At 35.6% G+C, this 53,172-nt stretch carries 54 protein-coding genes and 9 tRNA genes; 24 read left to right on the top strand and 39 right to left on the bottom strand.

Translation table 11 applies throughout. The annotated features are described in order from the left end of the window. Positions 1-286 precede the first annotated feature (286 nt). From panD to LS65_RS08570, 10 genes are all read left to right on the top strand, one after another. A complete protein-coding gene (panD, locus tag LS65_RS08610; protein WP_034362253.1) occupies positions 287-649 on the top strand; it encodes an aspartate 1-decarboxylase in 363 nt (120 codons plus the stop codon). 2 nt (positions 650-651) lie between these two features. Next, on the top strand, positions 652-978 hold the full coding sequence (locus LS65_RS08605; protein WP_138129842.1) for a YbaB/EbfC family nucleoid-associated protein: 327 nt from the start codon (positions 652-654) through the stop codon (positions 976-978). Continuing rightward, positions 971-2,065 carry a PDZ domain-containing protein gene (locus LS65_RS08600; protein ID WP_084707930.1) on the top strand — a complete coding sequence of 365 codons (1,095 nt, stop codon included), beginning with the start codon at positions 971-973 and terminating at the stop codon, positions 2,063-2,065. Before LS65_RS08605 ends, LS65_RS08600 begins: the two co-directional genes overlap by 8 nt. A 9-nt stretch (positions 2,066-2,074) precedes the next feature. Next, positions 2,075-2,947, top strand: coding sequence for a polyprenyl synthetase family protein (locus LS65_RS08595; protein ID WP_034362255.1), 873 nt, complete (start codon positions 2,075-2,077; stop codon positions 2,945-2,947). After that, positions 2,944-3,744: a 5'/3'-nucleotidase SurE gene (surE, locus tag LS65_RS08590; RefSeq protein WP_034362257.1), complete on the top strand. Its 801-nt coding sequence runs from the start codon at positions 2,944-2,946 to the stop codon at positions 3,742-3,744. Before LS65_RS08595 ends, surE begins: the two co-directional genes overlap by 4 nt. A gap of 7 nt (positions 3,745-3,751) precedes the next feature. Beyond that, positions 3,752-4,426, top strand: coding sequence for a ThiF family adenylyltransferase (locus LS65_RS08585; RefSeq protein WP_034362259.1), 675 nt, complete (start codon positions 3,752-3,754; stop codon positions 4,424-4,426). After that, positions 4,419-4,568 (top strand): hypothetical protein, encoded by a 150-nt coding sequence (locus LS65_RS10065; RefSeq protein ID WP_201274350.1) that lies wholly within the window; start codon positions 4,419-4,421, stop codon positions 4,566-4,568. The genes LS65_RS08585 and LS65_RS10065 overlap by 8 nt, the downstream gene beginning before the upstream one ends. 5 nt (positions 4,569-4,573) lie before the next feature. Next, entirely contained in the window at positions 4,574-5,473 is a 900-nt protein-coding gene (locus LS65_RS08580; RefSeq protein WP_034362261.1) for a carbon-nitrogen hydrolase, read from the top strand. A gap of 169 nt (positions 5,474-5,642) precedes the next feature. Then, on the top strand, positions 5,643-6,080 hold the full coding sequence (locus LS65_RS08575) for a DUF3015 family protein (protein ID WP_034362264.1): 438 nt from the start codon (positions 5,643-5,645) through the stop codon (positions 6,078-6,080). An 80-nt stretch (positions 6,081-6,160) separates the two neighbouring features. Continuing rightward, entirely contained in the window at positions 6,161-8,143 is a 1,983-nt protein-coding gene (locus LS65_RS08570) for an Lnb N-terminal periplasmic domain-containing protein (protein ID WP_236096686.1), read from the top strand. A 3-nt stretch (positions 8,144-8,146) separates the two neighbouring features. Here LS65_RS08570 and LS65_RS08565 read toward each other — a convergent pair whose 3' ends face one another. After that, complete coding sequence (locus LS65_RS08565; RefSeq protein ID WP_034362266.1) at positions 8,147-8,713, bottom strand: DNA-deoxyinosine glycosylase; 567 nt, start codon at positions 8,711-8,713, stop codon at positions 8,147-8,149. A gap of 216 nt (positions 8,714-8,929) precedes the next feature. On the opposite strand from LS65_RS08565, the gene LS65_RS08560 reads away from it, so the two are divergent. From LS65_RS08560 to LS65_RS08550, 3 genes are read left to right on the top strand one after another with little or no spacing between them, the layout of a single operon-like run. After that, entirely contained in the window at positions 8,930-9,589 is a 660-nt protein-coding gene (locus LS65_RS08560) for an amino acid ABC transporter permease (protein WP_034362269.1), read from the top strand. Further along, positions 9,589-10,245 carry an amino acid ABC transporter permease gene (locus LS65_RS08555; RefSeq protein ID WP_034362271.1) on the top strand — a complete coding sequence of 219 codons (657 nt, stop codon included), beginning with the start codon at positions 9,589-9,591 and terminating at the stop codon, positions 10,243-10,245. The genes LS65_RS08560 and LS65_RS08555 overlap by 1 nt, the downstream gene beginning before the upstream one ends. Continuing rightward, positions 10,242-10,985, top strand: coding sequence for an amino acid ABC transporter ATP-binding protein (locus LS65_RS08550; RefSeq protein ID WP_419471486.1), 744 nt, complete (start codon positions 10,242-10,244; stop codon positions 10,983-10,985). Before LS65_RS08555 ends, LS65_RS08550 begins: the two co-directional genes overlap by 4 nt. 22 nt (positions 10,986-11,007) lie before the next feature. On the opposite strand, the gene LS65_RS08545 is transcribed toward LS65_RS08550, so the two are convergent. The 11 genes from LS65_RS08545 to nikR all read right to left on the bottom strand — a co-directional run bounded on the left by LS65_RS08545 (position 11,008) and on the right by nikR (position 20,136). Next, positions 11,008-11,583 carry a TetR/AcrR family transcriptional regulator gene (locus LS65_RS08545; RefSeq protein WP_052061099.1) on the bottom strand — a complete coding sequence of 192 codons (576 nt, stop codon included), beginning with the start codon at positions 11,581-11,583 and terminating at the stop codon, positions 11,008-11,010. 1 nt (position 11,584) lies between these two features. Further along, positions 11,585-12,676 (bottom strand): ABC transporter permease, encoded by a 1,092-nt coding sequence (locus tag LS65_RS08540; protein WP_201274349.1) that lies wholly within the window; start codon positions 12,674-12,676, stop codon positions 11,585-11,587. Next, positions 12,676-13,785: an ABC transporter permease gene (locus LS65_RS08535; RefSeq protein ID WP_034360389.1), complete on the bottom strand. Its 1,110-nt coding sequence runs from the start codon at positions 13,783-13,785 to the stop codon at positions 12,676-12,678. The genes LS65_RS08540 and LS65_RS08535 overlap by 1 nt, the downstream gene beginning before the upstream one ends. Further along, positions 13,782-14,540: an ABC transporter ATP-binding protein gene (locus LS65_RS08530; RefSeq protein WP_052060941.1), complete on the bottom strand. Its 759-nt coding sequence runs from the start codon at positions 14,538-14,540 to the stop codon at positions 13,782-13,784. The genes LS65_RS08535 and LS65_RS08530 overlap by 4 nt, the downstream gene beginning before the upstream one ends. Next, complete coding sequence (locus tag LS65_RS08525) at positions 14,537-15,424, bottom strand: ABC transporter ATP-binding protein (RefSeq protein ID WP_034360395.1); 888 nt, start codon at positions 15,422-15,424, stop codon at positions 14,537-14,539. Before LS65_RS08525 ends, LS65_RS08530 begins: the two co-directional genes overlap by 4 nt. Before the next feature lie 10 nt (positions 15,425-15,434). Continuing rightward, entirely contained in the window at positions 15,435-16,190 is a 756-nt protein-coding gene (locus LS65_RS08520) for an HlyD family secretion protein (RefSeq protein ID WP_034360398.1), read from the bottom strand. A gap of 15 nt (positions 16,191-16,205) precedes the next feature. Beyond that, positions 16,206-17,546, bottom strand: a complete 1,341-nt coding sequence (locus LS65_RS08515) for a TolC family protein (protein WP_034360401.1) — start codon at positions 17,544-17,546, stop codon at positions 16,206-16,208. Positions 17,547-17,668: 122 nt separating this feature from the next. Next, entirely contained in the window at positions 17,669-18,643 is a 975-nt protein-coding gene (locus LS65_RS08510; protein ID WP_034360404.1) for a hypothetical protein, read from the bottom strand. Between the two features lie 2 nt (positions 18,644-18,645). Continuing rightward, positions 18,646-18,987, bottom strand: a complete 342-nt coding sequence (gene rsfS / locus LS65_RS08505; RefSeq protein WP_034360406.1) for a ribosome silencing factor — start codon at positions 18,985-18,987, stop codon at positions 18,646-18,648. Positions 18,988-19,028: 41 nt separating this feature from the next. Next, positions 19,029-19,697, bottom strand: coding sequence for a nicotinate-nicotinamide nucleotide adenylyltransferase (locus LS65_RS08500; RefSeq protein WP_052060945.1), 669 nt, complete (start codon positions 19,695-19,697; stop codon positions 19,029-19,031). A 7-nt stretch (positions 19,698-19,704) separates the two neighbouring features. Further along, on the bottom strand, positions 19,705-20,136 hold the full coding sequence (gene nikR / locus LS65_RS08495; protein WP_034360409.1) for a nickel-responsive transcriptional regulator NikR: 432 nt from the start codon (positions 20,134-20,136) through the stop codon (positions 19,705-19,707). 153 nt (positions 20,137-20,289) lie between these two features. Between nikR and exbB the strand changes: the two genes are divergently transcribed. From exbB to LS65_RS08480, 3 genes are read left to right on the top strand one after another with little or no spacing between them, the layout of a single operon-like run. Continuing rightward, positions 20,290-20,727, top strand: a complete 438-nt coding sequence (exbB, locus tag LS65_RS08490; protein ID WP_034360412.1) for a TonB-system energizer ExbB — start codon at positions 20,290-20,292, stop codon at positions 20,725-20,727. 3 nt (positions 20,728-20,730) lie between these two features. Then, on the top strand, positions 20,731-21,111 hold the full coding sequence (gene exbD, locus LS65_RS08485; RefSeq protein WP_034360415.1) for a TonB system transport protein ExbD: 381 nt from the start codon (positions 20,731-20,733) through the stop codon (positions 21,109-21,111). Next, a complete protein-coding gene (locus LS65_RS08480; RefSeq protein WP_084707871.1) occupies positions 21,077-21,808 on the top strand; it encodes an energy transducer TonB in 732 nt (243 codons plus the stop codon). Before exbD ends, LS65_RS08480 begins: the two co-directional genes overlap by 35 nt. Before the next feature lie 395 nt (positions 21,809-22,203). Here the strand turns inward: LS65_RS08480 and LS65_RS10455 are convergent, their stop codons facing one another. The 19 genes from LS65_RS10455 to LS65_RS08385 all read right to left on the bottom strand — a co-directional run bounded on the left by LS65_RS10455 (position 22,204) and on the right by LS65_RS08385 (position 39,815). Continuing rightward, positions 22,204-22,695, bottom strand: a complete 492-nt coding sequence (locus LS65_RS10455) for a c-type cytochrome (RefSeq protein ID WP_034360418.1) — start codon at positions 22,693-22,695, stop codon at positions 22,204-22,206. A gap of 47 nt (positions 22,696-22,742) precedes the next feature. Then, positions 22,743-22,988 carry a hypothetical protein gene (locus LS65_RS08470; protein ID WP_034360421.1) on the bottom strand — a complete coding sequence of 82 codons (246 nt, stop codon included), beginning with the start codon at positions 22,986-22,988 and terminating at the stop codon, positions 22,743-22,745. A 2-nt stretch (positions 22,989-22,990) separates the two neighbouring features. Further along, on the bottom strand, positions 22,991-25,069 hold the full coding sequence (gene fusA / locus LS65_RS08465) for an elongation factor G (RefSeq protein WP_034360426.1): 2,079 nt from the start codon (positions 25,067-25,069) through the stop codon (positions 22,991-22,993). A 15-nt stretch (positions 25,070-25,084) separates the two neighbouring features. After that, positions 25,085-25,552 carry a 30S ribosomal protein S7 gene (rpsG, locus tag LS65_RS08460; RefSeq protein WP_034360428.1) on the bottom strand — a complete coding sequence of 156 codons (468 nt, stop codon included), beginning with the start codon at positions 25,550-25,552 and terminating at the stop codon, positions 25,085-25,087. Positions 25,553-25,565: 13 nt separating this feature from the next. Then, positions 25,566-25,955, bottom strand: a complete 390-nt coding sequence (gene rpsL / locus LS65_RS08455; RefSeq protein ID WP_002955409.1) for a 30S ribosomal protein S12 — start codon at positions 25,953-25,955, stop codon at positions 25,566-25,568. Positions 25,956-26,039: 84 nt separating this feature from the next. Next, on the bottom strand, positions 26,040-34,721 hold the full coding sequence (locus LS65_RS08450) for a DNA-directed RNA polymerase subunit beta/beta' (protein WP_034360431.1): 8,682 nt from the start codon (positions 34,719-34,721) through the stop codon (positions 26,040-26,042). Between the two features lie 155 nt (positions 34,722-34,876). Continuing rightward, positions 34,877-35,254: a 50S ribosomal protein L7/L12 gene (gene rplL, locus LS65_RS08445; protein ID WP_034360434.1), complete on the bottom strand. Its 378-nt coding sequence runs from the start codon at positions 35,252-35,254 to the stop codon at positions 34,877-34,879. Positions 35,255-35,271: 17 nt separating this feature from the next. Then, a complete protein-coding gene (rplJ, locus tag LS65_RS08440) occupies positions 35,272-35,754 on the bottom strand; it encodes a 50S ribosomal protein L10 (protein WP_034360437.1) in 483 nt (160 codons plus the stop codon). Between the two features lie 90 nt (positions 35,755-35,844). Then, positions 35,845-36,549 (bottom strand): 50S ribosomal protein L1, encoded by a 705-nt coding sequence (gene rplA / locus LS65_RS08435; protein WP_034360439.1) that lies wholly within the window; start codon positions 36,547-36,549, stop codon positions 35,845-35,847. Between the two features lie 22 nt (positions 36,550-36,571). Continuing rightward, entirely contained in the window at positions 36,572-36,997 is a 426-nt protein-coding gene (gene rplK / locus LS65_RS08430; protein ID WP_034360443.1) for a 50S ribosomal protein L11, read from the bottom strand. A gap of 27 nt (positions 36,998-37,024) precedes the next feature. Continuing rightward, positions 37,025-37,540 (bottom strand): transcription termination/antitermination protein NusG, encoded by a 516-nt coding sequence (nusG, locus tag LS65_RS08425; protein ID WP_034360446.1) that lies wholly within the window; start codon positions 37,538-37,540, stop codon positions 37,025-37,027. A gap of 20 nt (positions 37,541-37,560) precedes the next feature. Then, entirely contained in the window at positions 37,561-37,740 is a 180-nt protein-coding gene (gene secE / locus LS65_RS08420; protein WP_034361747.1) for a preprotein translocase subunit SecE, read from the bottom strand. Positions 37,741-37,778: 38 nt separating this feature from the next. Next, a tRNA-Trp gene (locus tag LS65_RS08415) sits at positions 37,779-37,854 on the bottom strand. A 19-nt stretch (positions 37,855-37,873) separates the two neighbouring features. After that, complete coding sequence (gene rpmG / locus LS65_RS08410) at positions 37,874-38,044, bottom strand: 50S ribosomal protein L33 (protein WP_034360449.1); 171 nt, start codon at positions 38,042-38,044, stop codon at positions 37,874-37,876. A gap of 14 nt (positions 38,045-38,058) precedes the next feature. Continuing rightward, positions 38,059-39,258: an elongation factor Tu gene (tuf, locus tag LS65_RS08405; protein ID WP_034360452.1), complete on the bottom strand. Its 1,200-nt coding sequence runs from the start codon at positions 39,256-39,258 to the stop codon at positions 38,059-38,061. Positions 39,259-39,317: 59 nt separating this feature from the next. Further along, positions 39,318-39,392: transfer RNA gene (locus tag LS65_RS08400), tRNA-Thr, on the bottom strand. A 71-nt stretch (positions 39,393-39,463) separates the two neighbouring features. Further along, positions 39,464-39,540: transfer RNA gene (locus LS65_RS08395), tRNA-Gly, on the bottom strand. Positions 39,541-39,597: 57 nt separating this feature from the next. Then, positions 39,598-39,682: transfer RNA gene (locus LS65_RS08390), tRNA-Tyr, on the bottom strand. Positions 39,683-39,739: 57 nt separating this feature from the next. Next, a tRNA-Thr gene (locus LS65_RS08385) sits at positions 39,740-39,815 on the bottom strand. A gap of 243 nt (positions 39,816-40,058) precedes the next feature. Here LS65_RS08385 and LS65_RS08380 point away from each other — a divergent pair. After that, a complete protein-coding gene (locus LS65_RS08380) occupies positions 40,059-41,177 on the top strand; it encodes an HNH endonuclease (protein WP_052060948.1) in 1,119 nt (372 codons plus the stop codon). Positions 41,178-41,203: 26 nt separating this feature from the next. Here the strand turns inward: LS65_RS08380 and LS65_RS08375 are convergent. From LS65_RS08375 to LS65_RS08360, 4 genes are all read right to left on the bottom strand, one after another. Then, positions 41,204-41,291 (bottom strand) — tRNA-Ser (locus LS65_RS08375). A gap of 35 nt (positions 41,292-41,326) precedes the next feature. Next, a tRNA-Cys gene (locus LS65_RS08370) sits at positions 41,327-41,401 on the bottom strand. Positions 41,402-41,487: 86 nt separating this feature from the next. Next, positions 41,488-41,575 (bottom strand) — tRNA-Leu (locus LS65_RS08365). A gap of 82 nt (positions 41,576-41,657) precedes the next feature. Continuing rightward, positions 41,658-41,732: transfer RNA gene (locus LS65_RS08360), tRNA-Gly, on the bottom strand. A gap of 228 nt (positions 41,733-41,960) precedes the next feature. Between LS65_RS08360 and LS65_RS08355 the strand changes: the two genes are divergently transcribed. The 6 genes from LS65_RS08355 to LS65_RS08330 all read left to right on the top strand — a co-directional run bounded on the left by LS65_RS08355 (position 41,961) and on the right by LS65_RS08330 (position 48,218). Next, entirely contained in the window at positions 41,961-43,118 is a 1,158-nt protein-coding gene (locus LS65_RS08355) for a succinyldiaminopimelate transaminase (RefSeq protein WP_034360455.1), read from the top strand. After that, entirely contained in the window at positions 43,115-44,434 is a 1,320-nt protein-coding gene (murC, locus tag LS65_RS08350) for a UDP-N-acetylmuramate--L-alanine ligase (protein WP_034360458.1), read from the top strand. The genes LS65_RS08355 and murC overlap by 4 nt, the downstream gene beginning before the upstream one ends. Beyond that, positions 44,434-44,877, top strand: a complete 444-nt coding sequence (locus LS65_RS08345) for a hypothetical protein (RefSeq protein ID WP_052060950.1) — start codon at positions 44,434-44,436, stop codon at positions 44,875-44,877. The genes murC and LS65_RS08345 overlap by 1 nt, the downstream gene beginning before the upstream one ends. A gap of 2 nt (positions 44,878-44,879) precedes the next feature. Then, positions 44,880-47,114 (top strand): endonuclease MutS2, encoded by a 2,235-nt coding sequence (locus tag LS65_RS08340; RefSeq protein WP_034360461.1) that lies wholly within the window; start codon positions 44,880-44,882, stop codon positions 47,112-47,114. A 68-nt stretch (positions 47,115-47,182) separates the two neighbouring features. Beyond that, on the top strand, positions 47,183-47,911 hold the full coding sequence (locus LS65_RS08335; RefSeq protein WP_034360464.1) for a hypothetical protein: 729 nt from the start codon (positions 47,183-47,185) through the stop codon (positions 47,909-47,911). A gap of 10 nt (positions 47,912-47,921) precedes the next feature. Further along, entirely contained in the window at positions 47,922-48,218 is a 297-nt protein-coding gene (locus LS65_RS08330; protein WP_052060952.1) for a DUF3240 family protein, read from the top strand. Between the two features lie 93 nt (positions 48,219-48,311). Here LS65_RS08330 and pseC read toward each other — a convergent pair whose 3' ends face one another. Genes pseC through accB form a run of 4 tightly spaced genes read right to left on the bottom strand, consistent with a single transcriptional unit; the run spans position 48,312 to position 52,076 of the window. Further along, positions 48,312-49,472, bottom strand: coding sequence for a UDP-4-amino-4,6-dideoxy-N-acetyl-beta-L-altrosamine transaminase (gene pseC, locus LS65_RS08325; protein ID WP_034360467.1), 1,161 nt, complete (start codon positions 49,470-49,472; stop codon positions 48,312-48,314). A gap of 15 nt (positions 49,473-49,487) precedes the next feature. Further along, positions 49,488-50,189 (bottom strand): V-type ATP synthase subunit I domain-containing protein, encoded by a 702-nt coding sequence (locus LS65_RS08320; protein ID WP_034360470.1) that lies wholly within the window; start codon positions 50,187-50,189, stop codon positions 49,488-49,490. Between the two features lie 39 nt (positions 50,190-50,228). Then, positions 50,229-51,596, bottom strand: coding sequence for an acetyl-CoA carboxylase biotin carboxylase subunit (locus LS65_RS08315; protein ID WP_034360473.1), 1,368 nt, complete (start codon positions 51,594-51,596; stop codon positions 50,229-50,231). A 9-nt stretch (positions 51,597-51,605) separates the two neighbouring features. After that, positions 51,606-52,076 (bottom strand): acetyl-CoA carboxylase biotin carboxyl carrier protein, encoded by a 471-nt coding sequence (gene accB, locus LS65_RS08310; protein ID WP_034360475.1) that lies wholly within the window; start codon positions 52,074-52,076, stop codon positions 51,606-51,608. 86 nt (positions 52,077-52,162) lie between these two features. Between accB and dcd the strand changes: the two genes are divergently transcribed. Further along, a complete protein-coding gene (gene dcd / locus LS65_RS08305) occupies positions 52,163-52,729 on the top strand; it encodes a dCTP deaminase (protein WP_034360477.1) in 567 nt (188 codons plus the stop codon). Positions 52,730-53,172: the final 443 nt, after the last annotated feature.

Below are 53,172 nucleotides of genomic sequence, written 5' to 3'. Positions count from 1 at the left end.
CAAAACCTCATAAAAATAGCTAAAACCTACAAGAAGAGACTAGAAGCTCAATCAAATGGGAGTGAAATACTACAAAATGAAGACTTAAAGTGGGCTTAAATTATTTATATTTCATCATCTTAAGATATTTTGGATTTGATTCCTTACCTCATATCCCACAAACTAAAGCTAATGTTTAATACAAAATATTTTAGAAAGAATTAAAATATTGTTTTACATACTCTTTCTTTTTATGCTAAAATCACATTTTAAAACATTTATAGAATCTTAACCAATAAGGTTTCCTATGCAATTTGAAATGCTTTATTCAAAAATTCATCGTGCCAGAGTAAGCGATGCAAATTTAAACTATGTCGGCTCAATCACAATCGACAAAGAACTTGCAACAAGTGCAAAACTTCTAGCAGGTATGAAAGTAGAGATTCTCGACATTAATAACGGCAAACGCTTTAATACCTATGTAATTTATGGCGACAAAAAAGGCGAGATATGCCTTAATGGGGCGGCAGCACGCAAAGTGCAAGTGGGTGATGTAATTATCATCGTAGCCTATGCCTCTTATACTCAAGATGAGCTTACAACCTATAAACCTACTATCGTGCAGGTGGGTGAAAACAATGAGATTCTATCTATCACAAACGAGGTATAATGATGCTTGACCCAAATCAAATTGGAGCAATGCTTGGCTCTATGCAGGATTCAATAAAAGAATTAGAAGAAAAAAACAAACAAACAATACTCACTGCAAAAAGTGGCGGTGGGCTCATTAGTATCAGTGCAAATGGGAGTGGGGAGGTAATTGATATAAGCATTGATGATAGCCTCCTTGAAGACAAAGAATCTTTGCAGATTCTCCTTATAAGTGCGTTTAATGACCTCTGCAAAAATATTGAAAATAATCGCCAATCAAGTGCCTTGAATCTTCTTAACGGACTTGGTGGAGGATTCAATATTTTTGGTGGAAAACCAAATGCTTAATTCACATTCTTTAAGATATTCTACACACTTATATGCTTATACATTGTCTGTGTGTTTGATTGCTCTTTTTTTTTGCAACACACCTCTACTAAGTTATGATTACACACATTGCGTAAAGTACTTTAAAGCCGCGAGCACTCCTATTGGTTCAAGCTATGCCATTAGTCTAAAAAGTGGCACGCAACAACACCACATTATGTATTCACCCACTACTCCACGTAATGTCAAGATTCTTAAAGCTGACCCTTTCATTGGGCTTTACCTCATCTCTGCACCACGCACAAAGCAAAGCTACGAATTACTTCCACTTGATGCACGCACACTCGCGGATAAGAATCTTGCCTTCATTAATGCAAATACTAAAGTGCATACAGGACATATCACCAAACGTCAAAGCGGTTTTATCGATTATGCAAGATTCTCTGCTCCCACGCAACCAAATAGTGTTTTAGGTAATATTTGCTACCAAATCTATGGCATAGGAATAGGCAATCAAAAATTTATTGAAAAAAAATATATTGATAGATTCCTTGCACAAAAAACTCCCTACTATGGCGATATAGGCGTGAGATTTGCTTCTAATAAAGCCATTGTAAGCATACTTGACCCTTTTTCTCATAATTCCTTTCAAGTAGGAGATGAGATTCTCTCCATTAATGGCACAAAACCACATAACAGCAATGAGGCTGAATGGCTCATAAGCAATCTCAAAAAAGGCTCACTCGCTAAAGTGCTTGTTAAACGCAATGGCAAGACTTTACAGATAAATGCTAAAGTCAATCAACGTTATGGCGGATTTTTGCTCAAGGAAAGTTTCTTAGAACGTTTTGGCATACATCTTGATGATAATATGGTCATTCAATCCATTAATCCTGCATTAGCTGGTCGTTTCTCTGAGCTAAGGGCAAATGATAAAATCATATGGATTAATAAAGAACCAATCATCACAGAATCTACAGACACTGCATATAAACGCTTTGAACGACTAAAATATCTCCTTTCCAAGACACAATTTGACGAGCGATTTGAAGGCAAAATACAGCTTTTGATTATGCGTGATAATCTCGAGATTTTTATTAAAGTTTAGGAGGATATAATGCAACAAGATATTACGGAGATTCTAAACAATTTTGAATCTTTTCTTATCTCTCAAGCACCTAAGATTCCAAATTTTCACCCGCATTATGAATATGCACTGTGGGAAATGATGAAAAATGGTGGCAAACGTTTTCGCCCTGCGCTTGTATTTTGTATTGTAAATGCCTTATCTCCGCAAATGGTCAAAAATGCTTTTCTTCCAGCACTTAGCATAGAATGCATTCATACATATTCTCTTATCCACGATGATTTGCCTTGTATGGATAATGCTCCATTGCGGCGAGGAAATGCTACTCTGCATACGAAATATGATGAAACCCTTGCCCTACTTGTAGGTGATGGACTAAATACTGATGCCTTTTATCTTTTAACTCAAGCGCGTTTAGACCCAAATACTCGTTTGGAACTCATTCAATCTCTCTCACTTAATGCTGGTATTGGTGGTATGGTGCTAGGACAGGTGCTTGATTGTGCATTTGAAAAAACTAAACTCTCTCTTAGCCAACTTAAAACTATTCATCTTAACAAAACTGCTAAACTCATTGCCACCTCATTACAATTTGGTGCAATTATTGCTCACGCCCCAAAAGAACTTAACTTATCACTTTATGAATTTGGTTTAAAGCTTGGTATCTATTTTCAATTACGCGATGACATTATTGATGTATGCCTTGATTCACAACAAGCAGGCAAAACAACACAAAATGATACATATAAAAATAGTTACGTAAATCTTCTTGGATTAGAAGGTGCTAAGGCAGAATTCCGCACACAAAAAATGCATTTACAAGATAAAATTGCACAATTTGACAACACAATCAGCAAAAATCTCAACGCACTTTTACAAGACTACTTTAAGGAGATTAAATGAAGAGGATTCTGCTTACAAATGATGATGGGTTTGAATCAAGTGGCTTACTTGCACTCAAAGATGCTCTAAAGAATCTTGCGCATATTATGGTAGTCGCTCCGGCAAATGAAAAGTCTGCTTGTGGGCACGGACTTACTTTAACGCGTCCCCTTCATTTTGTGCAAATTGATGATGATTTTTATAAACTTGAAGATGGCACACCAAGCGATTGTGTGTATTTGGCACTTAACACACTCTACAAAGAGGGGTATAAGCCCGATTTAGTGATTTCTGGCATTAATCTAGGCTCAAATATGGGAGAGGATATAACTTATTCTGGCACAATCGCAGGAGCTATGGAAGCGTGCATTCAGGGTGTGCCCTCCATAGCTATATCACAAGTAATACAAGATATGAATCGCTCAAAACATCTTGATTTTTCACTTGCAAAAACCTGCATTGTAAATATTGTGAAAATGATTTTTGACAAGGGTTTTCCATTAGGAGAGCGCAAATTGCTTAATATTAATGTGCCTTATATCAAGCCAAAAGAATGCAAGGGTTATAAAATCACGCAAATGGGATATAGAATCTATGCCGATGAAGCTCATTTGCACCGCAATCCACGAGGACAGGAATATTATTGGCTAGGCTTACACCCATTACAATGGGAAGAACGAAGTGATACTCCATATACTAATGGCTCGGATTTTAAAGCGATTAATGAAAATTACATCTCTATTACACCAATCAAACTTGATATGACAAGCTATGAAGATAGCACGAAGCTTTCTTCGTGGATTCAAACAATAAATTGAGAACAAAATGGCTGAATTAATAGATAGATATACAAGAACACGCATTCTTTTTGGCAATGCCTTTGAACACATACAAAATAAAAAAGTAATTGTCTTTGGTGTAGGTGGTGTAGGAGGATTTGTGGTAGATTGTCTCTATCGCAGTGGTTTAAAAAATATTACGATTGTAGATAAAGATTGCTTTGATGTTACAAATCAGAATCGTCAAATCGGATCAGAACATCTCAATATGCCAAAGGTAGAAGTTCTAACGCAAATATATGAGGGTATCACACCTATACAAGAGCGTGTAGATAAGGTATTTCTAACACAATTTGATATTATGAAGTTTGATTACATTATTGATGCAATTGATGATATTTATGCAAAAGTAGAAATTGCTAAAATCGCTTCAAACAAACCATTTGGTAAATATATTGTCTCTACTGGAAGTGCAAAAAAACTCAATCCCTTACAGATTCAAGTAAGTAGCATTTGGAAAACCTATGGTGATAAATTTGCACGAAAATTTCGCGATCATTTAAAAAAAGCTGACATTAAAAAGCCTTTTAAGGCAGTATTCAGCCCTGAAGTGCCAAAATGCAAAAATTTAGGAAGTTTTAGTGCAGTAACTGCAAGTTTTGGACTGACTATTGCAAGTGAAATTATACAACATATAATCAAGGAGGAACATTATGCGTGATGACTATGAAGATTATGAAGATGAAGATTATAACCAAGATGAGGATTTTGACTATTTTGATGACGAAGATGAAGGCATCTCATCAAATAACTATGATGACGATGACTACGAGAATCCTGATAGTGAATATGATGATGAGTAAAAAATATGCATACATATAACACACCCTCAAACCTCAAAGTTGCCCTTTTACAGCAATCCTATACAGGTGATAGACAGAGTATGATAGAAAAAAGTGCCACAATGATAGCACAGGCAAAAAAAGGTGGAGCACAACTTGTATGCCTACAAGAACTCCATACACGTGAATATTTTTGCCAAAGTGAGAATCCGCATTTTTTTGACTATGCAGCGGATTTTAACAAAGATATTGCCTATTTTAGTGCCCTTGCAAAAAAACACAATATTGTCTTACTGACTTCGCTCTTTGAACGGCGCACTGCTGGACTATATCATAACACAGCAGTTGTATTTGAATCTAATGGCGACATTGCTGGAAAATACCGCAAAATGCACATTCCTGATGACCCACAATTTTATGAAAAATTCTACTTTACACCTGGTGATTTAGGCTTTGAACCAATTCAAACAAGTGTAGGAAAGCTTGGTGTGCTTATCTGTTGGGATCAATGGTATCCCGAAGCTGCGCGCATTATGGCTCTCAAAGGAGCGCAAATGCTTATTTATCCTACTGCAATTGGTTGGTTTGATGAAGATGAGGCACAAGAAAAACAATATCAAAAAGATGCGTGGATAGCAGTGCAAAGAGGACATAGTGTTGCAAATGGATTACCTACAATGGCAATTAACCGCGTGGGTTTTGAATCTGATAGCAGTAAAGTAGGAAATGGCATACGATTTTGGGGAGGAAGTTTTGTATTTGGCGCACAAGGTGAGCTAATTGCAGAAGCGAGTGAGGACAAAGAAGAAATACTCTTCGCCGATATTGATTTAGCTAGAAGCGAGGAAGTGCGTCGTATGTGGCCATTTTTGCGTGATAGACGCATAGAATCTTATAAGCCCATTTTAAAAAGATTCTGCTTGTAAGGGATTAGGTCATAAAACCCTACAAGACAATCTTTCTTACCCTTACTTAATTTTATCCCTTTCCTTATTGAGCACAAAATTATATAAGATTTTAATATTTAGCTTAGTTGTTTTTAGATACAATAGATGCGTTTCTTCAAGGAACAAAATTTCCCATAAAGGATAAATAATGAAAAAAATTCTTGCTAGTGTAGCACTTAGCGCAAGTTTAGTAAGCGGTGCATTTGCAGCAGCAAATAGCAATACAGGTTGTGGTCTTGGTTCAATGCTTATTGATAAGCAAGGTCTTATTTGGAATTTATTTCAAATAACAACAAATGACTCAACAGGAACTCAAACTTTTGGTATTACTTCTGGAACTTCAGGTTGTAAATCTGGCAAAATCGTAATGGATAGCCGCACACAAGAGTTTGTAGCTGCGAATATGGATGCTCTTTCACAAGAAATTGCACAAGGTAGAGGCGAACACCTTGATACACTCGTAGAATTACTTAATGTAAGCGATAAAGAATCCTTCAAAGTGGCACTACAAGAAAACTATCACAAACTCTACACAAGCAAAGATGCTCAAAGCGCAGATGTTCTTGATGGTGTAGCAAGCTTATAATCTTACAATATACACAAAGTCTTAGCACTTTGTGTATATCAACTTCATTTTATTTATCTTTCTTACTTTTGAGGTTATCATTGACTTATCACCATATCTTTTTACGCACCTTATTTTTTATATGCTTCTGTGTCTATACACAAGCTTTTGCGACAACACAAGACACCATTCAATCCCTCATTACTCAAGCTAAATCTAAAAATCTTGCAGATTCTAAAGAATGGAAAGATTTACTGCATATTGATAAAAATAAAAGCGAAATTATCTCTCCTTATTTTTTTCTCACTCCACTTGATAAAATACACTCAAAAAATCTCACACAAGATGAGCTAGAATCTACCATTCGTGCTTTTTATCAGCCTGTCTCTGAAGTTATCGTGCCTGAAGCAATCAAGCAAAAGCGTCTTAGACAAATCCAGGAATATGAAGAACATAATATTAAGCTCCCTACGCGCTCTATCCAACCACAGGATTATCACGCACTTTGTCGCTTCCCTGCACGTTTTGCTTTTCTATCAAAGCATCTTGATTTTACACATTTGCCAAATGTATATTGTGCAGATTTTAAAGAAATGCGTGATTATATCACCCCAACCAAAGCAAGCATTATTTTTCCTTCCGCTCATATCAACTCCCCTGCTTCAATGTTTGGACATACATTTTTACTCTTAGATTCTAGCTTTCAATCACGGCTTCTTGCCTTTGCTATTAATTATCAAGCTGATGCTGACCCAAGCCAAACCAATGCCATAAGCTTTGCCTTCAATGGACTTTTTGGATTATATACAGGGAGCTATTCTATTTTGCCCTATTATGATAAAATCAAAGAATATTCAAATGTAGAATCACGCGATATGTGGGAATATGAACTCAATCTCACACAAGAAGAAATCACACAGCTTTATAATCATATTTGGGAGCTAAGTGATGCATTTAGTTGGTATTACTTCTTCGACCGTAATTGCTCATACAACATTCTTTGGCTTCTTGAAGTCGCTCGTCCAAGTCTGCATTTGCGCGATAAATTCATCTATCAAGTCAATCCACCTGAAACACTTTTTACTCTGCAAAATGCCAATCTCATCACCAATATCACCTATCGCCCTAGCAAACGAGCCAAACTTCTTTCTTATGAAAAAGTAATGAGTAACGCTCAAGTCTCACTTGCTAAATCCCTTGCCAAAGGCACAAAAGAACCAAAAGATATTTTGCATAACCCTAAATTAAACACTCAAAATAAACAATACATTTTAGAATCTGCCATTGAACTAAGTGAATATCGCTTTCTTAAAGGCAAACTTGATAAAGAACAATATACACAAATTGCCCATAATCTTGCCTCTACTCGCTCTACTCTTGGCTCAAATACACCGCCTTCTTTACCCACACCCTCAAATCCACTAGAAGGTAATCAAAGTCTTAGAGTTACTCCTATACTTCTCGCTAACAAACAAGGGTTGCACCCCGCGCTTGATTTCAGAATCGCTTATCACGACCTCACTGACAACGACAAAGGCTACCTTAAAGGTGCGCAAATTGAATTTATGCGCCTTTTGGGATACTATGACACAAGCAAGACACACATGCACTCACTCACATTGCACGAACTCAATATCCTCTCCATTGCTTCAATCGCACAGATGAGTAAATTTTTTAAGCCATTTTCTTATCGGCTTGAAACCGGATTTAATCGCACTTTCAATGATGATTCTTTACATTATTTTGCGGCACTTGGGGGAGGACTATCTCTTAATTTTTGGAATCTTGGATATGGATATTATTTACTTGAACCAACCTTTTTTCTTGATAAATTTAATCATTCTAGTTTTAGCCTCAATCAAGTATTTGGGCTTATTTTGCAAAATGACAATGCTTTCAAAGTTACTTTTGAATACAAGTTTAAAACCTATACTCTCACGCATTTTAGCCATTCCCTTGATAGCACTTTAAGTATTAATCTTAAGCAAAATCTCGCCTTACTTGCAAAAGCACAGATTCTCAAAAATGATATGTCCCATTCCTTGCAACCCACTTCAATGCTAGGCGTAAGGCTTTATTTTTAGATTCTATACATAATTGAGCATAACACGCCACGAATCTACAAGTTTTTCAAGACTATATCGTGCATTTGCGGGACTTGATGAAGGAAGTAAAAACACTTTTATTTCTTGTGTTTCACACATTTGTGAGCCAAAAAATCGTATAAAAAGCTCATATGCCTTGCGTCCATTACAAAAAATAGCGCGAATTTGTGCTTGGGAGAGAATCACGGATAAATCATTTGGTTTGGCATTACTCAAAGTGCTATCACTAGAATTACAAATATCACACTCGCGCACAATATCCCACAGGGCGATATGATGTGTGAGTAAAAATTGTTTTTTGGCATCTCTGTCTTGCGCTCTTATGTCAATTTCAGGAGCAAAAAGTGTAGCAAGAATGCGCCAAAAACGATTGTGTGAATGCGCATAATAAAATTGCTCATCGCGTGAAATTACAGAGGGAAATGAACCTAAAATCAATACACGCGAATACTCATCAAACACAGGAGCAAATGGGTGAATGAGGTGTATTTTTTGTATTTGAGGTTTAGGCACTTTTTTGTATTGTGCATTTTCATTTGTATTTTTCATTCTTTGATATTTTCCCTGCTTTATATTCCTCCATAGGCTCTCCCCAATTTATAAATCCATACATCAAAAAAACATTAAACAAAAATGCAACATTGCACTTGCAAAACTTGGATTAAATAGCCGAGTATAGCACTCTGAAGCTTTGTTTGCAATAAACCTGTCTATGAATTTAATAATTATCTATATAATGTCGCTTTAAAATATCAAAGGGAGAATATGCTAGATTTTGACTTTATGCACCAATGTGTGCCTCTTTTTAGCAAAGCTCTCTCCCTTACACTCTACATTTCCTTTTTTGGCATTTTACTTTCACTTATTATTGGTTTTATAAGTGCGTGGATTCTATTTTTAAAAGTGCCATTTTTACGCGTAATTGTAGTGATTTATGTAGAGTTAGCACGCAATACGCCTCTGCTTATTCAACTCTTTTTTCTCTACTATGGACTGCATAATATCACAGGCATAAATCTTAATGAGTATGTTTGTGCCATTGCTGGCTTAGCTTTTCTTGGTGGTGGATATATGTGTGAGAGCTTTCGCACAGGATTAGAATCTATCCCCACTTCACAAATACAAAGCGCACAAGCACTTGGATTGCAATCTCACCAAATGATGTTTTATGTTATCTTGCCTCAATCTCTTAGCGTGGCTTTGCCCTCTGTAGGAGCAAATATCATTTTTCTTTTAAAAGAAACTTCGGTTGTAAGCGTCATCGCACTAGCAGATGTTATGTTTGTGGCAAAAGATATCATCACGCAATATTACAAAACCAATGAAGCACTTGTAATGCTTGTCCTTTGCTATCTTATAGTGCTTTTGCCACTCTCTATAATTTTTTCACTCCTTGAGCGATTCTATAAAAAGCGAGTATTGTAATGGAAATATTTTTTATTGGCTCAAACTTTACTCGGCTTTTACAAGGTATGCTTCTCACACTTGAAATTGCACTCATCTCTATTATTTTTGCAACATTTGGCGGATTATTTTTGGGTTTTATAATGACTTTAAAAAGCCTTATTATACGCGGAATATGTAGATTCTATCTTGAATGTGTGCGTATTATCCCTATCCTTGCTTGGCTTTTTATCGTATTTTTTGGTATTTCACAGCAATTTGATATTAATCTTAGTGCAATTTCAAGCGCAATTATTGTCTTTAGCCTGTGGGGCATAGCAGAGGTAGGAGATTTGGTGCGGGGAGCAATTACTTCACTCCCTAAACATCAAACACAAAGCGCGCAAGCACTTGGATTGCAACAATGGCAAATTATGTGCTATATTATCTTACCTCAAGCATTACAAAGGCTTTTACCCTCAATTATTTCACTCTCTACGCGTATGATTAAAACGACTTCGCTTGTAGCATTACTAGGAGTTGTGGATTTACTCAAGGTCGGACAACAAATTATAGAACTCAATAAATCCAATCCAAATGCAAGTTTTTGGGTTTATGGGGGAATTTTTTGCACTTATTTTATCTTATGCTATCCGCTTTCATACTTAAGTAAAATTTTGGAGAAAAAATATCAATGAAATCAATGCCCTTGCTTAATATTTCTGCTCTTAAAAAAACTTATGATGGCAAACATTTTGTGCTTAATGATATTTCTATGCAGGTGCAAAAAGGTGAAGTCATAGTGATTTTAGGAGCAAGTGGTTGTGGCAAAAGCACATTTTTGCGCTGTATCAATGGATTAGAATCTACCCAAAGTGGCAAGATTATATTTAATGGAGAAATAATTAATCACCCAAAGGCAAAATGGAGCAAAATCCGCCAACGCATTGGTATGGTATTTCAAAGTTATGATTTGTTCCCTCATATGAGTGTAATGGAGAATGTTTTGCTCGGTCCTATAAAAGTGCAAAAACGCAATAAAGATGAAGTAATGGTTCAAGCACAAAATCTCCTATCACGCGTAGGACTAGCTCATAAAAGCAATGCCCAACCAAAAGAACTAAGTGGGGGACAAAAGCAACGTGTAGCAATCGTGCGCGCACTCTGTATGAATCCAGAGATTATACTTTTTGATGAAGTAACAGCTTCACTTGACCCTGAAATGGTAAAAGAAGTGCTAGAGGTGATACTAGAGCTTGCAAATGAGGGTATGACGATGCTTATTGTAACACACGAAATGCGCTTTGCTCAAAAAGTCGCGGATAGAATCTGTTTTTTTGATGAGGGCAAACTGATTGAAGAATCTACACCACAAGAGTTTTTTAGCGCACCCAAAAGCCAAAGGGCACAAAAATTCCTTAATGTCTTTGAACTTTAAAATATTAAAATAAAGGTGTGAATTACCGCTTTATACCATTGAGAAAAAGTTTAAAAGCGTGAGTAAAATAATCTTCTTTATCTGTCATTTGCACAACTTGTTCTAACATTTTTTTATGTGTAACATAAAAATTAAGCATACTAAGCAGTGAAACACACGCATATTTTACATTCAAATCCTCTCTAAAAATCCCTTGTGTAATGCCTTTTTCAATAGTGCCTTTGACAAATGTAAAAATCTTGATACTATAATTTTGAGCCACAAATTCAAAAAAAGGACTAGGAATAAGTTTTGCCAAAAACAAACTGCGACACTCATCTTGTGTGTAATGCTGTATGAATTTAAAATAATCCTCCAAACATTGCAAGGCTGATTCACTCTTTTTATTCTCTTCAATAAATGCAAGTATTGGCTTAAAACTTTCTTCTATAATTGCTTTAAACAATCCCTCTTTGCTACCAAAATAATATGCTATCATAGAGAGATTTACTCCTGCTTTAGATGTAATCTCTCTTGTTGATGTTGCCGTATAACCTTTATGTGCAAAAATATCAGTAGCTATTTTCATAATATGCTCTTTTGTATTTTTTTGTGCCATTTTATTCTCTCTTTTTATAAGACATCACTGCCCAAAGATTTAATACCCCCGCAAAAAGGAGCAAGGCTATAAAATTATGCCAAATATCAGAAAATGTGCTACCTTTGAGAAATATAAGACGTAAAGATTCCATAAAATAGCGTAAGGGATTAATATAAGTAAAATAATACGCCCAGTCAGGCATTGACTTAATAGAGGTAAAAAGTCCGCTCATTAATACCAAAATTAACATAAAGAAAAATATCACAAACATCGCTTGTTGCATTGTGTGAGAATAATTTGAAATAATAAGTCCAAGCCCAGTTACGACAAAAATATAACCTAACGCAAAAAGATAAATTAACAAATAACTCCCCTTTGCCACAAGTCCATAAAGCAAAAATGCAAATAAAAAGCACAAACTCAAGACAATAAATCCAATAGTCCAATAAGGAATAAGTTTTGAAACAATGAAAGCAAATTTTGATATAGGCGTTACATTTATCTGCTCAATATTGCCCTTCTCCTTCTCGCCTACGATATTAAACGCTGGTAAAAATCCGCACAGAAGTGTCAAAACCATAGCTAAAAGTGCCGGAATCATATAGATTTTATAATCCAAATATGGATTGAAACGATATAAGCTTAGTATTTCTGCACTTTGAATCTGCTCTACAACGCTCATTTTTTCTTTTGCAAAACCCATAATGATACTACTCAAATATCCTGAACCAAGCGAACCTTTAATGCCATTTGTGGCATTAGCATAAATGCCAAGATATGCTTTATGCTCTTTAAAAATTCTACTCTCAAAATATTGAGGAAATTCTAAAATAATATCGCACTCATTTGTATCAATGCAATGATATGCCTCTTTTATACCTTTTGCAGAAAGCATAATATTAAAATATGGTGATGAGGAAATTTTCATAATAAGCTCTTTTGATGTGCTACTTTTATCAAAATCTACAATCCCAATATTGATATTTTTAATCTCCATATTTGTAGCCCAAGGTAAAACTAAAATCACCATTATGGGAAATATAAAAATTAATTTAGGCAAAAATTTATTGCGAAAAATTTGCTTAAACTCCTTTTGAATTAAAAATAGCATTATGCCAACCTCATCTTAAAAGTCTTAAGACTAACCAAAAGAATAATAAAAAGCATAGCGCATAAAATGCAGGTTTCTTTAATGACATAGCTAAAGCCAAGCCCTGCAATCATAATCTTTTTTACACCAATAATAAACCATTTTGTAGGAATAATATGAGAAACATATTGCAAGATAAGCGGCATAGATTCAGTAGGAAAAAGCATACCAGATAATGTGATAATGGGCATCATAAAAAGCACACCACAAACAAGCATTGCAACGATTTGAGTTTGTGCGATATTTGATACCAAAAGCCCTATACTTAAAGTTAATGCAATATACAACATACAGAATCCAAGAAGCAAAACTAGATTCCCTGCAATTTTTAACTCAAGTGCAAATACGCAAACAAGCAGCACTGCAACTAAACTCACACAAGAGATTACAAAATAAGGAATAATTTTTGCCACAATCATAAATATAGGTTTCACAGGTGAAACAAGCACTATCTCCATACTCCCCTGCTCTTTTTCACGCACAATAGAAATTGAAGTCATCATCGCACAAATAAGCATTAATATCATTCCAAGCAATCCGGGAACAAAATTATATGCACTTTTACCCTGCGGATTAAAAAGCATTGTAGTAAGCGGTATAATTGGTGTTTGCAAATGTATCTGAGTATATTGTGTCATTGTATGTGAGATGATATTAAGTGCATACATATTTACTATGTTTGCTCGATTCGGATCGCTTGCATCAAGTATGATTTGCACTTGTTGTGTGCGCCCAAAATCATGTCCAAAAACAAGTGCCATATCAATAACATTTGTATTAAAAATTGTTTCTAGCTGCTTTTTAGAATCTATATATTCTATAAAATCAAAATAATTGCTCTCTGCAAAAGCGTGAGTGATACTTTTACTTAAGTCATCACGGCTCAAATCAAGCACTGCAAACTTTACATTATTTACTTCAGTATTGAGCGCAAATCCAAAAAGTAGAATCTGCACGATAGGCATAAGTAACAATATCATCATCGTGCGCACATCACGTGTGATATGATAAAATTCCTTTTTTATAAAAGCATAAAAAGCTTGTGTTTTGCCATTATGACTAAACTTCATACGCCACTTCTTTTTGCATTTTTAGCAATATGATAAAACACATCATTCATACTTTGTTTGCCAAATTGACTTTTTAGCTCACTTGGAGTGCCTAAGGCATTAATTTTTCCATCAACCATAATGCTTACTCTATGGCAATACTCTGCCTCGTCCATATAATGCGTAGTTACAAAAATAGAAGTGCCATTTTGTGCTGCCTCATATATAAGCTCCCAAAACTGCCGCCGCACAATAGGATCAACGCCACCTGTTGGCTCATCAAGAAAAATAATTTGAGGATTATGAAAATTTGCCACGCAAAAAGCAAGTTTTTGTTTCCAACCAAGAGGAAGCTTACCCACAAATTCATTTTTTTGTTCTATGAGTGAAAAACGCTCTAAAAACATATCAATTCGTTGTTTTATTTCTTTTTCTTTCACACCATAAATCTTGCCAAAAAAATACATATTTTCCCACACTTTTAAATCATCGTAAAGAGAAAATTTTTGACTCATATAGCCTATATTTTGCTTGATTTTTTCATTTTGTGTATTAATATCAAAACCAGCCACACTACCTTGCCCATCACTTGGCATACTTAAACCACATAAAATCTTCATTGCTGTTGTTTTTCCTGCACCATTTGCACCCAAAAAGCCAAAAATTTCACCCTTTTTGACATCAAAACTAATGTTATCCACTGCCACAAAATCACCGAATTTTTTTGTGAGATTGCTCACTTCTATAACTTTTTTTATTACAACTTCATTCATCATAAAAGCTCCATAAAGCAATCCTCTATTGTGGCTTTTATCTCTTTTATGTCAGCTTTATTAAAAGGCTCAAGCTTTAGAATCTGCTCTAAGGGAATATGCTCCTTAAACACAATATGATAACTCTGCCCAAATAAAAAGCAAGAATACACAAAATCACATTGTCGTATCCGCATAAGCTCATTTGGCGATATATTTTTACACTCAAAGATTCTATATGGAAAATGCTCACATATATTTTGAGGTGTATCAAGGCTTAGAATCTTGCCATTAGACATAAAAGCGATTGTATCACATAGATTTGCCTCGTCCATATAAGGTGTGGATACAATGATGCTCATTTGAGATTTTAGTTCCTGCAAAATATCCCAAAACTCTTGCCTACTTACCACATCTACACCTGTAGTAGGCTCATCAAGAAATAGAATCTGTGGCTTATGAATAAGTGTGCAACAAAGAGCTAATTTTTGCTTCATACCGCCAGAAAGTGCGCCTGCTTTGCGTGTTTTAAAAGGCTCTAGGGCACGATAGATATTTTTAATCAAATCATAATGCTCCTCAATACTTGTATTAAAAATATGTGCAAAAAACGTGAGATTTTCTTCCACGCTTAAATCCGTATAAAGGCTAAAATTACCCGGCATATAACCCACAATCTCTCTAATTTTTACATAATCTTTGACCACATCTAAACCTGCCACATTACATTTTCCACTATCTGCTAAAATAAGCGTAGTGAAGATTCTAAAAAGTGTGCTTTTACCCGCCCCATCAGCCCCAATAATTCCAAAAAGCTCATTTGCACTCACTTTAAAATTTATATCATCTAGCACTTTAAGGCTACCAAAGCTTTTGCTAATATGGGAAGCACTTAGCACATATTGCATACTTTTATCCTTATTTTTCACTCTCTAAAATAATCTCCCCATATGAGCCAATTTTTAAATATCCATCATTTTGCACATCTACTTTTACGGCATATACAAGATTCTCACGCTCATCTTTTGTCATTATCGTTTTAGGAGTAAATTCCGCCTCGCTTGCTATCCAAGTAATAATGCCCTTATATTCTTTATACTCTTTTCCAAAATCACTAAAAACCCTCACTTCATCACCAAGTTTTAAACGACTTAAATCCACACTATTAACATAGGCTTTAAGACGCAAAGTCTGCGTATCTGCCACACGCAATAGAATCTTATTTGGTGTGCTAAGTTCCCCACTGAATGCGTATTTTTCTAACACGACTCCATCAATGGGTGAGCGAATTTGCGCACGCTCTATTTGATCTTGAAGTATTTGGAGCTCTTGCTCTAAAAGCGAGACTTTTAAATTTGCATTATCAAGATTCTGTTTTGTCCCAGCATTTGCTTGATAAAGCTTTTCAAATCGCTTCTGCTCTATTAAGGCATTTTGGAGCTCAAGCTGAATCTTTTTCTCCTTTAATTCAAGTTGCAAACTATCAATGTGCCCGAGCAACTCTCCATTTGTTAGCTTATCGCCCTCTTTTACATTAAAGTCTAGGATTTTCCCACTTATTTCAGAAGATATAAGTATCTCATCACTTTCAAAAATACCCATTGCATCAAACTTTTTGCTATCACCACACGCAATAAAACATAATCCCATACATATCATTATTATCAACTTCATTATAAATCCTTCCATTTATTGAGCCTCATCATAATGCCACACATTAAGAATCTGTTTGATATTATAAATCTGCATAAGAAACTCAATTTTTGTATAGTTTTGCTGTAATTTAGCAAGATTTAAATTATTAATATCCGTGATGAAATCATTAATACTCAACATACCATTTCTAAGCTTCACTTCTTGTGTGCGCAAAATACTCTCCCGCAAAGCCACAATCTCATCATTTTCTTTCATTTGCATAAGGAGATTATTTGTGTCTTTTATATGTTTATTAAGTGTGATTTTATTATTAAGATTAAATTCCTCTTTTTGTGCGTTGAGGCGCAAGGATTGATTTTTGATGAGTTCATTTTGCTGTGATTTAGAGTAGAGATTACTAAAATCCCAATTTATACGCACACCAGCTATATAATAAGACGAAAAAGCACCCTTTAGAAAATTAAGCCCGGGATTTGCATATCCACCCTGCACAAATAAATCAATATAAGGTAGATTCTTAGCATTTTCTAACTTTTTTTGTGTCCTTATCTCTAAATCCTTGAGAGCAAAAAATATATTTTCAGGACGATAGGTAAAAACAGAATCTTTGATATTTTCTTCTTGAATATAATGTTGCACACTTTGCAAAAATTCCTTTTGCTCCTCAAAATCAGGCAAAAGTGGATTATCACTCACTTGATATGCAGTAAGCAAAGAAAGTGTATTTATCACTACTTCTTTTTGACTTTGAAGCTCTTGTGCAATTTTTTGAGCATTTAAAATCTCGATATTTATTTTACTTAATGCCTCTTTTTCTATCGCACCATTCCTATAAAGCACATTCAGATTCTTTAAATTTTTATTAAGCTCCTCTATATGAATCTCATTTTGGCTTATTTGCTCATTTATTAAAGCTAAGGCAAAAAATTGATTAATCACAGATTGTCCAATCTTATAAAGGCTAATGCTTACATCTGCTTTTTGTGTGGCATACTGCGCCTTAATGCTATCTTTTTTAGCAAAATGTCCCATATCAAGCACAGGTTGTGCAAGCTCAAGAACGAATTGATATTGGTCTTTATTGAGTGGCTTATAATCAAAACTAAAGTTGTTTAAAGCAGTAAAAGGAAGTGTGGTAACCTCACTTTGATAAGATGCTTTGCCACTAAAACGCAAATGTGGGATAAAGTGCATATTGAGCTGTGTAAGTGAAAGGGCTAAAGCCTTATCTAAAAGCTGTGTATTTTTATAAAGTGGATAATTTTCTCGTGCTAATTTCATATAAGATTCTATATTATGCATTTGGGTTGCATTGTTAGATTCATTAGCCCACATTATAGAAATAAAACTCAATATACATAAATATATTTTCATCATAAGCCCCATTTATCGAATACCAAAATTTAGTCAAAATATAATTTCATTTCTTTAATAAAAATTAAACAATCGTTTGATTTTTATTAAAATCTAGCTCAATCTACGAGATTCTATATTACTTAGAATCTAAACAATGCACTTAAACTATTTTGCCAATTTAACTCATAATAAGAAAGCATATAAGAAAAATTTGATTTTGCTAGTAAATGAAAATTTTTAGATTCTAAAATACCAATGCTTATCTCGCTAAAGATTCCATTACTCATACCTAATCTATCATAGACTATTACCCCATTTGCCAACACACCAACACCAGAACTTGATAAATTTAAATCACTCAAAGCCCCAAAGCTCAATGCACCCTCAAAATAGCGCGTATCCCAAATATTCTTTGCTCCTACAAGCATATTAAAACCGCTATCAATAAAAGAGCGATTCTTGCTCTCGCTAGTCGGAAAAAACGCATAACTTTCCAAACGCACAAAAGGTATTAAGGCATATTTACCAAAGTTAAAACTATACCCATAATCAACATTTAAAAGCATACTTTGCTCATCAAACTCTACACCAGAAATACCTCCAGCAAGATGAGCGGGCAAGGAAAAAGCAAAACCTAGCTCAAATCCTAGCAAATGGTAGCCTCTATCACTTTGTGCAAATAAAATATCAAGTTGTGCTAATGTGCCAATTTGAAAATTTGCATCAGATGAGATAGAATCAGAATCCTGCGTATTTGTATGAGAAAATACGCAGGATTCTGGCTTGAGTGAGGCTTTGGTAAAATTTGTCTGCACAGACAAAAGCACATCACTTCTTTCACTATTGGCTAAGATTCTATGATATTCTAAGCCTACGCCATTGACAGATATGGCAAATTGGTGATGGCGCATATACGCATTAAGATAATGCAAAGATACACTTTGAGTAATGGGATTTTGCTTATCCTGCTTAATAGCATTAGATTTTAAAGAAAAATCTAACTGCTGTGTATTAAGAGTATCTTGCCCAAATGCTTCATCTTGCAAAGGCACAATAATATCTGCACTAAAAGCACATACAAACAGCATACCTTGCAGAACAAATCGTAAAAACATTGTTATTTTTTGCTAAGAAATGAGTGTAAAAATTCCTCTAAGTTAAACTTTTTACGATGATTGGGCGTAAAAATATGAATCATAATATCTCCTAAATCTGCAATCACCCAATCTTCGCTCTCTTCTTCAGTAGCATAAAATATCTCTCCTTGAGGCTTTAACTCACTTTTAAGATAATCAAGCAGTGCAAAAGAATGCTTCCCTATCATTGCACTCACAATTATAACTTTATCTACAATATAATCCTTACCCCTCAAATCAAATACTTCAATATCCTCACCTTTTTTATCTTCTAAAAGCGTAATTATACGATTAACTCTCTGTTGTATTTGTAATTCTGCCAACTATACTCCTTTACTTCTTAAAATATAAAAGCTATTATAACCTAAAGTTTTATATGGGTTTTGATAAAAGTATGCAAACATTGAGGGATAAACTCTAAAGCCTCATCAATATGATTGCTTTGAAGTAAAGAACGCACATAACTTGATGAATAATATGCTATGTGAGAAGGTAAGTTCAAACGCTCAATTACACGCGCATAAGGAACAATATGGGATAATTTTTGAGAATCTTCTTGAGAGATTTCACGCTCTATAAGCACAAAATCTACCATTTCGCATAATTTCTCTACATCTTTCCACTGCCCTAGATTCCTAAAGCTATCTTCTCCCAGCACAAAAACAAGAGGTATATTCGGATACTTATGCGCCATTTGCTCTTTTATAAAAGCTACACTTTGCACACTAAATACACTCTTTTTTTGACACACCTCATAATCACTTACAATAATAGAAGCATACTTTTTATTTTCTATAGTATCATTTATCTCATTAGCAAGGATTCTACACATCTCTAATCGCTCAAAGGGTTCAAAAAATGAATGATTTTTAAGTGGATTGCGGTAATTTGGCATAAGAATAATCTGCTTATACATAGGGTTTTCACACAAAATATGGATAATTTCCAAATGAGCATAGTGCAATGGATCAAAGCTCCCTCCATAAAGTGCTATAAATAAACCTTGAGCAGTATTCTGTATAGTTTTCACCATTGCTTAGTTACTCAAAACGACTTGCACGAGTGAGTTTTGAGAACTTTACACCCTTTAAACCACCAATCTCAATACTAATCTTTTCAATATTGCTCCCCTTGCCACGCAAAATAATTGTTTCAAGGCAATTATTATGGTCTAAATGCACGTGTGTATTACATAGAATCTCTACATTGCCGCTATGGGTGTTAGTATGTTGAATATCAATCATTCTTTGATTTAATTCGCGTTGATGATGGTCATAAATAATTGTTAAAACTGCTACACCCTGTGTATTTTCTGCGCTATTACTCCATATTTCTTCATTGAGCTTTTCACGTATCATATCTCGCACGATTTCTGATCGTGAAGAATAACCTTTGTGGGTAAGACGCTCATCAAGAGTAACAAGGAGATTCTGTGGTAAAGATACACTAAAACGGATAATATTAGATTTCATTATGATGCCTCCTTAAACTAAAACTTCAAAAATTTTAGCGTAAAAAGACTGAAGTGTGAATTTAAGAAAAATTAAAAGTAATTATAATCTTATTTTAAGAATGATTTTTATAATATGCGGCACTTAAATGATTTAACTTTAATTGGAGTCATTATGGAATTTCTTAAAGATTATATAGATCACATTATTTTTGCTATTCTTGGTTTTATGAGTTTTTTAAGTGTATGGTTTAGCTGCGAAAGACTAATATTTTTTATACGCTTGAACCCTGCAGACTATCCAAATGAAGAAGCACTTGAAGAAGCACTAAGCAAGAATCTTACCGCGCTTTATATTATTTATTCCAATGCTCCTTATGTTGGACTTTTAGGCACAGTGATAGGAATTATGATTACATTTTATGATATGGGTATGAATGGAGGAATGGACGCTCAAAGCATTATGGTAGGACTATCAACCGCACTTAAGGCAACTGCTCTTGGTTTGGTAGTGGCAATCCCCACCTTAATTGTCTATAATTGCTTTGTGCGTAAAATGGATGTGCAACTCAATCGTTATAAACTTACTCAAAAATCCACAAATGAGAGATAAAATATGAGAATCCCAAAAAAAGATGGTTTGAATATCGTCCCATTTATTGATGTAATGCTTGTGCTTTTGGCTATTGTGCTTAGCGTATCTACATTTATCGCACAAGGACAAATCAAAGTCGAGCTCCCTTATGCAAGTCAAAATCAACTAGATAAACACGAAAAACCAAGTATAATTACAATTGATGAACAAAATATTATTTATTTTAACGATAAAGTTACCGATATGGAATCTCTTAAAAATGAGATAAGTGCTATCGACAATAAAACACTCATTCAGCTCAAAAGTGATAAAAATGCTAAATTTGAAACTTTTGTTCAAGTAGTAGATATTTTAAAGGAGAAGGGACATGAAAACTTCGGTATTTCAACCAAATCCAAATAATCAGTATCAAAATATGCATAATCTAAGTTTGGAACAAACTTATCAAAAAAACAAGCAAGATACTTTTCTCACACCCAACAAAATAGCTTTTATACTTAGTTTTGTGTTTCATCTTTGCCTTGTAACAGCATTTTATAAACATTTCCATAACTCTGATTTGGCACAAAATGGTGATTATATTACCACACTTGCCTTAGCTACCTTTCAAACTCCATCTAACCAAGAAGTAGAGAATCCTCAACCCAAACCTATAATACATAAAAAAAAGAAGTATCACAAAGAATTTGTTAAAGAACACGGAAAATTTGCCAAAAAAGAGGAAGAATCACTTGCTTCAAGTAAAACTCCAAAAGCTAAACCTGATGAAAAAATAGAAGAAGGAGATAGAATCCAGACACTTTCATTTCATGCAGGAAGCGAAGATGAGCTTTTTTCTAAAATTCAACGTGCCATTGACCGCAAAAACAAATACCCGCCAATGGCAAGAAAACGAGGTTTAGAAGGTGAAGTGGTGGTGGAGTTTATTATTTACAAAGATGGTAAGGTGGCAAATATCCGACTTGTTAAACCTTGTTCGCACGACCCTTTTAATGTTGCTGCCATTAATGCCATTAAAAAAGCACAGAATGATTTCCCACGTTTAAGCGAAACAACAAAAATTAGACTTCCTATCATATATGAACTTGATAGAGTGTAAAGATTGAGCTAAATTAATGATCTTTCCACTCTTTAAATCTTAACCTCTTACATACTCAATAGCTTTAAAGACTTCATTTAGGAATTTATCGCTTAACAAATAAAATACATAAAATTTGGCTTTTAAAAGTTGTAGATGATCCTAAAAGCTTTCAATAATAGCATATCTCTCTATAAAATCACTACCTTTACTCTATAACATTTCTCCCTCCCCCACTCAAAAAAGAATATAAATGCTTTTTATAGATAAAAATCTAGATGCGCTAGTGTATTGTTTTATTTCACAATTACATACTTAAAACATAATACCATAAAGATTCCATACAAAGAAAAAATAGAAGAATATATTAAAAAGGTTATATCAAAGAAGAAAATTCATATACAAAATTACAAAATTTAAAATGAATCAATATATGTTGCTAATGCCTCAATATCTTTGTCACTAAGATTCTTTGTCTGCATATACATTATCACTGAGTTGCCACCTCTACTAAGTGTTCTTGCACGAAAACCTTTGAGTGATTCTATTACTTGAGCTTTATTCATTGAAGCAATAAGCACATTACCCACGCTTCCAGGTGCAACACTTTTACCATCTTTTCCGTGACAAGCTGCACATCGAGCATAAAGTGTTGCCGCATCTGACGTAGCAACTTCCTGCTTTTTCTCATCTACATTAGATTTAGGTTCTACACTCTGTGTATCTTGGATCTGCGAATCTTGTGGGATACTTGTCTCTGTCTGTATGTTGTCTTCTAAAGATGGTTGCTTAATAGGCAGTGGAGCTTGATTGGATTGAAAAACAGGTGCTTCATTGCCTTCTTTGTTTTTTTCATTAGAACAAGCACAAAATAGCGCAACAACACAAACAAGGAGAAATTTATACATAATATATCCTTTTATTTTCTCCTGCAGGGTGCAGGAGAAAAATCAAATTACTGAGCTGCTTCCTCTTTTGGAGTTTCCTCATCTTTTGCTTCTTCTGTGGATTCTGTGGTAGCTTCACCTACTTCTTGAGTAGTTTCTGCTTTATCATCTTTTACCTCTTCCACAGGAGTAACAACTTCTAATTCCTCTATAACTTCAACAGGAGCTGAAACCTCGTCTTTTGCTGCATCATCTTTATTTCCACACGCTGCAAACACCAAACCTAAACCTAGAACAAAAATCAACTTTTTCATCATTAACCCTTTCTCTTTTCGATAATCTCTTTGGCAACATTACTTGGCACTTCACCATAATGGTCAAATTCCATTGTATATGTGCCTCTACCCTGTGTAGCTGAACGTAAGTCAGTAGAATATCCAAACATTTCAGCTAAAGGCACAAAAGCATTTACAATTTTCAATCCCATACGATCGTCCATTGAATTGATTTGTCCTCGCCTTCTGTTTAAATCCCCTATAACATCACCCATATATTCTTCAGGGACCTCCACCTCAACCTTCATCATAGGCTCTAATAGCACAGCATTTGCCTTTCGGCAAGCATCTTTAAATGCCATAGAGCCGGCAATTTTAAATGCCATTTCAGATGAATCCACATCATGATAACTTCCATCATAAAGTGTTATTTTAAAATCTACCACAGGGTATCCTGCAAGAACACCATTTTGCATTGCCTCTTGGATACCCTTATCAACTGCCGGAATATATTCTTTTGGAATAACCCCACCACTAATATTATTCACAAATTCATAGCCCTCACCCGGCTCTTTTGGCTCAAGCCTAATATGCACATGTCCATATTGTCCGCGCCCACCTGATTGTTTTGCATATTTACATTCTTGCTCAACTGCAGTGCGAATAGTCTCTCTAAAGGCAACTTGTGGCTCACCTACTTCTGCTTCAACTTTAAATTCACGTTTTAATCTATCAACGATAATCTCTAAGTGAAGCTCACCCATACCACCAATGAGTGTTTGCCCTGTTTCTTCGTGAGTGCTTACTCTAAAACTTGGATCTTCTTCAGCAAGTTTGCCAAGCGCGATAGACATTTTCTCTTGGTCAGCTTTTGTTTTTGGTTCCACTGCAATCTGAATCACAGGTTCTGGAAAATCCATACGCTCTAAAATTACAGGCACTTTTTCATCGCAAAGCGTATCACCAGTAATCGTATCTTTCAAGCCCACAAATGCACAAATTTCTCCTGCATAAATTTCTTTAATATCCTCACGTTTATTAGAGTGCATTTTTAAAAGTCGTCCTACACGCTCTTTCTTGCCCTTCGTAGAGTTAAGCACATAGCTACCAGATTCTAATTTACCACGATATGCACGCACAAAAGTAAGCTGCCCTACAAATGGGTCGGTCATAATTTTAAATGCTAACCCTGCAAAGGCACCATTATCACTAGACTCTACACTTAGTTCTTCTTCAGTTTTAGGATCAATACCCTTAATCTCTGCGACTTCAGTAGGAGCAGGAAGATAATCAACCACTGCATCAAGAAGTGTTTGCACGCCTTTGTTTTTAAAACTTGAACCACAAAGCATAGGAATAAGACTCATATTTAAACAACCAATCTTAATACCTTTTTTAATTTCCTCAACACTTAATTCCTCACCACCAAGATATTTTTCCATTAAAGCTTCATCTTGTTCTGCTGCAGCCTCAAGGAGCTTTTCTCGATATTCATTTGCTTTTTCTACAAATTCAGCAGGGATTTCTTCGACATCATACTTTGCACCCATTGATTCATCATTCCACACAATGGCTTTCATTTGAACTAAATCAACTACACCTTTAAAGTTTTCTTCTGCACCAATAGGAATATTAATAGGCACAGGATTAGCTTTTAAACGTTGTTTGATTTGACTTTCAACATTATAAAAGTTAGCACCAATTCTATCCATTTTATTAACAAACACCATACGAGGCACACCATATTTATTGGCTTGCCTCCATACAGTTTCACTTTGAGGTTGCACACCACCAACAGAACAAAATACAGCAACTGCTCCGTCAAGGACACGCATAGAACGTTCTACTTCAATAGTAAAATCGACGTGTCCGGGTGTGTCAATAAGATTAATTTGATAATCTCGCCAAAAACAAGTTGTGGTAGCAGAAGTAATTGTGATTCCTCGTTCTTTTTCTTGCTCCATCCAGTCCATAGTTGCTGCACCATCATGCACTTCACCAATTTTATGACTTACACCTGTATAAAACAAGATTCTCTCTGAAGTTGTTGTTTTACCTGCGTCAATATGTGCAGCAATACCAATATTCCTAATTCTTGCTAAAGGAGTTTTTCTTGCCATTGTCTTTCCTTTATACTACCAACGATAGTGTGCAAAAGCCTTGTTTGCTTCAGCCATCTTATGTACATCTTCTTTTTTCTTAAAAGCCGCTCCCCTATCATTTGCAGCATCTACAAGCTCACTTGCTAAACGTTCTACCATTGTGCGTTCATTTCTCTTGCGTGTAGCTTCAAGCAACCAACGAATACAAAGAGATTGCTGACGTGCTGGACGCACTTCCACAGGCACTTGATATGTTGCTCCACCAACACGCCGACTTCTTACTTCTACAAGAGGTTTAACGCGTTCAAGTGCTTTTTCAAAAATTTCAATCCCTTTTTCACCACTTTTTTCTTCAATTTTATCAAATGCAGCATAAATAATTTTTTCACTCACACTCTTTTTGCCATCAAGCATCATTTTATTGATAAATTTTGTTACTACCTTATTATTGTAAATTGGATCACCCAAAACTTCTCTTACAGGAGCCTTTCTTCTTCTCATTCTCTATCCTTATCTATTTTTTATCGCCACCGGCTTTAGCTTTTTTAGCACCATACTTACTACGAGAGACACTTCTTTTAGCAACACCTGCGGTATCTAATGCACCACGAATGATGTGATACTTTACACCCGGTAAGTCTTTTACACGCCCACCTCTTACAAGAACAATAGAGTGCTCTTGAAGATTATGCCCTTCACCAGGAATATAACTAATGACTTCTACCTTAGAAGTGAGCTTTACTTTAGCAACTTTTCTGAGTGCGGAGTTTGGTTTCTTAGGTGTAGTAGTATAAACACGTGTGCATACTCCTCTTCTCTGTGGGCATTCTAACAATGCTGGAGACTTTGTCTTGCGAATAACCTTCTTTCTTTCTTTTCTAATAAGCTGATTTATGGTTGGCACTGATATTTCCTTTACACAAAATTAAAAATGCGGGATTTTACCCAATAAAAACTTTTATTTCTCTTAGAAACGAGGAAAAATTCTCTATTCTTCCTCATTATCCTCGTCCCCTTGTTCTTCATACTTGTAATTGAATTTTTTATTCTTATACAAGCCCGTTCCCACAGGTATCATACGACCAAGAACAACATTTTCTTTAAGGTCATCAAGCGTATCTTTTTTGGCTGCAATACTTGCTTCTGTTAGCACTTTTGTTGTTTCTTGGAAAGATGCAGCAGAAATAATAGAATCGCTTCCAATAGCGGCACGGGTAATACCAAGCAATACAGGTTCAGCTATTGCTGGCTCTCCACCAATATTTAAGATTCTCTCATTTTCCTCTTTGAAATGTCGCTTACTTACTAAATCACCCTCAATAAATTTTGTATTGCCACTATCAACAATCTTAACTTGTCGCAACATTTGAGAAACAATGATTTCAATATGTTTATCAGCAATACTCACACCTTGCCTACGATACACTTGTTGCACTTCGCTCACGATATACTTATGAAGCTCTTTTTCACCACTAATACGCAAAATATCATGGCTTGAGATTACACCATCAGTCATTGCTTCCCCAGCGTGAATAAATTCTTGCTCATGCACAAGAATCTTCTTGCTCTTATCTACCACATATTCTGCACTTCTACCATCAGCTGCAGTAACAATAATACGCTCTTTACCACGTATTGGCTTACCAAAACTCACTGTTCCATCAAGCTCAGAGAGAATAGCTGTATTTTTTGGCTTTCGTGCTTCAAATAACTCAGTAACGCGTGGGAGACCACCTGTAATGTCTTTAGATTTTGCCAATGCTTTAGGCACCTTAGCAATAATATCTGCTACCTCTACCTTATCACCATCATTGATAGCAATAGATGTACGAGATTCTAAACGATAGCTTATTTCCTTACCATCTTTAGTGGTAATAACAAGCATAGGCTTATAACCCGTAGGAATATACTCGTTAATTACGAGATTTTTCTGATGCGTATTCTCATCTTCTTGCTCACTCACAGTAAGTCCAGCAATAATATCCTTAAATGACACAACTCCAGCTTGGTCAGCAATAATCGGCTCACTATAAGCATCCCATTCAGCAACAATAATTTGTTCCGTAGAAGTAGGCTCAGAAATAAGTGTATTCACATCTACTACACTATTATCATCAACAAGAATCTTAGATGTCCGTGCTATATAATGACGAATAGCTTCTCTATCATTTTTATCAGCAATTACAGCAAACATACCTTTTTCAGATACTACCATACCCGCTTTTACATCGTGATTACGCTCCAGTGTATCTGCACGAAGTGTATAAAATTTCACAACACCTTTTTCTTTTGCAGTAATTTTTTGAGAAATTGGTGCATTATCCTCAACTTTTAATTCACTTCCATATGGAATCCGTGTTGGCACATTCCAACTATCCATAATTGTATCTACGATACTTCCACCTGCTTTAACCTTATAGCCACTCTCGTGAGGCACAAGCAATTTACCTTCAAGTTTTCCTGACACACCAGCAAGTTCATTTTGTTTTGCCACATCATCTTTTCTTAAGCGATAAGTTGCGGAACGCTTTTTGTCGCCCATAATTGTAATATGCACTTCATCATGCACATTTTCTACTTGAAGCTCTCCATCAAATTCTGCCTTAATACACGGCTCAACAACAAGAATAGCAGCATTTCTACGATTTGCTACAATCTTTTGTCCTTTATTATTCGTGTAAGTGCGGATATTATAATACCTTATAAAGCCCTCTTTCTTTGCAATAATCTGCTTTTCTTCTGTGCTTCTACTTGCTGTCCCACCCACGTGAAATGTTCTCAATGTGAGCTGTGTGCCAGGCTCGCCAATACTTTGTGCAGCAAGCACTCCTACCGCTTCACCAGGCTTAACCATTTTAGATTCACCAAGATTTAATCCATAGCATTTCGCACATACGCCTTTTGGTGCTTTACAAGTTACAGGTGTGCGTATCATTACAGATTTTACATTTGCTTCTTTAATACGTCTTGCCATCACACTATCAATCAATACACCTTCACTCAAAAGAATCTCATTAGTAATAGGGTCAATAATGTCTCTTGCCAGCACGCGTCCGACTACACGTTCTTCAAGTGGTTCAATCATATCACTTCCCACTGTGATGTCTGTAATCTCTACACCCTCGTGTGTGCCACAATCATCAATCGTAACTTTCATATTTTGGCTCACATCAATAAGCTTTCTTGTAAGATACCCAGCATTCGCTGTTTTCAATGCTGTATCAGCTAGACCTTTTCTCGCACCGTGTGTAGAATTAAAATATTCTAACACATTCAAACCTTCTTTAAAATTTGAAGTAATTGGTGTTTCAATAATCGTGCCATCAGGTTTTGCCATAAGTCCTCTCATAGCAGAAAGCTGACGAATCTGTGCTTCACTTCCTCTCGCTCCAGAATCTGCCATCATATAGATAGAATTAAAGCCTTCTTTATCATTTTTGACTTTTTCCATCATTAATTTGCCCATTGCTTCGCTCGTTTCTGTCCAAATATCAATGCTCTTATTATATCGCTCTTGTGCAGTAAGGAGTCCTTGTTCAAATTCGCTTTGAATCTGCTTAATCTTTGCCTTAGCCTCATCAATCATAGACATTTTATTTTGAGGAATAATAATATCTGCTGCCGAAATAGAAATACCTGCTTTAGTTGCATATTTAAAACCAAGATTCTTAAGATTATCAAGGAAAGTAGCTGTAATGCCTAACCCTCCCTCTTTATACACATAATCAATTAATGTGCCGATATCTTTTTTCTTCATTGTCTTATTCCATAGACCTAGTGGCACAAAATCAGGCAAAATTGAACTTAGAATCATACGCCCAGCAGTCGTATCAATTACACGACGCTCATACACGGTCTTAATACGCGCATTAATATCAAGCTCACCCATTTCAATAGCCATAACAATCTCATCAATACTTGCAAGAATCTTATGTTCACCTTTCACACCTTTTTTCTCAAGCGAGAGATAATACAAGCCCAAAACCATATCTTGACTTGGCACAGCTACAGCTTTTCCACTTGCTGGAAGCAAAATATTCATTGAGCTCAGCATCAAAACTTTACATTCTGCAATTGCTTCTTGTGAAAGAGGCACATGTACAGCCATTTGGTCTCCATCAAAGTCTGCATTAAATGCCGAACATACAAGTGGATGTAACTGAATCGCCTTACCATCAATAAGTTTAGGGTGAAAAGCTTGAATAGATTGTTTATGCAAAGTCGGCGCACGATTAAGAAGCACTGGATATCCATTCACAATTTCTTGCAAACACTCCCACACTTCATTTGTTTTTTGATTAACCATTTTGACTGCTTGTTTCAGTGTAGTCGCATAGCCCTTCTCTTCAAGTTTAGCAAATAAATGTGGTTTAAAAAGTTCTAATGCCATATTTTTAGGCAATCCACATTGATCCATTTTGAGATTTGGTCCCACAACAATAACACTTCTTCCAGAGAAATCCACACGCTTACCAAGGAGATTCTGTCGGAATCTTCCTTGTTTTCCTTTGATAATCTCCGACAAAGATTTAAGAGGTCGCTTATTTGCCCCTTTAACAGCATTTGCGTTTCTTCCATTATCAAAAAGTGCATCAACGGCCTCTTGAAGCATTCTTTTTTCATTTCTTACAATAATCTCTGGTGAATCAAGCTCAATAAGTCGCTTCAAACGTTGATTACGATTGATAACACGGCGATATAAATCATTCACATCACTTACAGCAAATTTTCCACCATCAAGCGCAACTAAAGGACGTAAGTCTGGTGGCAATACAGGTAATATTGTAAGCATCATCCACTCTGGACGATTCCCAGAGCTAATGAAGCTTTCTACAACTTTAAGACGTTTTACAATAGTTTTTTTCTTCGCTTCTGAATTCGTAGAGCGAATCTCTTCACGTAAAGTATTTAAAAGCGTTACCAAATCAAGCTCTTCAAGTAATTCTTTAATTGCTTCTCCACCCATTTGAGCGACAAAACCTGTATGTTCAAAGCGTTGATTAATGCTTTGGAATTGCTCTTCATTCAATACATCATACTTCATAATAGGCTTTGAACCTTCATTATCGTAGAATGCTTCACCAGGCGATCTTACAATATACGCTTCATAATAAAGCACACGTTCTAAATCTTTCATTTTAACGCCAAGCAAAGTGCCAATACGGCTAGGCAATGAGCTTACATACCAAATATGTGCCACGGGTGCAACAAGTTCAATATGCCCCATTCTTGAACGGCGCACTTTTGCCTTTGTAACCTCAACACCACATTTTTCGCATATAACGCCTTTATAACGCATTTTCTTATATTTACCACAAAGACACTCATAATCACGTACTGGACCAAAAATTTTAGTGCAGAATAGTCCATCTCTTTCTGGTTTTAATGTGCGATAGTTAATTGTTTCAGGTTTTTTTACTTCACCGTGGCTCCAAGAGAGAATCTTCTCTGGACTTGCCAATACAAGCTGGAATGAATTAAAATCTTTTGGTCGTTCATCTTCTTTAATAGTAATAGGTAGAGGCATACCATTCTCATCTACATCATCGCCATAAATATTAACATCAAGTGTAAGGGATTGAAGCTCTTTTGTTAAAACATAAAAAGTTTCTGGTATTTCAGATTCTCCAACATATTCACCCTTTGTAATTGCCTTATATGCAGATTTTCGACCTTCTGTGTCATCAGATTTAATTGTCAGCATTTCTTTGAGCGTATGAGCTGCACCATAAGCTTCAAGTGCCCATACCTCCATTTCTCCAAATCGTTGCCCACCAAACAACGCCTTTCCACCCACAGGCTGCTGTGTAACCAATGAATAAGGTCCTGTGCTTCTTGCATGAACTTTTTCATCAACCAAATGATGAAGTTTAAGCATATACATATAGCCTACATTGACACGCTCACGCATTTTTTCGCCTGTTTTACCATCATAAAGCTCTGTTTTACCATCAGTATCAATCTTTGCTAATTCAAAAAGCTTATCAAATTGCTCTTGCTTAATACCCTCAAATACAGGTATAGCAAATTTTACACCCTTGCTCCAATCTCGTGCATAATGAATCAACATTTCATCATCAATACGCTTAAGAAAATCAACCATTGATTTATCATTAGGATTCACAGCTTGAGCAACTGCAATCATCTTTGTGCGTAATGTATCAAGCCATTGTTGTGATTGTGAAGTAAAAATATCCTCAATTTGCTTCCCAAGATTCTTACCTACAAGTCCCAAATGCACTTCTAGAATCTGTCCAATATTCATACGACTGGGCACACCAAGTGGATTAAGCACAATATCTACAGGTTCTCCATCAAGAGTATAAGGCATATCCACCATAGGCACAATATTAGACACAATACCCTTATTTCCGTGTCGCCCTGCCATCTTATCACCCACTTTAAGTTTGCGTTTTGTAGCAATATAAATTTTCACAAGTTTCACAACACCGCTTGGTAAAATATCATCTTTTTCTAAAATTGAAAGCTTTTCCTCGTGTTCTTCGCCAAGTGTTTTCTTTTGTTCTAAAAAATTTGTTTTGATTTGCTCATAACGCGCCTGAACCTCTTTAGAATAGCTCTTAAGAAGAATGCTTAATGTAAAAGGATTAAACGCATTAAGTTCTTCTTTTGAAATCTGTGTGCCTTTTTTGAAAACTTTATCAGAAACTTTTGCATCACTTGCAAGTTTTTCTTTAGAAAGCATAAGCGAGATTCTTAAGCTCTCCTCTTGCTGAATCATTGTCAAGCGGTCGTGATGCTCAATATCAAGCACTCGTTTTTCTTCATCGTGAGCACTTATAGCGCGTGCATCTTTTTCATAGCCTTTTTTTGTAAAAATTTTTACATCTACCACGGTTCCTTCAAGTGAAGGCGGACAATATAGAGATTTATTAACAACGTGTCCTGCTTTTTCACCAAAAATAGCACGCAAAAGTCGCTCTTCAGGCGTAGGCTTTACTTCACCCTTAGGAGAAACCTTTCCTACAAGTATCATACCTGCGCTTACATAAGTCCCAATGCGAACTATTCCACTCTCATCAAGATGTGCAGTCTCAGATTCTTTTGTCCCCGGAATATCAGCTGTAATTTCTTCGAGTCCATGTTTAAGCTCACGTGCTTCTATTTCTTTTTCATAAATATGAATTGATGTAAAAGCATCTTCTTTAATAAGTTTCTCACTCACCACAATTGCATCTTCAAAGTTATAACCATTCCACGGCATAAAAGCAACGCGTATATTTTTACCTAATGCCAATTCACCATTATCCATACTCGGACCATCAGCGATGATTTGCCCCTGCTCTACTTTATCACCTTGTCGCACAATGGGTTGTTGGGAAAAACAAGTGTTTTGGTTAGTGCGGAGATTCTTACCAAGATGATAATGATCAATATATGCACCATTATCATCTTCTCCAAGAATATAAATATTTTTAGAATCTACTCTCTCTACAATACCGCTACGAGTGGCTTTAATTGCTTCCCAAGAATCACGAGCGATGATTTGCTCAATCCCTGTCCCTACCACAGGTGCATCGGGCTTAAGTAAAGGAACAGCTTGTCGTTGCATATTTGAACCCATAAGAGCTCTATTAGCGTCATCGTGTTCAAGGAAAGGAATAAGCGAAGCTGCTACACCTACAAGCATACGAGGACTTAAGTCAATGAGTTGCACGCGAGATTTTTCATTAAGAATAATTTCTCCATCTTTACGCGTTTCAATCAAATCTTCAACAATACGTCCATCTTTATCTACTGCTGTGCTTGCAGGAGCAATAACAATACCTTCCTCTTGAGCGGCTGTAAGATATACAATTTCATTAGTAACAACACCATTTTCTACTTTCTTATAAGGAGCCTCAATAAATCCTAAATCATTAACACGTGTATAGGTAGAAAGCGTATTAATCAAACCGATATTTTGCCCTTCTGGTGTTTCAATCGGACAGATTCTTCCATAATGTGTGGGATGCACATCACGAGCTTCAAAACCTACCCTATCTTTCACAAGTCCGCCCTCACCAAGTGCTGAAAGTCGGCGTTTATGCGTAACCTCTGAAAGTGGGTTGGTTTGATCCATAAACTGGGAAAGTTGCCCACCCGTGAAAAACTCCATAATAGTGCTTGTAATCATCTTACCATTAATCAAATCGTGTGGCATCATTGTTTCAAATGAGCCACTTAAAGAAGTTAGTTTATCGCGGATAGCTTTTTGCATTTTTACAAGCCCTGTATGCAACTCATTAGCTAAAAGCTCGCCAATAGAGCGGATTCTACGATTACCCAAATGATCTCTATCATCGATTTTACCCAAACCATTTTTTACTTTAAGGAGATATTGGATTGTTTTAATAATATCCTCGTGTGTAAGCACCGTAACATAATCAGGCACATTAATTTGAAGCTTATGATTCATTTTCATACGACCGACACGAGTTAAGTCATATCGTTCAGAATCAAAAAATAATTGCCTTACAAAACTTTTCGCAACTTCTTTTGTTACAGGCTCACCCGGACGCATAACCTTGTAGATTCTAATCGCAGCGAGTTCATTTTCATCATCAATTTTTTCACTTTGGCGAAGCATTTTTAAAGATTCTGAATCTGCAATAAATGAATTGATAATGGAGCTATCCACGCCAACAGCACTATCATTAGCCACCACAAATTCATTAATTTTTAATTCAAGGAGCTTTTTAAGTTTATTTTCATCAAGCTGTGTCAATGTATCAAAAATTACTTCACCTTGTGCATTCATTACCGGCTCTGCAAGAAATTTATTTGCAAGATTCTCAATTGGGTATTCAATCAAATCAATTTTTGATTCTTTAAGTTCTTTAATTTTTTTAGCTGAAAGTCGCTTGCCTGAAGCTACTAAAAGATTGCCTTTTGCATCTTTAATATCAAATTCTGCACGATTGCCAATACTATCTATATCAAATGGAATAAGATATTTGCCACTTTTGTATTTGACGTTCTGCAAAGGATAGAAAATTTTAAGAATATCTTGTTTATTATATCCCATAGCACGCAAAATAATTGTTACAGGAACTTTACGACGTTTATTAATACGTGCATAAAGCACATCTTTAGAATCATATTCAAAATAGAGCCACGAACCTCTATCAGGAATAATTTGCCCTGTATAAATAAGCTTGTTTGATGAAGTGCTCGATTCTTCTTCTTTAAAAATTACACCTGGACTACGATGGAGCTGATTAACCACAACGCGTTCAACACCATTAATAATAAAACTTGTTCTATCCGTCATAAGTGGAATATCACGCACAAAGACATTTTGCTCTTTTACATCTTTTACACCAAGTCTTTCACCTGTCTTTTCGTCTTTTTCCCAAAGCACAAGGCGAATTTTAAGCTGCAGTGAAATCGCATAAGTTACACCGCGCACCATCGCTTCATTTGTTGTATATTTTGGTTTGCCAAACTTACACCCTGCATATTCAAGTGTAACACGATTCTGATTATCTTGGATAGGAAAAACAGACTTAAATACCCTCTCAATGCCAGATTCTTTATCATTATCAACACAAAGAAAATCATTATAACTATTTCTTTGAAGCAGTAAAAGATTAGGAACATCAATACTTTGAGGATTTTTTGTAAAATCAGCACGGAGTCTATGTTTAAGTTTTGTGTTATGTGTCATAAGTTGTATCCTTCTTTTTTTGTTAAAAAGAGCAAAATACTCTAAAAAAACTAACGAAATTATAAAGCATTTTTACAATATTCTATAAATACAAAAAAGCCAAACCTTAAAATTTAAGATTTGGCAATTACAATTTAACGGGGAAATGTCAAAAATTATTTAATCTCGACTTTTGCTCCTGCTTCCTCAAGCTTTTTCTTGAAGTTTTCTGCATCTTCTTTGCTTACAGCTTCTTTCAATGTGCTTGGAGTCTGTTCAGTTGCATCTTTTGCTTCTTTTAAGCCTAAACCTGTAATTTCACGCACCGCTTTAATTACATTGATTTTATTAGAACCAGCATCAACAAGCACTACACTAAATTCAGTTTTTTCTTCTGCAGCAGCAGCTCCAGCACCACCAGCAGCAGCTCCAGCAACAATTGTTGGAGCTGCACTTACACCAAATTTTTCTTCAAAAGCTTTCACAAGTTCCGAAAGTTCCAATACAGAAAGATTCCCAATGTATTCCAATACATCTTCTTTAGAAATTGCCATTTTACACTCCTTTTATGTTAATTTTCTTCTTTTTGTTTTCTCAAGTTATCAAGCCCAGTAACAAAATAGCGAGCTGGTGCTGTCCATACAGACAGCAACATACCAATAAGCTCTTCTTTGCTTGGTAACTTAGAAACAGATGTGATGTGTTGAACATCAACTACTTTGCCTTCAAACACACCAACCTTAAGAACAAAATGCTCACTATGAGCATCTGCAAACTTACAAACAACTTTAGACAGTGCGATTTGATCATCTGCCCAAAGAAAAATATTTGTATCTTTAAGTTCCAAATCAGGATACTGCGCATTTTTAACTGCGATACTTGCCAAAGTATTTTTAACAACTTGCACTTTAATATTTGCAGCTCTTGCAGCACATCTTAACTTTTCAAGATGGCTTACTTGCAAACCTTTGTAATCGCATACAATAAAGGCTGAAGCCTGTTTAAATTCAGAACTCAAATATTCAACAATCTGAATCTTTTCTTGCTTAGTCATCTCTCCTCCTTTCAGCCCAAAACCTCACATAGGGTAGATTTTAAGCCTAAGCCCCTATATTCTTTGGTCTAAGATAAATAAATAAAATTATTATTTTGTATCCATAAGTTCTTGAGAATCAAGCTTAATTGCTGGACTCATCGTAAGTGATACACTGCTACTGCGAATATATTTACCCTTTGCAGAAGTAGGCTTGAGCTTATTGATAGCTCGCACAAGCTCAAGCATATTATCTACAATTTTATCTTCTTGAAAAGATGCTTTGCCAATGGGTGCGTGGATAATGCCTTTTTTATCAACTCTAAAATTGACTTGTCCACTTTTAGCGTTAGAAACTGCTTTCGCAACATCCATAGTAACTGTGCCCGTTTTTGGATTTGGCATTAAGCCTTTTGGTCCTAAAATACGTCCTACTTTACCTACAAGAGCCATCATATCAGGAGTAGCTATTACGATATCAAAGTTAATATTACCATTTTTGATTTCATCTGCTAAATCATCAGCTCCTACTACATTAGCTCCTGCATTTTTTGCTTCATCTGCCTTAATACCCTTTGCAAAAACAGCTACACGCACTTTTTTACCTGTTCCATGTGGTAAAACTACAGCACCACGTATCATTTGGTCAGCATGTCTAGGATCAACACCCAAGCATAATGCTACTTCAACAGTTTCATCAAATTTAGCTGAAGCTAAAGATTTTACTGCACTTACACCACTTTGCACATCATATATCTTTTGAGAATCTACCTTTGCTCGCAATGTTTGTAGTCTCTTTGCTATCTTCTTACCCATAAACAAACTCCATCAACATAATCTAATCTTGGATTTCAATACCCATACTTCTTGCACTTCCTGCCACAATTTTTCTTGCAGCTTCAAGATCTGAAGCATTGAGATCTTCCATTTTGGTTTGAGCAATTTCTTCAAGTTGCTTACTTGTTAATTTTCCAACTTTATTTTTTAGAGGATTGTCTGAACCTTTCGTAATCTTTGCCGCCTTTTTAATAAGGTCAGTTACTGGAGGTTTTTTGGTAATAAAAGTAAAGCTTTTATCCTGATAAATAGTAATAATAACAGGAATATTAAAATCACCCATATCCTTTGTTTTTTCATTAAACGCCTTACAAAACTCCATAATATTTACCCCTCTTTGTCCTAATGCTGGACCTACAGGAGGAGATGGATTTGCTTTCCCTGCTGGAATCTGTAATTTTAACTCACCAACAACTTTCTTACCCATTGTGCATTCCTTTCTTTTTTACAAAATTTAAATAATTTTTTCCACTTGTGAATACAAGATTTCAACAGGAGTATTACGCCCAAAAATAGAAACATTAAGCTTAAGCTTTTTATGTTCTAAGTCATATTCCTCTACTGTGCCTGTAAAATTTACAAATGGACCATCAATAATACGCACAACTTCACCTTGCTCAAATGAAATCTTTGGTTTTGGTGCGCTTGGATTCCTTACCTTTTCTAAGATTTTTGCAATATCAGCTTCACTTAAAGGTGTAGGCTTTTTGCTCTCACCTATAAAACGCCCTACTCTAGGCAAAGATTGAATCATATGCCAAAGTTTTGTATCTAAATCAACTTTAATAAACACATAACCTGGATACAAACTTCTATCTACAATCTTTTTCTTTGTTTCAATAATAGATTCTGTAGGCACAACTACCTCACCAAATCTATCTTGCATCTGATTTTGAATAATAAGATTGCGGATTGCCTCACCTACTGATTTTTCACTACCAGAATATGTTTGTATTGCATACCACTCCAAAGCTTCACCTCTTACAATATTTACAAAACAATCGACACAGAATGAAACAAAATCCAATCAACCAACGCCAAAAATAAAGTAACCACACTTACCACAATCAATACAGATACAAACGCATTACGAATCTGTTCTTTTGTAGGAAATATAACTTTTAATCGCTCTTCATTAGCACTTTGGAAATAGGTTTTTATTTTTTTAATCATTTGTATCTCTTTCTTACATTTTCACTACAGCTTTGTGGCAGGCCAGGAGGGACTCGAACCCCCAACACTCGGTTTTGGAGACCGACGCTCTACCATTGGAGCTACTGACCTATTAAGCTAGACCAAAAGTCTAGCTTTTAAGTTTTACTTCCTTGTGAATCGTGTGTTTATTCAAACGAGGAGAAAACTTCTTGAGCTCCAGTTTTTCTGTTTTTGTTTTTGCATTTTTGGTGGTGCTATAGTTAATATCACCACATTCCGAACACTTAAGTCCTATCTTAATAGTGTTTCCCTTTGCCATTTATAGAGCCTTTATTACTCAATAATTTTTGTTACAACACCTGAACCAACAGTTCTGCCACCCTCACGAATCGCAAAACGAGTTCCATCTTCAAGTGCTACAGGAGCAATAAGCTCTACTGTGATTTTTACATTATCACCAGGCATAACCATTTCTACACCACTTGGCAATTCAATAGAGCCAGTAACATCAGTTGTGCGCACATAGAATTGTGGTCGATAACCTTTAAAGAATGGTGTATGTCGCCCACCTTCATCTTTTGATAAAACATAAATTTCACCTTCAAATTTCTTATGTGGAGTGATTGAGCCAGGCTTACAAAGAACCATACCTCTTTCTACTTCTTCCTTTTTTGTTCCTCTCAATAAGATTCCAACATTATCTCCCGCTTCACCTTTGTCTAGTTCTTTTCTAAACATTTCAACACCTGTCACAGTTGTTTTCTGAGTATCGCGAAGACCTACTATTTCTACTTCATCACCTACTTGCACAACACCTCTTTCTACTCTCCCTGTTACAACCGTTCCACGACCAGCAATTGAGAATACATCTTCAACAGGCATAAGGAATGTTTTTTCAGTATCGCGTTGTGGAGTTGGGATATATCTATCAACTTCTTCCATTAACTTCAATACCTTTTCTCCCCATTCACCTACATTACCCGCTTTTGCTTCTTCAAGAGCTTTTAAAGCAGAACCTGCTACGATAGGAGTATCATCACCAGGGAAATCATATTGGCTAAGCAATTCACGCACTTCCATTTCTACAAGCTCGAGTAATTCTGCATCATCAACCATATCTTGTTTATTCAAGAATACTACGATGTAATGCACACCTACTTGTCGAGACAATAAGATATGCTCACGTGTTTGTGGCATAGGACCATCTGCAGCAGAAACCACAAGAATCGCTCCGTCCATTTGAGCCGCACCTGTAATCATATTTTTAACATAGTCAGCGTGTCCAGGACAATCTACGTGTGCATAGTGTCGATTTTCTGTCTCATACTCAATATGAGAAGTCGCAATTGTAATCCCTCTTTCTTTTTCCTCTGGCGCATTATCGATATTATCATAGTCTCTCAATTCTGCAAGACCTTTAGTTGCCAATACAGCAGAAATTGCCGCGCTCAAAGTTGTTTTACCATGATCTACGTGTCCAATTGTTCCCACATTTACGTGAGGTTTATTTTTCACAAACTTTTCTTTTGCCATTTTGTTCTCCTCAACTCAAAATTTATTTTAGAATCTTTGAAGATTCTACAACACATAACTGGAGCCCATAAGCGGGATTGAACCGCCGACCTCTTCCTTACCAAGGAAGTGCTCTGCCACTGAGCTATATGGGCAAACTTTTTGTTTAATAATTATGGAGAAAACCTTAACTCAAGAATTTGAAGAGAAGATTCAGCTCCCAGTATGGAGCGGGAAACGGGGCTCGAACCCGCGACCCTCAGCTTGGAAGGCTGATGCTCTAGCCAACTGAGCTATTCCCGCAAACTTATTAAAACTATTTTGACTACCACCTGTCATATTGATTCATTCAAAACAAAGTGGTGGTGAGTCGTGGATTCGAACCACGGAAGTCGGAGACAGCAGATTTACAGTCTGCCCTCGTTGGCCACTTGAGTAACTCACCAAAAATAATCACAAAACTGGTCAAACACTGAAAGCGATACCGCTAGAGTGCAAAAAATGGAGCTGGTTAAGGGACTTGAACCCCCGACCCTCTGCTTACAAGGCAGATGCTCTACCAACTGAGCTAAACCAGCACATAGAATAAAAAAGTTGCAATTATATAGATTTCATCTTGCTTTGTCAAGAGTAAAACACTCTAAAACTTGCCTTTGCCATTTTATTTTGCATTATTCAATAATGTTGTAAATTTTTATAGTTGTCCTTACGATTCTTAACATAGTTTTAACTTGTCTTATCACAACCAAAATGAGAATTAAACAAAAACAAAAATTATCCACTATAATGAGCGGTTTTATTTTTTATACTAAATATCAAAGATGTATAAACTGCAAAATTGGGGGAATGATGAAAAAAAAGAAGCAGAAGGACTTTTAGCTCTTGCAACAGTGATTGGAATAATACTGTATGAAAGTATGTTTTATATCATTTGTGGCATTTTGATTACAAGCATCTTATATCTTGCTTACCGGATTATTCTTGGTATTGTGTGTTATGAAAAAAGATACTCTGTATTTAAAAACGCTTTCAACAAACTCAAAAATGTTTTATTATCAGCATATTCCCAATGGTATTTTGAAAGCAAAGATTTCTTTGCAATAAAAAACAGAATAGTAAGCTACATACAAGATTGCAATGAATTAAATGCCCACATCAACGATTTAGAGACACATCTCAATGCAGCCAAAAGTGATTATGGGGAAGCTGTCTCGGTTGATACAAGCCTATACGACTACAAGAGACCATACCTCCTTTTAAACAAGGGAGAAAATACTTTTTACACAACCAATTTGAATCTTTATAGAAACGCGGAAATCCAGCCTTATAAATATTTTTGCAAATATTTCAATATAGACAAAGATGAAGCAACCCTAGCAGACTTTGAAGATACACTCAATGCTTTCTGTGCAATACAAGAAGGCAAATCCTTATTGGAAGCAGAAAAAAACAGAATCTTAGAAACTATGGGTAATGATATACCCAGCATAATCAAAACATATGCCCGTGAAAAACTTGAATACCAACTAGGTTTTGAAGAAGTTGGCTTTCATCAACTCTCTTATCCTATATTTACTTTTCAATATGTGAGTGCTGGTGGGCTTAGCTCGTTGGAATTTGAAATTCTTTTTGATGAAGAAGGGCTAGAACGATTTATTGTCTATCTCTCTAATGAAATCAAATATCTACAGAGCGCAAAATATCAACGAGCCTTAATGAGTAAAAAATTAAGAGAATATATCAAAAGGCGCGATAATTACACTTGTAGGTATTGCAAAAACTCAACACATATTGAAGCAAATCTCTTATTAGAAATAGACCATATCATACCATTGAGTAAGGGTGGATTAAGTATTGAAGAAAATTTACAAACACTTTGTTGGCGGTGCAATAGAAGCAAGGGAGCAAAAATCATTAACACATCATATCAAATGAATTAGATTAGTATTAATGAAGACGTCCATAGTGGCCGGGAGAGAGGGATTCGAACCCCCGGAGGTGTTACCCTCAACGGTTTTCAAGACCGCCGCTTTCAACCACTCAGCCATCTCCCGTAAAAAAATAATGAGGCAAATAAGTATGTATTGTTTGGAGGCGACACCCAGATTCGAACTGGGGAATCAAGGCTTTGCAGGCCCATGCCTTACCACTTGGCTATGTCGCCACTTTAAAATCCTGCATTAATAGAATCTTAAGCGAGTTATCCTACTTCTTTAATGCTCATATTAATTGAGGTGCCATTATTTAAGGTGGTGCCCGAGACCGGACTTGAACCGGTACAGACGCAATGTCCGAGGGATTTTAAGTCCCTTGTGTCTACCAATTTCACCACCCGGGCATCTGCATATTTTTGCTCTTAAAATAAGTGCAGTTTAATGCCAAAAACATATAGTTCTATATTAAGCTTTCACATTTATTTATGGAGCGGGAGACGGGGATCGAACCCGCGGCCCCAACCTTGGCAAGGTTGTGCTCTACCACTGAGCTACTCCCGCGTAAATATTGTTATGCGATAACTTTTAGGCGTATGATTTTATCAATGCTTGATAAAAAAATCAAGGGTAAAAAGCAAAATATAATCAAAAAATTATCATTTTACTATATAATCCGTGCAAATTAATAGAAAACATATCTATGCAACAATAAAACAAGATAACTTAAATGAACAAGACTTTCTATAAAATAAATTTTTAAGTAAATCAAAGTATTTTAAGGAGATTAATGTGCTTAACCAATTTGAAAGCTACCCCTTTGAAAAACTTCGTGTTCTGCTTGCTTACAGCTCTCCTCCGAGTAATGATGAGATTTTTACGCTCACTATTGGTGAGCCACAATTCCCCACGCCTCAAAATATTATAGAATCTTGGCAAAATAACGCTCCACTTCTCAATAAATACCCAAAATCAAGTGGTGAAGATGAACTTAAAGATGCCCAACTCAATTTTATCGACAAACGTTATAATCTCACCCTCACCACTAGCCAAATTATCCCCACTTTTGGCACAAGAGAAGTGCTTTTTAATTTTCCACAATTTTATCTTTTTGGCAAAGCAAATCCCACAATAGCCTATCCTAATCCATTCTATCAAATCTATGAAGGAGCAGCAATTGCTTCAAAATCACACATTATTCTTATGAATCTCACAGAGGATAATCACTTCACGCCCTCACTCACTCCACAAGAGTTGCAAAATGTAGATTTAGTCATTCTCAATTCACCAAATAATCCAACCGGCAGAGTGCTTCCCTTACAATCTCTTACAGAATGGGTAAAACAAGCACTTGAGTATAATTTTGTAATCATAAATGATGAATGTTATAGTGAAATTTATGAAAATACCCCTCCACCAAGTATCCTCCAAGCCTCAATACAAGCAAATAATCCTCAATTTAAAAATATTTTAGCACTTAATTCTATCTCTAAACGCTCCTCTGCTCCGGGATTACGTAGTGGCTTTGTCGCTGGTGATGAAGAGATTCTAAAATCGTATAATCTCTATCGCACTTATTTGGGCTGTGCGCTTCCTTTACCTTTGCAAAAAGCCGCTGCAGTTGCGTGGAATGATATGCAAACTCCTGAATCTATCCGTCACATTTATGCAAAAAATCTTGCTTTAGCGCGTGAAATTTTAGAACTCAATGAAGCACAAATTGCCCCATATACTTTTTATGTATGGCTTAAGGTAGATAATGATGAAAGATTCTGCAAATTTGCTTATGAAAAAATGGGGGTGCTTACACTACCCGGAAGCTACCTTGGTAGAGAATCTCAAGGCAAAGACTATGTAAGAATTGCCCTTGTTTATGATAATGAAACCACCAAAAGAGCTTTGTTTGCCCTAAAAAAAGCTATACAACTTTACAAGGAGGAATATGTATGAAAATACATTTTATAGGCATTGGTGGCATTGGTATCTCAGGCTTAGCAAAATATCTCCACTCTCAAGGTATAGATATTAGTGGCTCTGATATTGCAGAGGGAAGTGCCACAAAATATCTCCGTGCTCAAGGAGTGGAAATCAATATCCCTCATAGTGCAACAGCCATTACCAACCAAGATTTAGTGATACATTCAGCCATTATTAAACCAGACAACATTGAAGTGCAAGAAGCGATAAAAAAAGGCATTAAAGTCCTTTCACGCAAAGAAGCTATTGCCTCTATCCTCAAAGAAAAACGTGTCTTTAGTGTATGTGGCGCACACGGCAAATCTACCACAAGTGCGATTTTAAGTGCAATTTTTCCACAATTTGGTGCAATTATCGGTGCAGATTCTAAAGAGTTTGGCTCAAATGTGCGTGAAGCAAAAAGTGAAAGCATCATCTTTGAAGCCGATGAATCTGATAAAAGCTTTTTAAATTCAAATCCTTATTATGCGATTATCCCAAATGCAGAGCCAGAACATATGGAGAGCTACAATCACGATTTAAATGAATTTTATGGTGCTTATACGCAATTTATCCATACAGCCAAAAAATGTATTTTTAACCTAAGCGACCCATTTTTGCAAAGTCTCACAGACATACCTGCTATTACACTTAATCCAAAAGCAGATATTAAAAACATATCCTTTAGCCTCCATAATGATGAGCCACAAACAACTTTTAGCTTAAAAAATTATGGAGAATTTAGTGTGTGGGGCTTTGGAGAACATATGGCACAAAATGCAAGTTTAGCGATTTTGTGTGCAATCGAAGAGCTTGGCACTACATCACTAACAATAATAAAACAAAATCTTCAACATTTTAAAGGCATTAAAAAACGTTTTGATATTTTGACAAAAGGTGCAACAACAATTATTGATGACTACGCACATCACCCAACAGAAATCCTTGCCACACTCAAAAGTGTAGCGATTTATAACTCACTCAAACCGCATAATAAAGTCATTGCCATTTGGCAACCTCATAAATATTCGCGTGTGCTTGACAATCTCCAAGCATTTGTGGATTGCTTTGATAACCTTTGCGATGAACTTGTGATTTTGCCTGTTTGGAAAGCAGGTGAAGCACATATAGACATTGATTTTGCCTTACTTTTTGCACAATATAACCCCACCTTTGCAACACATCTTAAGGTTAAAGATTCTAAAGTATATCTCTATGATAAAGAAAATCTCATCAAAACTTTGCAAGATGCACTTATTATAGGACTTGGTGCAGGAGATATTACATATCAATTACGAGGAGAAAAATAATGGGTTATCTTATCTTTTTGCTAATATTACTCCTTTTGGTTTTTATTTTTGTGCTTCTTTCCAAATACAAAGAACAAATTTCACGCAAAAGTAAAATCATCATTGGTATATGTTTTTTAACACTTGCTGGACTTATTGGCATTTATAATATCTTACAAGAAAATGAAAGCGAGAAACTTAATGCTCTAAAAAGTGCATTTTTACGCGAGAAACCTATTGAATGTAAATATCAAGGAAAAGATATGATTGTTAGTGCAAAAGATTTTAACCTAAGCAATGGAACGATGAGCTTTCAAGGTAAAAGTAATGCATCCTTTTCGCATATCGTTATTCCTTTACAAGATTGTGTGCTTAAAGAGCAAAATACAGAATCGAGCCCAAAAATACAGGAAAATAACAATCAAGATTTACAAAAAAATCAAAATCCCTCAATGCAAGATTAATAATGCCTACACAAGAGTATCGCACACTTATTTCTAGGCTTGATTTATCTACTTTTTTAGAGTCTTTTCAAAGCCATTTTGCGCGTGAAAAAAGCTTTATTTTTAATGGTGATAGACTTTTTTATACCAAAATCTTACAAGAGCTTAATAATACGCCCTTATCTGCTCCACCAAAGATTGCCTCGCTTGATATGCCATTATTGCATTTAAAAAAAAGTGGCATTTTAAATTTGGAGCAAATTTTTTCTTTTATTCAACTTGTGCGCTATTTTCTTTATCTCAAAGGACACATTTTAGAATCTACACCTCACACCAAAATATGGCTTGATAAAATTAGCATTCCTCAATCTTTATGCGATATGGAAGATATTTTTAACCAAAAGGGTGAGCTAAAAGAAGGTATTTATCCAGAAATTGATGCACTTAAATCTCATATTAAACAAAATAAAATCCATATAGATGAGCAAATGAAAAAGATTCTACACTCTAATGCTATATCACCTTATCTTGTGAATCATAATGTGCATTATATCAATGAACACGAATGCTTATTGCTTAAAGCCGGATATACTCAAGTTATCAGTGGTATGGTGCTCGAACGCTCACATAATGGCTTTTTTTATCTCTTGCCAGATTCCATTATCACGCTTAAAGAGAGACAAAACACACTCAAAGATAGCTTGCAAGAAAGCTTATACAAGCTTTGTGCTGCTCTATGTGTGACCTTACATAAACATATCCCTTTTTTGACTTTTCTTAATCACGCTTTTGATACCTTTGACCATATTTATGCGCGGTTAAGCTTTGCTAAAACTTATAATCTCTCCTTTATCTATCAGCTCAATAAACAAAAAAATATTATCTTGCACGAATTTTCCCACCCAACCTTAGCCAATCCAAAACCCATTAGTTTAGAGTTTAATGCCCAAACCTTAATGATTACCGGTGTGAATGCAGGAGGAAAAACCATACTTCTAAAATCACTTCTTAGCGCGTGTTTTCTCACTAAATTTCTCATTCCTCTTAAAATCAACGCTCATCGCTCGCAAATTCCATATTTTAAGCATATTGTAGCTATTATCTCTGACCCTCAAAATAGCAAAAATGATATTTCAACCTTTGCAGGAAGAATGCTTGAATTTAAGGAGATTCTAAACACAGAACATCTCCTGCTTGGTATCGATGAAATCGAGCTAGGCACAGATGCGGACGAAGCGGCGAGTCTCTACAAGGTGCTTTTAGAGTATATAATGGTAAATGGCGCACATATTGTGCTTACCACACATCACAAACATCTTGCGGCACTTATGGCACACAATCCCAAAGTCCAGCTCTGTGCTGCAATGTATGATATACAAAGCCAAAAACCACTCTTTAGTTTTCTTGAAGGTAGCATTGGTAAAAGCTATGCGTTTGAAAGCGCACAAAGATATGGAGTCCCACATACACTTATCCAACGCGCAAAAGAAGTGTATGGTGAAGATAAAGAACGATTAAATGAGCTTATTGAACGTTCAAGTGAGCTAGAAATTGCGCTTTCAAATAAACGCACAGAGCTAGATTCGCTCATAAAAAATTATGAAAACAAGATTCAATCACTTAAAGAACAAGAAGAAACTCAAAGAGAATCTTTTCTCAAGTTACAACATCATCTAGAATCCACCTATCAAAACGCCACACAAACACTTAAAAACGCTCTCAAAGCAAAAGAATCTAAAGACATACACAAGGCTTTTAACAAAGCTCATCATATTTTGCAAGATAAAATCACGCCAGAACCTCCCAAATTAGAAGATTCACAAACTTTCAAAGTTGGCGATAGGGTAAAATATAAAAGCACAAGAGGCAAAATCATAAGCATAAAGGGTGCAATGTGCTTTATTGAGCTTGACAATGGTGTGAAACTGAAAGAAAAGCTTGCTTTGCTTAAATCGTTAGGCACAGCTCCTACTACACCTGCACCCAAAAGCACTATCACATTGACACAGACTAAAAATGTGGGTGTAAGCTGTGATTTGCACGGAATGCGTGGAGAAGAGGCAATAGAAAAACTTGATGAATTTTTATCAAACGCACTCATTGCAGGATATGATGAAGTGCTTGTATATCACGGCATTGGCAGTGGAATCTTAAGCAAACTTGTGCGAGATTATCTCCTTACTCACCCCAAGATTCTCTCTTTTAGCGATGCTCCAGCAAATATGGGTGGCTTTGGAGCAAAAATTATAAAGCTATAAATTCAAATAAAATTTAAATTTTTTCGCTATAATCACTCCTTAATTTTAGATTCAAATAAGGAGCAGAAATGTCTTTATTTCGTGTAAATATGCCACCTATTCCCGATGATGTTCAAATTCATAATATTGCTGATACACCCACTCTTAAACGCGCTAAATATTTGATGATTATCCCTATATTTCTTAAGATCATTAGCTTTTTGATTGTTGTTTCTACGATGTCTATTAATCCTGTTACGCAAGAGGTAGAGATTTCGCCAACAAATACGATTATTATCAACATTCTTGGCTTTTGTTGCATTATCTGTATGTTTCTTTCATATTTTTATCTCTCTAAATTAAGTCTAAGAAGACGCATTTTTAATCTCTATCTTGCATATTTTGGCATTATTTTGCTTATGGGTGTAGTTGCAGCATTTGCAAATATAATAGGAAATTTTATTTTACTTGTTGTTTTTATTGGCTGTATCATTATTTGCTATATTTTATGGCAAATGGGTAAAGAGTTAAGCTTTATTTTAAATAGCCCTTATTTTTTTAAAGGCATTAAACTAGCACTTATTGGAGGAATTATAGTTGGCATAACATCTTTTATTATTGCAGTTATTTATGCAGCTGTACTAGGAAATTTAGATGCGCTTTCTCCTTTTGCTAACATCATACTTTTAATAACTGTGCTTATTTTCTTTGCTGCGTGTATTACAGCTCTTGCAGGAAGTATTTTTTATTTGATAGGTATTTTTAAAATTAATCAAGTTATCACTTATGGTGAGCAAACACCTAATCTCATTTCATAAAGTTTGACGAATGAAACAAGACATATTAAATGTTGATATTTACTTTAAAGTCGAGCTTAAAGATGCTATGGTTGATATGCTTTTAGAAGATGGATATGATGACTTTTTTTATATTAGTTGCGAAAAATATGCCTCAAGCTCACTCCTTAAAAGTGCTGCGGAGCAAGTCAGCGGTAGGCAAGAGTATGGTATTTTTAGAATCCTACTCACTGAAGAAAAAGCTCATTTTATTATCAATAAACTTTTTCAAGCTTTTGGTAAAGATGATATAAGAATCTACACACATACACTTACTTCCATTTCATAACCTTTACCACAAACTACTCTAAATTTATAAACTTACCAAAATAACAAAAATTTGATAGAGATTAAGTCTAAAATATTTAAATTTGAAAAAGACTTACCCTTGACATACCTTGCAAACAATATCAACAATTTCCTTTGCTTGTCCTTTGCTCAAAGACTGATGACAAGGAATAGAAATTTCAGAAAGATAGAATCTATTAGCATTTAGTAAAGACATCTCACCAAAAAGTCTTTTATACAATTCAAACTGATAAATAGGCTTATAATGCACCTGCACACCCAAACCACGCTCTTGCAAAGTGCTAAAAATAATTTCTTTCTGAGAGTGTAAATGTGGAGCGAGTAAAAGAGGGTAGAGATGATGTGAGCTAACAATATGTGAATCTATTGAGATAGCCATAAAGTTAGCATTATCCTTAAACGCCTCATCATAAAAAAGCGCGATTTCGTGGCGACTAGCAATAAAACGATTAATTTTTTTTATTTGGCTAAGCCCAAGTGCCGCACCAAGCTCACTTAAGCGAAAATTCATACCTGCAAGGAAGCAATCATATTTCCACAAAGTTTCTTTCTCTACGCCGTGTGAAAGCAAAAGCCTTGCATAATGAGCTAGTTCCTCATCATTAGTAAGTAATGCCCCACCCTCTGCAGTTGTAATGGGCTTAACTGCGTGAAAGCTAAAAATTGTCGCATCAGCAAGTGAGCCTATAGGCTTACCCTTATAGCTTCCACCAAAAGAATGAGAACTATCTGAAAAGAGCAAAAGATTATGTGCTTTTGCCAAAGTGTGTAAAGATTCTATCTCTACGCTTTTTCCGGCATAATCCACACTCACAATAGCTTTAATATGCGCTTTTTTTGGGTGCAAGGCAAGTATATGCACTAAGGCATTTTCATCAATATTGCCATCATCTTTTACATCACAAAAAATCGGCTTAATTCCCCATTGGAGCATCATATTAGTCGTAGCAACAAAACTTATAGGAGTCGTAACAAAATATATCTCCTCTGTATTGCGGGTATTATAAGGCTGTGCAAAAGTAGGAAAATATTTATACATAAATGCGCCATAGAGCGCATAGAGAGCCGATGTTGCAGAATTAAAACTTATAGCATAAGAAACATTACATTTTTCACACAAGGCAGATTCAAAAGCTTTTGTCATCTTACCTTGCGTAAGATGAGATGAACGCAACGCAGAGCAAAGCGCATCTACATCATCTTGCTCAATAAGTTGTGTGCTATAAGGAATCATAAAAGGAAAAACCTATTAGGCTAGAAGCTCTTGCACTCGCTGATTATTTAATTTTTCTGTATTATGTGATGTGCGGAAAAGTGAGCCAAACTTCTTAAGGAAAGAACCATTAGTTTCTTCCATATTTGTATCTTTAGCACTCACACTATTTTGAGCAATTTTATTAGTGCTCTCTTGCGCTTGTTTTTGTAAAGTCTGAATCGCATCTTTAACCTGTGTCTGCTGCTCTGTTACAATGCTGTAAAATTTTTGTGCGTCTGTATTAAGCAGCTTTGTATTAAGCTTTTGAGCATCAAAAATAACTTGTTCTTTGTTATCCTTAATATTTTTACTAAAAACATTATTCCCTTCAAATGTTGCATTCTTAAGAGTGGATTCTATATTTTTTTTCAATGCGCCTATCTCTTCTTTGATTTCGTCCTGCTCTGCTTTATCAAAAGTTTCTTTCATTTCTTCAGAGAGATTAGCAATCTTTTTCGCATCGGCTTCTATCACTTGGAGAGATTTTTGAGCGATTTGTAATTTACCAATATCACTATTTAACCTTTTCACATCTTGTGCAAATGGATTATTTTTAATCTCACTTGTATCTGTGTTCTGTCCTGCGCTTAATTTAGGGGCTTTTTTTTGTGAAGTTTGAGCTTGTTTTGTTTCTTTTGTTCCTTGTTTTTTAAGCTCTTCTTGAGCAATATTTTGTGTTGTATTACTAATTTTCATTACTCACTCCTTAATAAATAAAATAACCCCGATTCTTGCCTATTGCCCTAAATCAAGCATATTTTGTTCCAAATATTTTGTGTGAATATTTGATGCAAGAAAGTCTTGATTTTTCATCATTGTGATATGAAAAGGAATTGTTGTCTTAATCCCTTCAATACAAAATTCTTTCAAGGCTCTATGCATACGATTTATGGCTTGTTGGCGATTTTCTCCCCATACAATCAACTTCCCAATCATAGAATCATAGTGCATAGGCACGACATATCCTCCATAAGCGTGTGTATCAAGGCGCACATTTGCTCCGCCGGGTGCTACCCATTTTGTGATTTTTCCCGGACAAGGATAGAATTTTTCAGGGTCTTCAGCAGTAATTCTGCATTCAATAGAATGTCCTTTAAAACTAATGCTTTCTTGACTAGGAAGCTTTTCACCCTCTGCAATGCGTATCATCCATTCTACCAAATCAAGCCCACTCACCATTTCACTCACGGTATGCTCAACTTGCAAACGCGTATTCATCTCCATAAAATAAAAATCCTCATAATTTGCATCAAGCAAAAATTCAAAAGTCCCAGCTCCCACATACTTAATGTGCTGTGCAGCCTTTACTGCTGTTTCTAGCAATTTTTGACGCACTTCAGGTTTAAGCACTACCGCTGGTGATTCTTCAATAAGTTTTTGCTGTCGCCTTTGTGCCGAACAATCACGCTCACCAATATGCAAAACATTGCCGTGCTTATCTGCGAGAATCTGCACTTCAATATGTTTAGGATTACGAATAAATTTCTCCATATAAATTGTGCCATCGCCAAATGCACTTACCGCTTCAGATTCTGCAGCCAGATAGAGATTTTTTAACATTTCGGGCTTTTCAACTACACGCATACCTCTTCCGCCACCACCTGCTGCAGCCTTTAATATCACAGGATAACCAATCTCATCAGCAATTTTTTGTGCTTCTTTATAATCCTTTAAAGCTCCATCACTTCCTAAAATTACAGGCACTCCAGCTTCTTTCATCACATCTTTTGCTTTTGATTTATCACTCATAAGCACCATAACTTCAGCTGTTGGACCAATAAATTCTATCCCGTGATGAGAACAAATCTCCACAAAATTTTGATTTTCACTCAAAAATCCATAGCCCGGAAAAATTGCATCAACCTTGAGAAGTTCGGCTGCACTCATAATAGCAGGAATATTCAGGTAACTTTCATTTGATTTATCCCCACCCACACAGATTTTCGCATCAGCTACATCAAGATAATACACATCTTTATCAGCAGTAGAATAAATTGCTATGGCTTCTTTACCCATTTCTTGGATTGTCCTAATAGCGCGTAGTGTGATTTCGCCACGATTTGCGATTAGAATCTTTTGTATATTTCGTTGTTTGACACTCATTATTTTACCTTAGAGTTTAGCGACTTTAATAAGATTTGTGCCATATTCCACAGGTTGCCCATCATTAACTTCAATGGCAACAATTTTACAATCAAAGTCCGCTTCGATTTCATTCATAATCTTCATTGCTTCGATGATACCCACCGTTTGCCCTTTTTTCACTACATCACCTACATTAACATAAGGTGCTGCACCCGGACTTGGAGAGCGATAAAATGTCCCAACCATTGGTGAGGTAACAAAATCTCCACTCATATCTTTATCTTTTGATACGCTAGGCACAGAAGCAGCCACTTCAGGAACCGCTGGAGTTACTACTGCTGGAGCAATTTGTGCTGCAACTTGAGGAGTAGTTTGCACGACATTACACGCTCCAGCTTTTTGTAATTTAAGCTCAAAACCCTCTTGCTTCACGCTAAACTTTGCTATATTGCTATTATCGAAAAGTTCCATAATCTTTTTGATTTCTTGCAGATTCATTATTACACCTTTGAAGTGAAATTTAGTCTGCTATAATAACACGATTTTTTTAAAAAAACAAAAATTTTTTAAAAGTGAGGTTCATTGTGGGATTAAAGTCAGATACTTGGATTAAAGAAATGAGCAAAAAAGGTATGATTGAGCCATTTTGTGAAAAGCAAATAGGTAAAAATAGTGTAAGTTTTGGGTTATCAAGCTATGGTTATGATATTCGCGTAGGAAGTGAATTTATGATTTTTACAAATATTGGAGCAACACTTGTTGATCCCAAATCCTTTGATGAACGCAATGTCGTAGAAATAGACGCTAAAGATGAGGGATTCTGTCTTGTCCCACCAAATTCTTTTGCCCTAGCACGCACGATTGAGTATTTTAGAATCCCGCGCAATGTATTAGCAATTTGTCTTGGAAAAAGCACCTATGCACGATGTGGCATTATCGTAAATGTTACCCCTTTTGAGCCAGAGTTTGAGGGGCATATCACTATTGAAATTAGCAATACCACGCCACTTCCAGCTAAAATTTATGCAAATGAGGGCATTGCTCAAGTGCTTTTTTTAGAAGGAGATGAGCCTTGTGAGGTAAGCTACAAAGATAAAAAAGGCAAATACCAAGGGCAAAGAGGCATTACTCTGCCTAAGGTTATGAAATAATAGTACTCCTATCTCAAAGGCTTTTTCAAAATTTGATTTTGCTTAAAAATACACTGAGTTGAGTATAACCTTTGAGAATCTACACATTTCATTTATTTTGTGTTAAATAGTAACATAATCTATAAGATTCCCTATACTTGAGCGTATTTTGAGACATTCATATTTTTTTGTATCAAATCGTAATATTTTATTTTAAGATTCTCTAGGGGTAAGAGAAATTGCGTAACTCCTTATCTTGAAATAAAATCCTTTAGCAAAAAGTAACAATTCATTAATAATACTCTATATTTAAATTTATAGAGTGCCTATAAAAATTTAAGTTTTATTTTATTTTTTTACATTAGAATACTCATTGTTCTTAAAAAATATTTCTTTAAGAACAATGAATTTTTAATAAAGGGGTTCATTATGAAATTTGGTTTATCGATAGTTTTATCATTGGG

It is taken from the genome of Helicobacter japonicus (assembly GCF_000762845.2).
Classification (GTDB): Bacteria; Campylobacterota; Campylobacteria; order Campylobacterales; family Helicobacteraceae; genus Helicobacter_C; species Helicobacter_C japonicus.
Note: the sequence above shows the minus strand (reverse complement) of the source record. Positions and strands in the feature narration are given on the sequence as shown.

What these genes read in the sequence shown, in the direction of transcription:
- LS65_RS08315 (WP_034360473.1), bottom strand. Translation starts at nt 51,596, where the DNA reads ATGAGTGTCAAACAACGAAATATACAAAAGATTCTAATCGCAAATCGT.
- LS65_RS08525 (WP_034360395.1), bottom strand. Translation starts at nt 15,424, where the DNA reads ATGCAATATGTGCTAAGTGCTTCCCATATTAGCAAAAGCTTTGGTAGC.
- LS65_RS08585 (WP_034362259.1), top strand. Translation starts at nt 3,752, where the DNA reads ATGGCTGAATTAATAGATAGATATACAAGAACACGCATTCTTTTTGGC.
- LS65_RS08605 (WP_138129842.1), top strand. Translation starts at nt 652, where the DNA reads ATGCTTGACCCAAATCAAATTGGAGCAATGCTTGGCTCTATGCAGGAT.
- pseC (WP_034360467.1), bottom strand. Translation starts at nt 49,472, where the DNA reads ATGATTCCTTATAGCACACAACTTATTGAGCAAGATGATGTAGATGCG.
- rplL (WP_034360434.1), bottom strand. Translation starts at nt 35,254, where the DNA reads ATGGCAATTTCTAAAGAAGATGTATTGGAATACATTGGGAATCTTTCT.
- LS65_RS08545 (WP_052061099.1), bottom strand. Translation starts at nt 11,583, where the DNA reads ATGGCACAAAAAAATACAAAAGAGCATATTATGAAAATAGCTACTGAT.
- rpsG (WP_034360428.1), bottom strand. Translation starts at nt 25,552, where the DNA reads ATGAGAAGAAGAAAGGCTCCTGTAAGAGAAGTTTTGGGTGATCCAATT.
- LS65_RS08560 (WP_034362269.1), top strand. Translation starts at nt 8,930, where the DNA reads ATGCTAGATTTTGACTTTATGCACCAATGTGTGCCTCTTTTTAGCAAA.
- nikR (WP_034360409.1), bottom strand. Translation starts at nt 20,136, where the DNA reads ATGAAATCTAATATTATCCGTTTTAGTGTATCTTTACCACAGAATCTC.
- surE (WP_034362257.1), top strand. Translation starts at nt 2,944, where the DNA reads ATGAAGAGGATTCTGCTTACAAATGATGATGGGTTTGAATCAAGTGGC.
- LS65_RS08345 (WP_052060950.1), top strand. Translation starts at nt 44,434, where the DNA reads ATGGGTTATCTTATCTTTTTGCTAATATTACTCCTTTTGGTTTTTATT.
- LS65_RS08320 (WP_034360470.1), bottom strand. Translation starts at nt 50,189, where the DNA reads ATGAAAATTAGTAATACAACACAAAATATTGCTCAAGAAGAGCTTAAA.
- LS65_RS08480 (WP_084707871.1), top strand. Translation starts at nt 21,077, where the DNA reads ATGAAAACTTCGGTATTTCAACCAAATCCAAATAATCAGTATCAAAAT.
- LS65_RS08510 (WP_034360404.1), bottom strand. Translation starts at nt 18,643, where the DNA reads ATGTTTTTACGATTTGTTCTGCAAGGTATGCTGTTTGTATGTGCTTTT.
- LS65_RS08450 (WP_034360431.1), bottom strand. Translation starts at nt 34,721, where the DNA reads ATGACACATAACACAAAACTTAAACATAGACTCCGTGCTGATTTTACA.
- LS65_RS08550 (WP_419471486.1), top strand. Translation starts at nt 10,242, where the DNA reads ATGAAATCAATGCCCTTGCTTAATATTTCTGCTCTTAAAAAAACTTAT.
- LS65_RS08515 (WP_034360401.1), bottom strand. Translation starts at nt 17,546, where the DNA reads ATGAAAATATATTTATGTATATTGAGTTTTATTTCTATAATGTGGGCT.
- LS65_RS08470 (WP_034360421.1), bottom strand. Translation starts at nt 22,988, where the DNA reads ATGAAAAAGTTGATTTTTGTTCTAGGTTTAGGTTTGGTGTTTGCAGCG.
- LS65_RS08340 (WP_034360461.1), top strand. Translation starts at nt 44,880, where the DNA reads ATGCCTACACAAGAGTATCGCACACTTATTTCTAGGCTTGATTTATCT.
- LS65_RS08575 (WP_034362264.1), top strand. Translation starts at nt 5,643, where the DNA reads ATGAAAAAAATTCTTGCTAGTGTAGCACTTAGCGCAAGTTTAGTAAGC.
- LS65_RS08530 (WP_052060941.1), bottom strand. Translation starts at nt 14,540, where the DNA reads ATGATGAATGAAGTTGTAATAAAAAAAGTTATAGAAGTGAGCAATCTC.
- LS65_RS08565 (WP_034362266.1), bottom strand. Translation starts at nt 8,713, where the DNA reads ATGAAAAATACAAATGAAAATGCACAATACAAAAAAGTGCCTAAACCT.
- LS65_RS08540 (WP_201274349.1), bottom strand. Translation starts at nt 12,676, where the DNA reads ATGCTATTTTTAATTCAAAAGGAGTTTAAGCAAATTTTTCGCAATAAA.
- LS65_RS08555 (WP_034362271.1), top strand. Translation starts at nt 9,589, where the DNA reads ATGGAAATATTTTTTATTGGCTCAAACTTTACTCGGCTTTTACAAGGT.
- fusA (WP_034360426.1), bottom strand. Translation starts at nt 25,069, where the DNA reads ATGGCAAGAAAAACTCCTTTAGCAAGAATTAGGAATATTGGTATTGCT.
- LS65_RS08535 (WP_034360389.1), bottom strand. Translation starts at nt 13,785, where the DNA reads ATGAAGTTTAGTCATAATGGCAAAACACAAGCTTTTTATGCTTTTATA.
- rplK (WP_034360443.1), bottom strand. Translation starts at nt 36,997, where the DNA reads ATGGGTAAGAAAGTTGTTGGTGAGTTAAAATTACAGATTCCAGCAGGG.
- panD (WP_034362253.1), top strand. Translation starts at nt 287, where the DNA reads ATGCAATTTGAAATGCTTTATTCAAAAATTCATCGTGCCAGAGTAAGC.
- LS65_RS10455 (WP_034360418.1), bottom strand. Translation starts at nt 22,695, where the DNA reads ATGTATAAATTTCTCCTTGTTTGTGTTGTTGCGCTATTTTGTGCTTGT.
- rplA (WP_034360439.1), bottom strand. Translation starts at nt 36,549, where the DNA reads ATGGGTAAGAAGATAGCAAAGAGACTACAAACATTGCGAGCAAAGGTA.
- rplJ (WP_034360437.1), bottom strand. Translation starts at nt 35,754, where the DNA reads ATGACTAAGCAAGAAAAGATTCAGATTGTTGAATATTTGAGTTCTGAA.
- murC (WP_034360458.1), top strand. Translation starts at nt 43,115, where the DNA reads ATGAAAATACATTTTATAGGCATTGGTGGCATTGGTATCTCAGGCTTA.
- LS65_RS08600 (WP_084707930.1), top strand. Translation starts at nt 971, where the DNA reads ATGCTTAATTCACATTCTTTAAGATATTCTACACACTTATATGCTTAT.
- LS65_RS08500 (WP_052060945.1), bottom strand. Translation starts at nt 19,697, where the DNA reads ATGGTGAAAACTATACAGAATACTGCTCAAGGTTTATTTATAGCACTT.
- LS65_RS08330 (WP_052060952.1), top strand. Translation starts at nt 47,922, where the DNA reads ATGAAACAAGACATATTAAATGTTGATATTTACTTTAAAGTCGAGCTT.
- LS65_RS08335 (WP_034360464.1), top strand. Translation starts at nt 47,183, where the DNA reads ATGTCTTTATTTCGTGTAAATATGCCACCTATTCCCGATGATGTTCAA.
- tuf (WP_034360452.1), bottom strand. Translation starts at nt 39,258, where the DNA reads ATGGCAAAAGAAAAGTTTGTGAAAAATAAACCTCACGTAAATGTGGGA.
- LS65_RS08580 (WP_034362261.1), top strand. Translation starts at nt 4,574, where the DNA reads ATGCATACATATAACACACCCTCAAACCTCAAAGTTGCCCTTTTACAG.
- LS65_RS08520 (WP_034360398.1), bottom strand. Translation starts at nt 16,190, where the DNA reads ATGAAGTTGATAATAATGATATGTATGGGATTATGTTTTATTGCGTGT.
- LS65_RS08380 (WP_052060948.1), top strand. Translation starts at nt 40,059, where the DNA reads ATGTATAAACTGCAAAATTGGGGGAATGATGAAAAAAAAGAAGCAGAA.
- LS65_RS08595 (WP_034362255.1), top strand. Translation starts at nt 2,075, where the DNA reads ATGCAACAAGATATTACGGAGATTCTAAACAATTTTGAATCTTTTCTT.
- rpmG (WP_034360449.1), bottom strand. Translation starts at nt 38,044, where the DNA reads ATGGCAAAGGGAAACACTATTAAGATAGGACTTAAGTGTTCGGAATGT.
- exbD (WP_034360415.1), top strand. Translation starts at nt 20,731, where the DNA reads ATGAGAATCCCAAAAAAAGATGGTTTGAATATCGTCCCATTTATTGAT.
- LS65_RS10065 (WP_201274350.1), top strand. Translation starts at nt 4,419, where the DNA reads ATGCGTGATGACTATGAAGATTATGAAGATGAAGATTATAACCAAGAT.
- exbB (WP_034360412.1), top strand. Translation starts at nt 20,290, where the DNA reads ATGGAATTTCTTAAAGATTATATAGATCACATTATTTTTGCTATTCTT.
- accB (WP_034360475.1), bottom strand. Translation starts at nt 52,076, where the DNA reads ATGAATCTGCAAGAAATCAAAAAGATTATGGAACTTTTCGATAATAGC.